The 57,671-nt window shown below is 62.6% G+C and carries 44 protein-coding genes; 22 read left to right on the forward strand and 22 right to left on the reverse strand.

Going from position 1 to position 57,671, the window contains the following annotated elements:
• The first annotated feature begins 217 nt into the window (after positions 1 to 217).
• The gene (locus G3480_RS04810; protein ID WP_164652539.1) at positions 218 to 442 is read left to right on the forward strand and encodes a hypothetical protein; all 225 of its coding nucleotides are present in this window, start codon (positions 218 to 220) and stop codon (positions 440 to 442) included.
• Positions 443 to 601: 159 nt separating this feature from the next.
• On the opposite strand, the gene G3480_RS04815 is transcribed toward G3480_RS04810, so the two are convergent.
• Positions 602 to 2,401, reverse strand: coding sequence for an AAA family ATPase (locus tag G3480_RS04815; protein WP_164652540.1), 1,800 nt, complete (start codon positions 2,399 to 2,401; stop codon positions 602 to 604).
• A 102-nt stretch (positions 2,402 to 2,503) separates the two neighbouring features.
• Here G3480_RS04815 and G3480_RS04820 point away from each other — a divergent pair, with 102 nt between their 5' ends.
• Positions 2,504 to 3,646, forward strand: a complete 1,143-nt coding sequence (locus tag G3480_RS04820; protein ID WP_164652541.1) for a hypothetical protein — start codon at positions 2,504 to 2,506, stop codon at positions 3,644 to 3,646.
• Between the two features lie 389 nt (positions 3,647 to 4,035).
• On the opposite strand, the gene G3480_RS04825 is transcribed toward G3480_RS04820, so the two are convergent.
• From G3480_RS04825 to ettA, 4 genes are all read right to left on the reverse strand, one after another.
• A complete protein-coding gene (locus tag G3480_RS04825; RefSeq protein WP_164652542.1) occupies positions 4,036 to 4,461 on the reverse strand; it encodes a type II toxin-antitoxin system VapC family toxin in 426 nt (141 codons plus the stop codon).
• A gap of 439 nt (positions 4,462 to 4,900) precedes the next feature.
• On the reverse strand, positions 4,901 to 6,268 hold the full coding sequence (locus tag G3480_RS04830) for a glycoside hydrolase 100 family protein (protein ID WP_164652543.1): 1,368 nt from the start codon (positions 6,266 to 6,268) through the stop codon (positions 4,901 to 4,903).
• Positions 6,269 to 6,289: 21 nt separating this feature from the next.
• Positions 6,290 to 7,171, reverse strand: a complete 882-nt coding sequence (locus tag G3480_RS04835) for an ATP-binding protein (protein WP_164652544.1) — start codon at positions 7,169 to 7,171, stop codon at positions 6,290 to 6,292.
• 235 nt (positions 7,172 to 7,406) lie between these two features.
• Positions 7,407 to 9,074 carry an energy-dependent translational throttle protein EttA gene (ettA, locus tag G3480_RS04840; RefSeq protein ID WP_164652545.1) on the reverse strand — a complete coding sequence of 556 codons (1,668 nt, stop codon included), beginning with the start codon at positions 9,072 to 9,074 and terminating at the stop codon, positions 7,407 to 7,409.
• Positions 9,075 to 9,325: 251 nt separating this feature from the next.
• On the opposite strand from ettA, the gene G3480_RS04845 reads away from it, so the two are divergent.
• Positions 9,326 to 10,561, forward strand: coding sequence for an HDOD domain-containing protein (locus G3480_RS04845; RefSeq protein WP_164652546.1), 1,236 nt, complete (start codon positions 9,326 to 9,328; stop codon positions 10,559 to 10,561).
• A 21-nt stretch (positions 10,562 to 10,582) separates the two neighbouring features.
• Entirely contained in the window at positions 10,583 to 11,128 is a 546-nt protein-coding gene (mobB, locus tag G3480_RS04850) for a molybdopterin-guanine dinucleotide biosynthesis protein B (protein ID WP_164652547.1), read from the forward strand.
• 41 nt (positions 11,129 to 11,169) lie between these two features.
• Here the strand turns inward: mobB and G3480_RS04855 are convergent, their stop codons facing one another.
• The 8 genes from G3480_RS04855 to def all read right to left on the reverse strand — a co-directional run bounded on the left by G3480_RS04855 (position 11,170) and on the right by def (position 21,428).
• Positions 11,170 to 12,621 carry a TrkH family potassium uptake protein gene (locus G3480_RS04855; protein WP_164652548.1) on the reverse strand — a complete coding sequence of 484 codons (1,452 nt, stop codon included), beginning with the start codon at positions 12,619 to 12,621 and terminating at the stop codon, positions 11,170 to 11,172.
• Positions 12,622 to 12,651: 30 nt separating this feature from the next.
• Positions 12,652 to 14,025 (reverse strand): Trk system potassium transporter TrkA, encoded by a 1,374-nt coding sequence (trkA, locus tag G3480_RS04860; RefSeq protein ID WP_164652549.1) that lies wholly within the window; start codon positions 14,023 to 14,025, stop codon positions 12,652 to 12,654.
• Between the two features lie 6 nt (positions 14,026 to 14,031).
• A complete protein-coding gene (locus tag G3480_RS04865; RefSeq protein WP_164652550.1) occupies positions 14,032 to 15,399 on the reverse strand; it encodes a sigma-54-dependent transcriptional regulator in 1,368 nt (455 codons plus the stop codon).
• A complete protein-coding gene (locus G3480_RS04870; protein ID WP_164652551.1) occupies positions 15,396 to 17,582 on the reverse strand; it encodes a sensor histidine kinase in 2,187 nt (728 codons plus the stop codon). Before G3480_RS04870 ends, G3480_RS04865 begins: the two co-directional genes overlap by 4 nt.
• Positions 17,579 to 18,151 carry a DUF4390 domain-containing protein gene (locus G3480_RS04875; RefSeq protein WP_164652552.1) on the reverse strand — a complete coding sequence of 191 codons (573 nt, stop codon included), beginning with the start codon at positions 18,149 to 18,151 and terminating at the stop codon, positions 17,579 to 17,581. Before G3480_RS04875 ends, G3480_RS04870 begins: the two co-directional genes overlap by 4 nt.
• The gene (rsmB, locus tag G3480_RS04880; RefSeq protein ID WP_164652553.1) at positions 18,148 to 19,497 is read right to left on the reverse strand and encodes a 16S rRNA (cytosine(967)-C(5))-methyltransferase RsmB; all 1,350 of its coding nucleotides are present in this window, start codon (positions 19,495 to 19,497) and stop codon (positions 18,148 to 18,150) included. Before rsmB ends, G3480_RS04875 begins: the two co-directional genes overlap by 4 nt.
• Complete coding sequence (gene fmt / locus G3480_RS04885; RefSeq protein WP_164652554.1) at positions 19,490 to 20,431, reverse strand: methionyl-tRNA formyltransferase; 942 nt, start codon at positions 20,429 to 20,431, stop codon at positions 19,490 to 19,492. Before fmt ends, rsmB begins: the two co-directional genes overlap by 8 nt.
• Positions 20,432 to 20,891: 460 nt before the next feature.
• Positions 20,892 to 21,428, reverse strand: coding sequence for a peptide deformylase (def, locus tag G3480_RS04890; protein ID WP_164652555.1), 537 nt, complete (start codon positions 21,426 to 21,428; stop codon positions 20,892 to 20,894).
• Between the two features lie 127 nt (positions 21,429 to 21,555).
• On the opposite strand from def, the gene G3480_RS04895 reads away from it, so the two are divergent.
• The 4 genes from G3480_RS04895 (at position 21,556) to topA (ending at position 26,974) form a co-directional block, all read left to right on the forward strand.
• Positions 21,556 to 22,761: a LysM peptidoglycan-binding domain-containing protein gene (locus G3480_RS04895; protein ID WP_164652556.1), complete on the forward strand. Its 1,206-nt coding sequence runs from the start codon at positions 21,556 to 21,558 to the stop codon at positions 22,759 to 22,761.
• Positions 22,762 to 22,765: 4 nt separating this feature from the next.
• Complete coding sequence (gene dprA, locus G3480_RS04900; RefSeq protein WP_164652591.1) at positions 22,766 to 23,902, forward strand: DNA-processing protein DprA; 1,137 nt, start codon at positions 22,766 to 22,768, stop codon at positions 23,900 to 23,902.
• Between the two features lie 72 nt (positions 23,903 to 23,974).
• The gene (locus G3480_RS04905) at positions 23,975 to 24,451 is read left to right on the forward strand and encodes a Smg family protein (RefSeq protein ID WP_164652557.1); all 477 of its coding nucleotides are present in this window, start codon (positions 23,975 to 23,977) and stop codon (positions 24,449 to 24,451) included.
• A 219-nt stretch (positions 24,452 to 24,670) separates the two neighbouring features.
• Positions 24,671 to 26,974 carry a type I DNA topoisomerase gene (gene topA, locus G3480_RS04910; protein WP_164652558.1) on the forward strand — a complete coding sequence of 768 codons (2,304 nt, stop codon included), beginning with the start codon at positions 24,671 to 24,673 and terminating at the stop codon, positions 26,972 to 26,974.
• A gap of 22 nt (positions 26,975 to 26,996) precedes the next feature.
• Here the strand turns inward: topA and G3480_RS04915 are convergent, their stop codons facing one another.
• Both G3480_RS04915 and G3480_RS04920 read right to left on the reverse strand, forming a co-directional pair.
• Positions 26,997 to 27,551 carry an N-acetylmuramoyl-L-alanine amidase gene (locus G3480_RS04915; protein WP_164652559.1) on the reverse strand — a complete coding sequence of 185 codons (555 nt, stop codon included), beginning with the start codon at positions 27,549 to 27,551 and terminating at the stop codon, positions 26,997 to 26,999.
• Positions 27,548 to 29,029, reverse strand: coding sequence for an HDOD domain-containing protein (locus tag G3480_RS04920; RefSeq protein WP_240905589.1), 1,482 nt, complete (start codon positions 29,027 to 29,029; stop codon positions 27,548 to 27,550). The genes G3480_RS04915 and G3480_RS04920 overlap by 4 nt, the downstream gene beginning before the upstream one ends.
• 165 nt (positions 29,030 to 29,194) lie before the next feature.
• Here G3480_RS04920 and tsaC point away from each other — a divergent pair, with 165 nt between their 5' ends.
• Positions 29,195 to 29,755, forward strand: coding sequence for an L-threonylcarbamoyladenylate synthase type 1 TsaC (gene tsaC / locus G3480_RS04925; RefSeq protein WP_206171501.1), 561 nt, complete (start codon positions 29,195 to 29,197; stop codon positions 29,753 to 29,755).
• Positions 29,756 to 29,855: 100 nt separating this feature from the next.
• Here the strand turns inward: tsaC and G3480_RS04930 are convergent, their stop codons facing one another.
• Together G3480_RS04930 and nhaD are read right to left on the reverse strand one after the other, a co-directional pair.
• A complete protein-coding gene (locus G3480_RS04930; protein ID WP_164652562.1) occupies positions 29,856 to 30,404 on the reverse strand; it encodes a thermonuclease family protein in 549 nt (182 codons plus the stop codon).
• Positions 30,405 to 30,445: 41 nt separating this feature from the next.
• Positions 30,446 to 31,846: a sodium:proton antiporter NhaD gene (gene nhaD / locus G3480_RS04935; RefSeq protein ID WP_164652563.1), complete on the reverse strand. Its 1,401-nt coding sequence runs from the start codon at positions 31,844 to 31,846 to the stop codon at positions 30,446 to 30,448.
• 406 nt (positions 31,847 to 32,252) lie between these two features.
• On the opposite strand from nhaD, the gene G3480_RS04940 reads away from it, so the two are divergent.
• The 6 genes from G3480_RS04940 (at position 32,253) to G3480_RS29430 (ending at position 39,310) form a co-directional block, all read left to right on the forward strand.
• Positions 32,253 to 33,296, forward strand: coding sequence for an HlyD family secretion protein (locus G3480_RS04940; RefSeq protein WP_164652564.1), 1,044 nt, complete (start codon positions 32,253 to 32,255; stop codon positions 33,294 to 33,296).
• A 29-nt stretch (positions 33,297 to 33,325) separates the two neighbouring features.
• Positions 33,326 to 35,038 (forward strand): ATP-binding cassette domain-containing protein, encoded by a 1,713-nt coding sequence (locus G3480_RS04945; RefSeq protein ID WP_164652565.1) that lies wholly within the window; start codon positions 33,326 to 33,328, stop codon positions 35,036 to 35,038.
• Positions 35,038 to 36,162 (forward strand): ABC transporter permease, encoded by a 1,125-nt coding sequence (locus G3480_RS04950; protein ID WP_164652566.1) that lies wholly within the window; start codon positions 35,038 to 35,040, stop codon positions 36,160 to 36,162. Before G3480_RS04945 ends, G3480_RS04950 begins: the two co-directional genes overlap by 1 nt.
• 4 nt (positions 36,163 to 36,166) lie before the next feature.
• Positions 36,167 to 37,276, forward strand: a complete 1,110-nt coding sequence (locus tag G3480_RS04955; RefSeq protein WP_164652567.1) for an ABC transporter permease — start codon at positions 36,167 to 36,169, stop codon at positions 37,274 to 37,276.
• A gap of 104 nt (positions 37,277 to 37,380) precedes the next feature.
• A complete protein-coding gene (gene cobD / locus G3480_RS04960; protein ID WP_164652592.1) occupies positions 37,381 to 38,397 on the forward strand; it encodes a threonine-phosphate decarboxylase CobD in 1,017 nt (338 codons plus the stop codon).
• Between the two features lie 649 nt (positions 38,398 to 39,046).
• Positions 39,047 to 39,310 carry a nicotinate-nucleotide--dimethylbenzimidazole phosphoribosyltransferase gene (locus tag G3480_RS29430; RefSeq protein WP_420824606.1) on the forward strand — a complete coding sequence of 88 codons (264 nt, stop codon included), beginning with the start codon at positions 39,047 to 39,049 and terminating at the stop codon, positions 39,308 to 39,310.
• On the opposite strand, the gene G3480_RS04970 is transcribed toward G3480_RS29430, so the two are convergent.
• Both G3480_RS04970 and G3480_RS04975 read right to left on the reverse strand, forming a co-directional pair.
• Positions 39,307 to 39,612, reverse strand: coding sequence for a hypothetical protein (locus G3480_RS04970; RefSeq protein WP_164652569.1), 306 nt, complete (start codon positions 39,610 to 39,612; stop codon positions 39,307 to 39,309). The genes G3480_RS29430 and G3480_RS04970 overlap by 4 nt on opposite strands.
• A 255-nt stretch (positions 39,613 to 39,867) precedes the next feature.
• Positions 39,868 to 41,841 (reverse strand): SLC13 family permease, encoded by a 1,974-nt coding sequence (locus tag G3480_RS04975; RefSeq protein ID WP_164652570.1) that lies wholly within the window; start codon positions 41,839 to 41,841, stop codon positions 39,868 to 39,870.
• A gap of 591 nt (positions 41,842 to 42,432) precedes the next feature.
• Here G3480_RS04975 and G3480_RS04980 point away from each other — a divergent pair.
• A complete protein-coding gene (locus tag G3480_RS04980) occupies positions 42,433 to 43,203 on the forward strand; it encodes a retropepsin-like aspartic protease family protein (RefSeq protein WP_164652571.1) in 771 nt (256 codons plus the stop codon).
• A 67-nt stretch (positions 43,204 to 43,270) separates the two neighbouring features.
• On the opposite strand, the gene G3480_RS04985 is transcribed toward G3480_RS04980, so the two are convergent.
• The 3 genes from G3480_RS04985 to ileS form a co-directional block, all read right to left on the reverse strand.
• On the reverse strand, positions 43,271 to 43,480 hold the full coding sequence (locus tag G3480_RS04985) for a hypothetical protein (protein WP_240905591.1): 210 nt from the start codon (positions 43,478 to 43,480) through the stop codon (positions 43,271 to 43,273).
• An 814-nt stretch (positions 43,481 to 44,294) separates the two neighbouring features.
• Positions 44,295 to 44,801: a signal peptidase II gene (gene lspA, locus G3480_RS04990; protein WP_164652573.1), complete on the reverse strand. Its 507-nt coding sequence runs from the start codon at positions 44,799 to 44,801 to the stop codon at positions 44,295 to 44,297.
• Between the two features lie 228 nt (positions 44,802 to 45,029).
• A complete protein-coding gene (ileS, locus tag G3480_RS04995; protein WP_164652574.1) occupies positions 45,030 to 47,861 on the reverse strand; it encodes an isoleucine--tRNA ligase in 2,832 nt (943 codons plus the stop codon).
• Positions 47,862 to 48,113: 252 nt separating this feature from the next.
• Here ileS and G3480_RS29225 point away from each other — a divergent pair, with 252 nt between their 5' ends.
• The 6 genes from G3480_RS29225 to G3480_RS05025 all read left to right on the forward strand — a co-directional run bounded on the left by G3480_RS29225 (position 48,114) and on the right by G3480_RS05025 (position 56,615).
• Positions 48,114 to 49,382: a DUF3391 domain-containing protein gene (locus tag G3480_RS29225; RefSeq protein WP_164652575.1), complete on the forward strand. Its 1,269-nt coding sequence runs from the start codon at positions 48,114 to 48,116 to the stop codon at positions 49,380 to 49,382.
• 252 nt (positions 49,383 to 49,634) lie between these two features.
• Entirely contained in the window at positions 49,635 to 51,689 is a 2,055-nt protein-coding gene (locus G3480_RS27805) for a class I SAM-dependent methyltransferase (protein WP_206171500.1), read from the forward strand.
• A 229-nt stretch (positions 51,690 to 51,918) separates the two neighbouring features.
• On the forward strand, positions 51,919 to 52,854 hold the full coding sequence (locus tag G3480_RS05010; protein WP_164652576.1) for a hypothetical protein: 936 nt from the start codon (positions 51,919 to 51,921) through the stop codon (positions 52,852 to 52,854).
• 332 nt (positions 52,855 to 53,186) lie between these two features.
• Entirely contained in the window at positions 53,187 to 54,077 is an 891-nt protein-coding gene (locus G3480_RS05015; RefSeq protein WP_240905596.1) for a DMT family transporter, read from the forward strand.
• Positions 54,078 to 54,092: 15 nt separating this feature from the next.
• On the forward strand, positions 54,093 to 55,124 hold the full coding sequence (locus G3480_RS05020; protein ID WP_164652578.1) for a biotin synthase BioB: 1,032 nt from the start codon (positions 54,093 to 54,095) through the stop codon (positions 55,122 to 55,124).
• A gap of 27 nt (positions 55,125 to 55,151) precedes the next feature.
• On the forward strand, positions 55,152 to 56,615 hold the full coding sequence (locus G3480_RS05025) for a coproporphyrinogen-III oxidase family protein (RefSeq protein WP_164652579.1): 1,464 nt from the start codon (positions 55,152 to 55,154) through the stop codon (positions 56,613 to 56,615).
• The last annotated feature ends 1,056 nt before the right edge of the window (positions 56,616 to 57,671 follow it).

A 57,671-nucleotide genomic window follows, 5' to 3' on the forward strand; every position in this document is an offset into this window, starting at 1 on the left:
GCAGTTCCACTTTGCCCAAATGGGATATCCTCATCCGACCAAACTGCGGGTAAGTTCTTTCGCGTAAATCGCCTTAGGCACCCTCAGGTGTCCCAAGAGAATAGCGTTGACTTGCTTTCTATTGCTTGGGATTTTGCAAGGCAGGTAATGCCTTGCAAGAACCTAAGCGTGGACGATACTGATTCTATGGCTCGAGCGCGGACATGAGGAACAAACAATGGCGGCAGAGCTGATTGAAGGTAACGGCGATGAGGTGACCATCCAGGTCAAGGTCAACCTGAGCGGGACGATGCTCGAGGCTGAAGAGCGCATCCAAAAGGCGTGCAGCGAAGCGGGCATGCTGGTGAGCGCCGAGGCGCTCAAGCGTTTAGAAAACGACGGCTTGCCGGTCGTCGTGGGCGCGATCAAGTCGAGCAAACGCTGCGCCTCGCCGAAGACCTAATAGACGCCCTAGCGAGGCTTCGCCTCAGACCGACGCGTCATGCCATCGGGATCGCTATCGTCGGTTCGATCTCGATCCCGACGGCCTTGGATGGTCGGACGCTTCATCGGAATTTGACTCATCTGCAAGCATTTTGCGCCCTCAAAGATTCTAGGGGCATCAGGCCGTCAGTTCCACTGCCTCCCGATGCACGAGCTCCCAGCCGCTGTAGAGCAGCACCAGCGCATGCAAACGCGCCTCGCCCAGAGGGTCGCGCACGCGCTGATCCCCGGCGTAGCGTTCGAGCTGTGCGCGGGCCTCCGCCAGCAGGCGCTCACGCTTGGCGGGGCTGTCCTCGGCGCGGCTCAGATACTTGAGTTCGATCAGATAGGCATGGCGCATATCCGGATAGCGGAAATAGAAGGGTGCTAGATAGAGGTCGACAAAGCCCCCGGCCTGCTCGGATTCTGAAAACACCCGAAAGTAAGGCGAGAGATTCAGCCAGGCGAGCAGAAAGCCCTGGATCATCTTCTCCCCTTGCAGAAAATCCCGCACGCTCGCCTGCGCGCCGATCTGCTCGGCGAGATAATCGAAAAAGGGCATCCAGTCGCCGCGATAGGCCATGTGGCGCAGCTTCTCGGCGATGTCATAGGTACTGGGCGAAAAAACGCCGGCTTCCTGATAGCCCTCGCGCAGATAGCCATACATCAACTGGCGCACGGTGCGATTCGGAATTTTCAACAAGGCCGCGCCTTCCTGCTCCCCGGCAAAGCTCAGCAGGCCCAGGTAATAGATCAGTGAGATGAAATTGTCCTCGCGCAACAAGCCTTCGGCCGGGAAGCTGGTCTGTACCTGCGCGACCACCTCGCCGGATTCGATGATGGCACGCAGACGCGAGAAATTGCCGTTCAGGCGCACGGGCGTTTTGCCATCTGCGGCGGCCTTCAGCCGCTCTCGATCGCTCAGACGCTGATCCACCTGCACCAGATGGCGCAGCTTGCCGTAGTCGATGCGGACGTTGTGATCGATCAGATCGTCGGGCGGCAAACTGCGCTGCACCAGCGCGCGCAGGTAATAGAGCGCCATGTCGCTGTTGACGATGGGCTCTTGACGCAAGGGATGAAAGTGATAGTGGTTGTACCACTCATCAATCACCGCGCGATGAGCAGAGAATTCCTGCCCGAAGGCCGCGAATAGGGTTTCAAGCTCCGTATGGGTAAAGCCGAGCAAGGCACTGAATTCCGGCTCCAGACTGATATTAGTCCCGATGTTGAAACCGCTAGTCACATCATCGAGCGTAATCGGCGAGACGCCAGTGATGAACAGCCTGGCTAGCCCGCTGCCGGTGCGCCCGGCAGCCTCCTTCAATAAGGCAAAGAAATCGCGAAAGAATCCGCTGCTGTGGGTCAACTCGCGATAGGCTTCACTCCCGGCATTGACCAGGATGTTATTGGCGAAATTGTCATATTCGTCGATGAACAGATAGAGCGACAGCCCACCCGCCTTCAGTTCCCCAAGCAGCCGCTCGAATCGTCGCGCCTGGGTCGCTTCCGTCAGCACGCGTTCTGCCGTTCCCGGCGGCAGGCGTTCCGCGTGGGTCTGCAGAAAATCGATCAGAATGATCCGGGTATAGTGCTCGAAAGACTCCTCGACCAAATCCGGACGTGAGCGCACGGCCGAGAAATCGAATCTCAGGCACAAATACTGTCCCCGTTCCGCCGTCGGCTGGCGCTGAATCCAGGTGTCGGCGAAGAGCGCATCGAAGCGCTCCGCCCAGTGCGCGTCGTAGTAGCACTCCATCACCGACTGCAATAAACTCTTGCCGAAGCGGCGCGGGCGAATCAGAAATAAGAAGCGCCCGGCCTGCTCCAGTAACGGCAAATACCGGGTTTTGTCGACATAGTATTCATGCCCCTCGCGCAGCTTGATGAAATCCGCCACGCCATAGGGGATGCGCCAGGGTTGGTCGGTTGCCTTCATGCCCGCCGTGCTCCGTTTCGTCCAATTGGATTTGCGACAGGATACCAATGCCTTTGACTCGACCGGGGCTTTCAGACCCATGTACGAGCGGGCGATGGTTGGGTGCCGCATTTCACCTCGGTGATTAACTGGAGTTTGCGCATCGGCCTGGGTCTGCTGCAACAGGTCGCGCCGATCGACGTGCCCTGGATGGCGATCATCGATCATTCCATTGATGTCGGCACGAAGAAGGCGCTCGTGGTGCTGCGGGTCCCGCTGGCGGCGTTGGCTCTGCGCGGTGCCGCCCTTCGACTTGAAGATTGTCAGTGTATTGGGCTGGTCGTCGCCGAGACGGTCAACGCTAAGACGGTCGCGCAGCAGCTTAAGGCGATCTTCGCACGTGCCGGTTTACCCTCGGCGATCACCAAGGACAGCGACGCCACCCTCAACAAAGGCGTGCGGTTGTGGATGGACCAGGCGCAGACCACCGTCGCGCTGACCGAGGATCTCGGTCATGTCATGGCCAGTGCACTCAAGGCACAGTTCGAGCCGACCGAGCACTACAAACGCTTCACCACGCTGGCAACGAAGGCCGCGAAAGCGCTGCGGCAAACCGACTTAGCCTTTCTCGTGCCGCCGAAACTGCGCAGCAAGGGGCGCTTTCTCAGCGTCGCCAAGCTCGCCCGCTGGGGTGAGAAGATGCTCGAGGTGATGGCCGTCAAAGGCCGCGCCAAGAAGGGCAGCACCTTGGCGAGGCTGCGCGCGTTCATCACCGCGTTCGCCACCACCGCCGTGACCGTCTCCCAACTCATGGAGATCCTCAAGAACAAAGGACTCGACCCTCACACCGAAGCGCAGTGTCGCCAACTGGCAGAACACTTGCCCGCCGATTCCCGCGTCAAACAGCGTTTCTGCCTCTGGCTCGATCACCACAGTGCCATCCAGCGCCACCTAACCGATCTGCCGCTCATCGTCAGCAGCGACATCCTCGAATCGCTGTTCGGTCACTTCAAGTACATCCTCGAACGCAGCCCGCAGGCCGATATGAACCGCACCACGCTGTTGCTTCCAGCGCTCTGCGGCAACCCCGATCAGGCCACCCTGGCAAACGCGCTTGCAAACGCCTCTCACGGCGACCTGGTGGCTTGGGAGACGGCGCAGATCCCTATACCCAGCGCAAGAAAAGGGCAGCATTCTTTGCCACCGATCAAAGCCAAAAAGCGGGAGATTCTTCGCTCGAATAATGGCCCGATTTCGACATCCTAGGGCGGCGCTCGGATCAATCGTCGCCGGCGCCGGCAAAGGCAGCATCTGCGCTGGGCCTTGGCACAGCACGCGGCGCCCCAACTCCATCAGGTTATCGGTAATGCGCGGTTTTGCTCCGGGTGCCCAATCGACAGCCTTCCCGTGGAGAGGCGTCTGATCGCCGACGGCGATGTCACGATCTTGGCGTGAGGCCTTGTTCTCAGCGGGTGCCATGCTGAGGCTCGCTCCTACTTCCCTCAAACGACGCAATATTCTCGCCCAGTCTCCTTCTGAGAGGCCGTCTGACAAGGGGCGACTTTAGTCGCCCTTGGCACTGGCGAGAGGACGAATGAATTCGCCCCTACAGCTTGGGCGATGGCAATATTCAGACCGCCTCTGAGACAGTCCGCTCAGTCCCCAAACTGCCGAAGGAAATGATTTGGCGTCATGATGGGCAGCGTTGCGCTGGCGAAATCGTCCGTATTTAGCGTCACGACGACGTCGAGACCGTTTACCCTCGCGGATTCATGCGTGAGGGCGTCGTCAAGGTAGGGGAAGCCTAGCGTGAGCGCGGCGTCGACGACCGAGGCGTTGATCGGGGCGACTGACAGCATGTGCCTGAGTTCTTGGATTCGCTCTTCAGCGCTCTCGGTGCCGTGCTTGCTCGAGAGCAGTTCATAGAGCGTTTCGATAGCTGATGCGCAGAGATAACCTTCGACGCGGCCATTTGCGGCGCTTGTCAGCACTTGGACGGACTCTTGTGTCTCCGCACTTTGGTTCGTGAGTGCATCGGTGAGCACGGTGATGTCGAATAGGGCCTTGATTCGTCCGTTCATATTCCTCTCCGTTTGTTCCTGGGCTAGGCGTTCCGCTTGCGGTTCTGAGCCTCGGATCGCATTCTCCACGTCCTTCTTGAGCGTCAGTGCTGGTTAGCTTGCTCGCTTTGCGATCAAGCCCTGTGCGCTAGCGCAGCTTTAACCATCACCGAGTGCCTTTCGGCTTGCTGCGACGCTCTTCATGCGCGACGGCTCACTCCACTTTGTCGGACAAGGGCTTGGTGCTGTCGTCGGGCGTCTGTTGCAACAGGAGGCCAAGCGCTCGGAGGAAACCCGCCGGCTAGATTCTGCCTCGACTCGCGTTGATGCGCGAGCCCGATTTTCAATTCGCTTCCGCGACTTAGGACTTTCGTCGGGATCTCTTGGTGATTGCGCGCGGCGGATCCGACGGGTGGCATGATCGAGGCGTGCTTGCGGTCGGCTAGCACTGAGGGGGTGCTTAGCCGTCAGGTCCATGCGGGAAGCAGTCGAGCAAGGACTCGTTTTCCATGAGGCGATGGGCGAAGAGGTAGCCGGCGGCACTCCAGAGCTGGTTGAGGTGGGCTCGGCGCCCGATGAGGTTGCCGCGCTTGCCGTCGTAATACTCTGGCCATTGGTCTGCGGGCAGGGCGCGGTCGGCGGTCTCGATGGCGAGCTGGGCGAGATCACCGCGTCCGGTCTTGAGGGCGGCGGCGGTGAAGGCCCAGAGCAGCACCGGCCAGTTGCCGCCGTTGTGGTATGACCAGGGGGCGTTCTTGGGGTCGCTGCCGGTCATGAAGCCCCATTCTTTGCCGGCCACGGCGGGGTAGAGGAGCTTGCAGGGCATTTCGCCGATGAGATCCGGCCAGCGGTCGCTGTAGAGGAACATGATGCGGGCGGCTTCGTCGCGTGTTGTGACGCCGAAGAGGATGCTGAGCAGATTGCCGAGGGCGAAGAAGCGGAAGTCCATGCGCCCCGGACCGAGGTTGCCGACCAGATAGCCCGCGCGGTCCGGGAGCCAGTCCGCGACCCATTCCGGGATGGATTCCGGGTAGATGTTCAGCATGTTGATGCTGCCGTCGCCAAACTCTTCCGTCTGGTAGCGGTGGATGGTGCGAAGCTGATTGAGGTCCAGCCAGTAGAAGAACCGCAGATAACTGCGCAGCGAGGTGGCGCGTTTGGCGGAGAGGTCGATCAGGGCGCGGTTCTCGGCGCTCTCGTCGAGGAGATCCAGTGCGGTGATCAGCATGGCATAGAAGAGCGCCTGGATCTCGAGCGGATGTCCGTAGACGCCCATGCGCCGATCGATCATGAAGGCGCCGTCCGGGACCAACAGGGTTGGAAAGACTTCGAAGCCTTCCTTTAGGGTCAGGTCCATGATGCTGCGGAGTACGCGCTGGACGCGTTCCTCGCGCGCCAGGTCGCGGTCGCCGCTCATCCGCTGATAGATGCCGAGGAGGATGACCCACCACATCATGGCGTCGACCGGTGCAACGCGCCCGATCGCCTGGTCTCCGAAATCGGCGCGAATGCTCTCGCCGGCTCTAAGGTCGTGGATGACGCGGAAGCTTGCGGGCAGCATGGCCGGCTCAAGCTCGTGGCCGTGGATGCATTTGTGCTGGCTGCGTAGCTCCAGGACCGTAAGTAAGAAATTGCGGACGATGGCGTGGTTGCCGTCGGCCATGAAGACGAGTGCGGAGGGAACGAAATCTCGGATGAAGCAGTCGTGATAGTTCGCGGCGACCGCGCCAGCCGGGTCCATGGCTGCGACCGTGCCGACCGGCTGACCGCGATAGTTCATGACCGAGGAGGCGAGCAGCTCGATCGCGGATTCAATGGCGTCATTCATCATGCGGCGATGATAGCGGTTTCAGCCTTGATTCTCGCGTCCGATCCAATCGCGCGCGAATTGCCAGGCGGTGCGTCCGCTGCGTGATCCGCGGCGCAGCGCCCACTGCAGCGCGGCGCGCTCGATCGGCGGCCACTCGGATGTTTTTTGTTTGGTGTTGGTATCGGCCAGGCGAGCGATCCAATGGTGGACGACCTCGAGGTATTGCTGCTGGCTGAAGGGATGAAAGGAGACCCAGAGGCCGAAGCGGTCGGAGAGTGAGATCTTTTCCTCAACCGACTCCCCATGATGCAGCTCGCCGTCCTGGATGCGCGCCTCCTGGTTCTCGGACTGGAATTCGGGGAGTAGGTGGCGGCGGTTGGAGGTCGCGTAGATGAGCACGTTTTCGGGGGTGGCGGCGATGGATCCGTCGAGGGCGGCTTTGAGCGCCTTGTAGCTGGATTCGTTGGCTTCGAAGGAAAGGTCGTCGCAGAAGAGAATGAAAGGCTCAGGGCGTCCGACGATGAGATCGAGGATGTCGGGAAGCTGGATGAGGTCGTCCTTATCAACCTCGATGAGGCGCAGTCCGGCGTCTCTGTGAGCATTGAAGACGGCCTTCACCAAGGATGACTTGCCGGTGCCGCGGGAACCCCAAAGGAGGACATTGTTTGCGGGACGACCGCGAATGAACTGCGCTGTGTTGCGGGCAATCTCGTCTTTTTGGCGCTCCAGACAGAGCAAGTCGTCAAAGGCGAGCTGCTGCGGCACCTTGATTGGCTGCAGCCAGCCGCGCTCGGCGTTGCGGCGCCAGCGGAAGGCGTGAGCGGACCAGTCGGGCTGGGCGAGCTCTGGGCTGGGGATGAGCTGCTCGATTCGCTCGAGGAGTGTTTCGAGGCGGGTGATGAGTTTGGCGGCGCTGGACATTGGGCGGACTTGGGTGGGGGCATTGCTTGCTCGGCCGCAGTGAGTGCGGACAGCGGAGCCGACATGCCGGAGTCTGGTCAATCGAAGCCGTGGCTTCCTGATTGGTGGACTGCGCTGCGCTTGTCCACCTTAGGAGACTCGGTGACGAAGCTGGAACTCCGTCACCTGGCACCGAGCGTGCGGCGGGATGGGTGGACGTCGCTCTCGCGCGTCCATCCAACCGCCCATGGTGTGGCTACGCCGAGAGGCGCCGGTACTTGAGTCGGTGCGGCTGGTCCGCATCGCTGCCCAGGCGCCGATGGCGATCGGCCTCGTAATCCGCGTAGTTGCCCTCGAACCAGACGGCCTCTGAGTCGCCTTCGAAGGCCAGGATGTGCGTGGCGACGCGATCCAAGAACCAGCGATCATGGCTGATGACCACGGCGCAGCCGGGGAAGACCAGCAGGGCCTCTTCGAGCGCGCGCAGGGTTTCGACGTCCAGGTCGTTGGTCGGTTCGTCGAGGAGCAGCAGGTTGCCGCCGCTCTTCAGCACCTTGGCCAGATGAACGCGGTTGCGCTCACCGCCGGAGAGGTCGCCAATGCGCTTCTGCTGATCCGTGCCCTTGAAATTGAAGCGCCCGCAATAGGCGCGCGAGGGCATCTCGTAGCGGCCGACGATGATGTTGTCGGCGCCGTCCGAGATCTCTTCCCAGATGGTCTTGCTGTCATCCAGTGCGTCGCGGCTTTGGTCGACGTAGGCCACCTGCACCGTCTCGCCGACCCGCAGCGTGCCGGAATCCGGCTGCTCCTTGCCGGTGATGATGCGGAAGAGGGTGGTCTTGCCCGCGCCATTGGGGCCAATGATGCCGACGATGCCGCCCGCAGGGAGGTTGAAGGAGAGGTTCTCGTAGAGCAAGTTGTCGCCGTAGGCCTTCTTGAGCCCCTCGGCCTCGATGACCAGGTTGCCGAGACGGGGACCCGGTGGGATGTAGATCTCGTTGGTCTCGTTGCGGGACTGGAAGTCCTGCGACTGCAGCTCGTCGAAGCGTGCCAGGCGGGCCTTGCTCTTGGCGTGGCGACCCTTGGGGTTGGTCCGTACCCACTCCAGCTCCTGCTTCATCGCCTTGATGCGCGCCTGCTCCTGCTTCTGCTCCAACTCCAGACGCTGCTCCTTCTGGTCGAGCCAGGAGGAGTAATTGCCTTCCCAGGGGATGCCGTGGCCGCGATCCAGCTCCAGGATCCAGCCGGCGACGTTGTCGAGGAAGTAGCGGTCATGAGTGACGGCGACCACGGTGCCGGGATATTCGTGGAGGAAGCGTTCCAGCCAGGCCACGGATTCAGCATCGAGGTGGTTCGTGGGCTCGTCGAGCAGTAGCATGTCCGGCTTGGAGAGCAGCAGCTTGCAGAGCGCGACGCGGCGGCGCTCGCCGCCGGAGAGCTTTGTGACGTCGGCGTCCCAGGGCGGCAGGCGCAGGGCATCGGCCGCGACCTCGAGGGTTCGATCGAGGTTGTGCCCGTCCGTGGCCTCGATGAGGTTTTCGAGTTCGCCTTGTTCCTTGGCCAAGGCGTCGAAATCGGCGTCCGGCTCGGCGTAGGCGGCGTAGACGGCGTCCAATCGCTCCAAGGCTTGCTTGATGTGGCTCAAGGCCTCCTCGACGTTGCCGCGGACATCCTTGCTCGGGTCCAGCTGCGGCTCTTGAGGCAGATAACCGACATTGATCCCTGGCTGCGGACGCGCTTCGCCCTCGATCTCGGTGTCGATGCCGGCCATGATCCGCAGCAGCGAGGACTTGCCCGAGCCGTTGAGACCGAGCACGCCGATCTTGGCGCCGGGGAAAAAGGAAAGAGAGATGTCGCGCAGGATGACGCGCTTGGGCGGCACAATCTTGCCGACCCGGTTCATCGTATAAATATATTGAGCCATGGGATGATGAGGATGCGTCGTTCAGAAGGCGGTGTGAGGGGTTCGCGTCAGAAATCCGCAGTCGATCTGCGGCGGGGTGTTGCGCCCCAGGTACGACTGCGCATTCTGCGCTGTCGCTGCACAAATGTCCAAGCGTCGGCGCGCTGCGCCTGTTCTGTGACAGAATCATCGGCAACGCCCTGGATCCCGGCGGGAGACTATGATTCATTCAGGACGATGAGGATTCGGTTGAAGCTCGGAGTACGCATGGCATGACACACCCCATCTCGGCGACGACCCTCGACGACCTCGTGCCCGTGCACGAGCTGGTTAGGGACGAGCGCATACGGCTCGCGCGCAGCGGTCAGGTGTTCGACATCGAGGCCGGCAAGAAGCTGACAGCCATTCAGGAGTATCCCTGGATCGACTATCTGCTCTCCGGTCAGGTTTGCCTCGTGAGTGGTGACAGGAAGGAGATGATCGAGTCGGGCACCTTGCGGGCCTGCCAGCCGCTGTTCAGTGAGAGCCGCTTGCGCGAGCATGCCGTGTTCGTGGCCCCTGGCGAGCTGCTGCGGCTGGATCGTCAACTCTATGAGAATATTTGCGGTATCCATCCGCCGTCGCTGAACTCGCTGGGCGATCTGGAGCTGAACGATACCGAGGGCATCCTGCTCGGGAAGCTCTACCAGGCGTGCAAGAAGGGCAACCTGTCCCTGCCGACCTTGCCGAAGGTCGCTAAGGCCATCCAGGAGGCGATGCGCGATCCCAACATTACCTCGGCCAAGCTGGCGCGGATCGTCCAGATGGATATGGCGGTGACGGGCGGCCTCATTCGCGTCGCGAACAGCGTCATGTATCGGGCGGCACAGCCCATTCCTGACGTGCGTAACGCCATCATTCGGCTCGGCATGGAGGTGACGCGCTCCGCCGTGGTCAGTATGGCGATGCAGCAGCTGTTCCGGTCCAAGAACCCGCTCATGAAGCACCGGATGAAGGCGGCCTGGAACCGCAGCGTCCATGTCTCTGCCCTGAGCTATGTCTTGGCGCGCCATTGCGAGGGTTTCAGCCCTGAGCAGGCGATGCTGGCTGGGCTCATCCATGACGTGGGCGTGATCCCCATCCTCGACTTCGTCAGCCGCAATCAGATCGAGGTCGACGAGGATGAGCTGGAGGCGGCTATCCTCAAGCTTCATATCATGGTGGGCGAGCTGGTCGTCGACTATTGGGGGCTCGGACCTGAGATCGCGCAGGTCGTGCGTGAGTCCGGTAATTGGCACCGTGATGAGAAGGATGCGCCGGACTACTGCGACATCGTGCTCCTGGCGCGCCTTTACCGCCTCAATCAGAGTGAGACGCGCGGTCCGCTGCCCCGCTATGACGAGGTGCCCGCCTACTACAAGCTGGGACTGGGTTATCCGGAGGCCGAGGGCGAGCAGGTGGACGTGGTGGCGGAGGCCAGCGAGGAGCTGTCCGCCGTGATGGCGATGCTTCGAGGCGATCGGGTCTAGGCCGGGGGCGAGTCGAGGGATATGTCCACACCCCAGTCTGCGCTCGCTGCAGCGCTGCCCGTCATCGGATTTGTTGCGCCGAGCGGCAGCGGCAAGACGACCCTTCTCCGTGCCGTGGTCGCGGAGCTGCATGCGCGCGGCCTGCGGCTTGGCTATCTCAAGCATGCGCACCACACCTTCGATCTGGACACTCCCGGAAAGGACAGCTTTGAGATTCGCGCGGCGGGCGCGGCTCAAACGCTCCTTGCGTCACGCGAGCGCTGGGCCTTGCAGGTCGAGCAACACAGCAAGGGGGAGGATCCGGATCTGCAGGCGATGCTTGCGCGCTTCGAGCACGACAGCCTGGATTTGGTGCTGGTCGAGGGCTTCAAGCATGCGCGTTATCCGAAGATCGAGGTTTTCCGCACGGCGCTCGGTCGGGCTCCGCTTTATGTGAAGGACACTGACATCGTCGCGGTCGCCACGGACGACCCCTTGCCGCGCCAGCCGCATCCCCAAATTCTTCCACTCAGAAGTCCGTCAGCCATTGTGAACTTCATTCTGAGTCGCTCCGGGCTCGTCGATTGACCTCAGGGTTCGTGGCTTGACCTAGACAGGCGGCCAGGGGGTCATCGCTGCCAGAAGGTCGGCGTCAAGAGCACCAGCAGGGTGAAGATCTCCAGGCGTCCCAGCAGCATGGCGAAGCAGAGGATCCACTTCGCAGGGGCCTGCAGGTCGGCGTAGTGTGCGCCGACCTGTGAGAGTCCGGGTCCCAAGTTGTTGATACAGGCCGCGACTGCCGAGAAGGAGGTGACGAGATCCAGGCCGGTCGCCGTCAGCATCAGGTACATCAGGACGAAGCTGGCGACGTAGAGCGAGAAGAATCCCCACACCGCGTCGACCACACGGTGGTTGACCGTCTTGCCGCCGATGCGCACGGGCAGCTGCGCGTTGGGATGGACCAGCCGTTCGATCTCACGCAACCCCTGCTTGATCAGGAGGAGGACGCGGATGACCTTGATGCCGCCTCCGGTCGAACCGGCGCAGCCGCCCACAAAGCTGGCGAAGAGCAGCAGGATCTCTAGAAAGGGTGGCCAGAAATAGAACTCCGCGGTTGTGAATCCGGTCGTGGTGCCGATCGAGACCGCCTGAAAAAGACCCTTGGTGAAGGACTCTTCCCAGGTCAGGTAGGTCTGGCTGTGGTAGAGCGCGATGGTCACGAAGGTCGTTACCGTGATCACGATCAGCATGTAGAAACGGAATTCGCTGTCGTGGAAGTAGATCAGCGGGTCTTGGCGACGCACGGCCACGAAATGCAGCGTGAAGTTCATCCCGGCCAGGAGCATGAAGAGCACGGCGATCATCTCGATCAGGGTGCTGTCGAAGTAGCCCATGCTGAGATCGTGGGTCGAGAAGCCGCCGATGGCGACCGTCGAGAAGGCGTGCCCGATGGCGTCGAAGAGTGTCATGCCTGCGCCCCAGTAAGCCAGGGCGCAGGCGATGGTGATCCACAGGTAGATGTACCAAAGGGCCTTGGCGGTCTCCGTAATCCGTGGTGTCAGCTTGGAGTCCTTCATTGGCCCCGGCATCTCGGCCCGGTACAGCTGCATGCCGCCGATTCCCAGCATGGGGAGCACGGCGACGGCGAGCACGATGATGCCCATGCCGCCTAGCCACTGGAGCTGTTGGCGGTAGTAGAGGATGGACTTGGGCAGCGCATCCAAGCCGATGATGACTGTGGCGCCGGTCGTGGTCAGGCCAGAGAGTGACTCGAAGATGGCGTCGGTGGGGGAGATGTCAGGGCTTGGTGAGAGCAGGAAGGGGAGCGAGCCAGCGAGTCCGAGCGTCGTCCAAAACAGCACCACGACCAGGAAGCCATCGCGTAGTCGCAGCACATGCTGTGAGCGGCTCACTGGCAGAAAGATGAGTAGGCCCGCGATCAGGATGAGGCCGAAGGCGAAGAGAAAGGGCCAGATCGCGCCGTCCTGGTAGATCATTGCGACCAGCGCGGGCGGGAGCATCGTAAAGCTGAAGATGGTCAGCAGCAGGCCCAGGACCTTTTGAACGGCGGCGAATCTCATGGGGCTGGAGCCATCTGCGCTGCAGGCGCGCTAGAGGAAAGTCACGCCGACCTGGAAGAGCCGTTCCACCTCTTGGATGCGGCGTTTGTCCGGCAAGAAGAGGATAACGTGATCCTCGGGCTCGATGAGGGTGTCGCTGTGCGCGATCACGACCTCGTCCCCGCGCACCAGCGCGCCGATGCTGGCGCCCTTGGGCAGCTTGAGTTCGCCGATGCTGCGTCCCACCACCTTGCTCGAGGTCTTGTCGCCATGCGCGATGGCCTCGATGGCCTCCGCAGCGCCGCGACGCAGCGAGTGCACCATGACGACGTCGCCGCGCCGGATGTGCTTGAGCAGACTGCCAATCGTCGCCTGCTGCGGTGAGATGGCGATGTCGATGCTCCCCGATTGAACGAGGTCGACGTAGGCCGGACGATTGATCAGGGCCATGACCTTGCGCGCGCCGAGCCGCTTGGCGAGCATGGCCGAGATGATGTTGGCCTCGTCATCATTGGTGACGGCGCAGAAGACATCTGTGTTTTCGATGTTCTCCTCCAGCAGCAGGTCTTGGTCGGCGGCGTCGCCATGGAGCACGATGGTCTTCTCCAGGTCTTCCGCGACCCGCTTGCAGCAGCTGAGATTGTGCTCGACGATCTTGACGCGAAAGTTGGGCTCCAGTGCCTTCGCGAGCCGTGTGCCGATGTTGCCGCCGCCGGCGATCAGGATGCGCTTGTAGGACTTGTCGAGCCGCCGCAGCTCGCCCATGACGGCTCGAATGTGCTTGGGAGCGGCGACGAAGAAAACCTCGTCATCGACCTCGATGACGGTGTCACCGTCCGGCTGGATGGCCCGGTCTTGTCGATAGATGGCCGCAACCCTTGCGTCGACGCTCGGCATATGGTCGTGCAGGGTGCGCAGCTCCTGTCCGACCAAGGGGCCGCCGTGAAAGGCGCGCACGGCAACCAGTCGGATGCGTCCGCTGGCGAAGTCCAGGACCTGCAAGGTGCCGGGGTTTTCGATGAGCCGGATGATGTAGTCGGTGACCAGGGCCTCGGGGCTTATGGTGACGTCGATGGGGAGCGCGTCCGTGCCGAAGAGCTTGGGGCGGTCGAGAAAGCTCTGGGCGCGAACGCGCGCGATCTTGGTCGGCGTGTGGAACAGGGTATAGGCGACCTGGCAGGCAACCATGTTGGTCTCATCGCTATTGGTCACCGCGATGATCATGTCGGCGTCCTCGGCGCCGGCGCGCAGGAGGACATCCGGGTGGGCGCCGTGGCCCATCACGGTGCCGAGGTCGAATTTGTCTTGAAGCTCGCGCAGCAGGTCCGGATTCTGGTCGACGACGGTGATGTCGTTCGCCTCGTTGACCAGGTTAGCAGCAACCGAGGTGCCCACCTGGCCGGCGCCCAGAATGATGATTTTCATGGCAGTTCATCGACGCTCTTTGATTTCGATACCGAGCGAGCGCAGCTTGCGGTAGAGATGGGTGCGCTCCATTCCGGCCTCTTTCGCCATCTTGCTTACGTTCCCCGCATGCTTTTCGAGCTGGTAGTCGAGATAGGCCTTCTCGAACTGTTCGCGTGCCTGGCGGAGCGGCTGGTCGAAAGAGACGAGCCCTTCCAGTGCTTGGACCTGCACGGGCGGCGGTGCGCCAAGGGCGCTCTCCACCTCTTTTTGACTGATCTCGTCGCCGGCGCCCAAGATGAGCACGCGCTGCACCAGGTTCTTGAGTTCACGGACATTGCCTGGCCAGGGATAGTTGCGCAGGAAGTTCTGGGCGCCGACGCTGAAGCGCCTGTAGGGCAGCTTTTCATGGGTGGCGAAGAAGTCGAGGTAGAAGTTCAGCAGATCCGGGACGTCCTCGGCGTGCTCGTGCAGCGGCGGTATATTCAGAGGGACGACGTTGAGGTGATAGAAGAGATCCTCTCGGAAGCGTTCGGCGCGGACCTCTTCCTCGAGGTTGCGCTGGGTGATGGCGACGATGCGCACATCGATGCGCACCGGTTCGCTGCCATCGACGCGCAAGAAGGAGCCGCTATCCAGGGCGCCGAGCAGCTTGGACTGGGCATCCCACTCCATGTCGGCCACTTCATCGAGCAGCAGGGTGCCGCCGGCCGCCTTTTCCAGGCTGCCATAGTGGGTGTGTTCGCCCTCTTCGGTCCCGAAGAGTTCGCGCGCGGCGTTGCCGCCGGCGAGGGATGAGACGCTGAGATCGACGAAGGGGCGCTCCTTGCGCGCGCTTTGGGAGTGTAGGTAGCGTGCGAATGTCTCGCGGCCGCTGCCCGCCTCGCCGGTGATGAGGACCCAGGTATCGTGCTGGGCGATGCGCTTGACCTGCTCGCGCAGGCGCTGCATGACGGCACTGCGTCCCACGGGCTCATGGACCTGAGGCGCGCGGCGCTTCAGACCGATGTTCTCTTGGTGGAGCTTGTCCGCTTCCAGGGCGCGCTCGACGGTCAGCAGCAGCTTGGCCATCGAAAGGGGCTTTTCCAGGAAGTCGTAGGCACCGAGCCGCGTTGCCTCGACGGCGGTCTCCACCGTGCCGTGCCCGGACATCATGATGACGGGGCAGGGTAGATCGTCGTCTTCCGCCCACTCCTTGAGCAGCGAGATGCCGTCGATGTCCGGCATCCAGATATCGAGCAGGATGAGATCCGGGCGACGGTCTCGCAAGGCGTGCCTGGCGGCCTCGCCATTCTCGGCGATGGCAACGTCGTAGCCTTCATCTTCTAGAATCTCTTTGACCAAGCCGCGGATGTCGGGCTCGTCGTCGACGACAAGGATGTGGGTTGCGCTCATGAGTCTTTGTCTTGCTCCCGACCTTGGGTCGCTTGCTCAGCGGCCTGCCAGACTGGTATTCGGACCCTGATCAAGGCGCCTTGGCCCGTATTCTCAGCGTCGATCATACCGCCGTGTTCTTCAATTATCTTCTTGACGATTGCCAAGCCGAGTCCAGTCCCCTTCGACTTGGTTGTGACATAGGGCTCGAAGAGGCGATCCAGCAAGTGTGCCTCGAATCCCGGTCCATTGTCGGCGACGATGAACTCGAGCGCACGACTCTCTTCATCGACGTGGAGCCCAGTCCCGACGAGGATCTCGCCGCCGACCCTGCCATCGAGCGCCTCCTGAGCGTTCTTGATGAGATTGTGGATCAGCTGTCGCAGGCGTAATGGATCCCCCCGTACCAGGGTGCCCGGGGCCTTGAGTTTGATCTTGAGCGCGGTCGTGCCGGCGCTGCGATAGAGATCAAGCACCTCTTGTGCGAGCGTGTCGAAGACCAAGGGTGCGGCTTGGATCTGAGGCGTGCGCGCGTAGTCCGAGAAGTCGTTGACCATCGTCTTCATGGCCTCGACCTGTTGGATAATGGTGCCGGTCGCGCGGTCGATAACGCGCGCGTCCGTCTCCTCGGCCTTGGGCAGCAGCTTGTGCCTCAGGCGTTCGGCCGAGAGCTGGATGGGCGTGAGCGGGTTCTTGATCTCGTGGGCGAGGCGCCGCGCCACCTCGGCCCATGCGGCGTTGCGCTGGGCGGTGATGAGTGAGGTGACGTCGTCGAAGACCACGACATGCTCGCGCTGGCTGGTGTCGGGCAGGGGGAGTGGGCTTCCGCGGCACATGAGTGTTTGGCTCGCCTCGCCGCGCTGGAGCACGACCTCGGCACGCCAGGCCTGCCCCGCCGCGATGTGGCGGCGAAGCGTCTCCGTCCAAGGGGTCAGCCAGGGTTGATCGCGCTCCATTTGCTCTAGCGTTGGGCCGGCGTCTTCCGCGAACTGCAGCGACAGGATGGTCCGCGCCGCCGGATTGGCCGTGCGCAGCTTGAGCGCTTCGTCGAGCGAAACGACACCGGAGGAAAGTCGCCCGAGGATGGTCTCGAGATAGTTGCGCTGGGTCTCGACGGCCTGCTTGCTGCGCGCCGCCGTATCGCGTGCCGATGCGATGCGTCGCGACATGGCGTTGAAAGAGGCGACCAGAAAGGTCAGTTCGTCATCGTGTCGCGGCAGCGCGATCTGCTGCTCGTAGTCGCCCTCGGCGATCGATCGGGTGGCGCGTGCGATGTCGGCAACGGGCGCCACTAGGCGCCGGGCCGTATGAAAGGCGGCGATCAACGCCGCCATGAGGCCGAACAAGAGGACGAGCGACAGGGTCAAGGAAAAGCTGAGCTTGAGCGACTTGCGCAGGTAGGCCAGTTCCGTGTAGCGGTTGTAGGCTTCCTCCAGGTGCAAGGAGAGTTCGCTGATGCGTGAGGACGTCGGGAAGATGGCCTGCAGCAGCATGGGGCGGCCGCGCGGATCCTGGACCAGGGTCCTGACCACCAACTCATCCCCCGGGCCGTTCTCCAGGCCGACGTAGTTCGTTCCCGCTCGCACGCCCTGCTGAATCTCGCGCTCGGCGTGGTTGGGGACCAGCTGGGTTGGGTCTTCATTGGCCGTGGCCAGGACCCGACCGGCATCGCTGTAGACCGTGAGTTCGATAGCACCCGCTTGGCGGCGCAGGCTATTCAAGCTGAGGGCGATGGCAGTCGCTGATCTGTCCTCGATTCCGGCCAGCAGCTGTTCCGTGATCTTGCCCAGCAGCCGTTGATTGAGGTCCAGCGAGGCTTGGTTCAGCACCAGCGCGTCTTGCATGGCACGGCCGATCTTGACGTCGAACCAACTGTCGATGCCGCGCAGCAGAAAGCCGAGCGAAAAGTAGTAGACGACCCCGACCGGCAAGAGCGAGATGAGCGCGAAGAGCACCACGATACGCGCGGTGAGGCGCGAGCCGGCGGCTTGGCGGCGGTAACGCTTGACGAGTTTGACGACGTTGACGACGACGAGGACGGCGAGCACGAGCAGCCCCGCCATCACCATGAAAAGCAGGGGCACGAAGGCGCGACTGAGCGTCTCGGAGTTCTGCACCGCGTCGCGCATGAGCACGAGGACGATGAAGAGGCCGATGATGAGGATGGCGACCGGAACCGTCCCCAGGCCGCGTCTCCAGCTCATGGGGTTAAAGGCCACTTGCTCCACCCGCTGGATAGCTTCCAGGACGGCTTGAGATAGGCCGTGGGCCTCAAAGGCAGCGGCAGTTCCTCGATGTCTAGGAATGCCTTCATTTGCAATTCGTAGTCTTGTTCGGGTTCGAGGGCACCTTGCGACACCAGGGCGATGTCACGCAGTTCCCCCAAGGCTCGAATGGCCGCGTCTCGGGTGACGAAATCCTTGCCCTTGGTGCCCGGTAGCCGATACACCTCGTAGCGCTCGGATAGCGGCTTGTAGCGAACCGCATAGCGCAGCTGTAGATCGAGCAGGCTGTCTTCCCAGAGCCATGCCTTGGTGCGCCGGATCTGCAAATGGAAAACGACGGTCAGAGGCACGCCATTGTCCAGCGCTTCGAGGGCATCTTCGCTCGGGTTGAAATCGACGCGGGCGTTGAGGAAGTACTGGGACGCTTCGAGTCGCGTTTGGACCTGTCTGAGTTCGAAGTCAGCGCGCGCGAGTGCGGCTGTGGAGATCGTGAGGACGATGCCCATGACGACCAGCCGATTCAGGCCCAAGGCGGTCGCACCGATCATGGCGTGCGCTTCTCGAGCAGCGCGTAGTAGAAGCCGTCATGGCCGCCGGAGGTCGGCAGCAGTTGGCGGCCGTGCGTCAGGCTGCGTCCCCAGTCGGTCCGCAAGGTCAGCTCGCGCGCGTCCTCGCGTCGCGCGAGGAAGTCGGCGATTTGCTCCTGATTCTCCTCCGCGAGCAGCGAGCAGGTCGCATAGAGCAGACGCCCGCCTGTTGCGAGCAGCGGCCAGAGGGCGTCGAGCATCTGGCGCTGGGTCGCGCAGAGGGCCGCGATGTCGTCCGGTCGCCTGAGCCACTTGATGTCTGGGTGACGGCGAATCACGCCGGTTGCCGAGCAGGGCGCATCCAGCAGGATGCGATCGAAGGGCGTGTCGCGCCATGCTTCGCGCGGGCTCGTGGCATCGTCTTGGATGATGTGAGCGTCCAGTCCGAGCCTGGTCAGGAGCGCGCGCACGCTCTCCAGCCGCGTGTCGTCCTTGTCGATGGCCACCAGGTCGAGCCTATTGTGCGCCCGCTCCAAGATCGCCGCAGTCTTGCCGCCTGGAGCTGCGCAGGCGTCGAGAGCGCGCTGATCGGTCTCGGCGTCTAGGAGATTGGCGGCGAGTTGGGCGCCACTATCCTGGATCGCGACCAGGCCCTCCTCGAAGCCGGGGAGTTCGCGCGCGGGTCTTGGGGTATCCAGCATCAGGCCCGTCTCCAGGTCCCGGATGGGACGCGCCGTGATACCGGCCTGCGCCAGTCGAGCCGCATAGGACGAGCGGTCGATGCGTGTGCCATTGACCCTCAGGGCCATTGGCGGACGCTCGTTGCTGACGGTCAAGATGCTTTCCCAGTCTTGCGGCCAGTTTCGCTGGAGATGCTCGATCAGCCACTTTGGAAAGAGCCAACGGGCCTCGGTCTGCTGCGAGACGGCTTGGCGCAGCCGATCCTGTTCGCGCAGGAAGCGGCGCAGGAGTGCGTTGACGAGGCCTGCCTTGCCAGGCTTGCCGAGCAGGCGCACTGCGCCAACGGTCGCGGATACGGCCGCATGGGGTGGCGTTGCCATCGCCTCGAGCTGATAGAGGCCAACCAGGATCAAGCACTCGAGGTCGCGATCGGCCTTCTTGAGCGGGTGCTTGAGCAGCAGGGCGGCGATTGCTTCCAAGCGCGGCAGCAGACGCAGCGTGCCATAGCTCATTTCTTGGGTCAGGGCGGGGTCGCGGCTCGTCTCGCCGCCATGCTGCTCCTGCAGCGCGCGGGTCAGGGATTGCCCACGGTCTCTGACCCTATGGACAACGCGTGCGGCGGCAGCGCGTGAGTGCGCTCCGACCGTGCTGACCTGCTTGGCTGTCCCTTCCTTGAGATCAACCAAGTCTCACGCCGCCCAAGTCTCGTGCGTTCAAGTAGTCGCCAGCGCTCATCGGCTTCTTGCCCGCCGGCTGCAGGCGGGTGATGCGGAGGATGCCGCGTCCGGTGGCGACTTCGATTCCGCGCTTGTCGGCTTGGGTGACGCTTCCTGGTGGCTCGGTGGCCGTGCGCTCCAGGTCCGCCGCTGCCTCCCAGATCCTTAGCGTCGTCCCTTCCAGCTGCGTATGAGCCACAGGCCAAGGATCGAAGGCCCTCACCTGGCGCTCGACGGCGTCCGCCGCTGCCGTCCAGTCGATGGCCGCCTCCTCCTTGGTCAGCTTGTGTGCATAGGTCACCCGCGTCTCGTCCTGGGGGGTGGCGGCCAGGGAGCCGTCGGCGATGCCCGGCAAGGCCTCCATCAAGGCGCGCGCACCCAGCTCGGCCAGGCGGTCGTGCAGCGTCCCGCCAGTCTCTCGCGGCGCCATTGGGGTCTCGATGCGATGGTAGACCGGACCTGTGTCCAAGCCTTCTTCCATGCGCATGATGCAGACCCCGCTGTGCCGGTCTCCGGCGAGCACCGCGCGCTGGATGGGGGCGGCGCCGCGCCACCGCGGAAGGAGTGATGCGTGTACGTTGACGCAGCCTAGCGCCGGGGCTTGCAGGACCGCAAGCGGCAGAATTAGCCCATAGGCGACGACGATCATGAGATCCGCCTTGAGGCTGCGGAGTGCGTCGACTGCTGCTGGATCGCGTTTCAGACTCTGTGGCTGGTGGACCGCGATGCCGCGCTCCAGCGCGACCTGCTTCACCGGGCTCATTTGCAGCTTACGCCCACGTCCCGCAGGGCGATCCGGCTGGGTGTAGACGGCTAGGACGTTGACGCCGCCATCGAGCAGTGCCCTGAGCGGCGGTACTGAGAACTCAGGGGTCCCCGCGAAGATGACTCGCAAATCCTTCATCCGGCCGACCTGAGAGCTGCGCCAAGATGATGGCAGGTGGTGATGCGCTCGGATGCGCTTAGAAAGCGTCCGTCAACAACTTCCCCGCTTTCGCGAAGGGGGGCTAGGGGGGATTTCGGGCGGCATCGCTCGCATCGGGAAACAATCGTTGGACACTTTCTGACGGCATCAGGGGGCGATGCCCAGGGCTGGAAACCGCGCATCAGATGACGTCCCTTTGCGGTTCCGCGGGCTGCGTCAGGGCTTGGCGCTGTTCTTTCGGCCGCCCTGAGAGCTGCTCCGCGATGCTGGCAGGCGGTGATGTGGTCGGATGCGCTTGGAAAGCGTCCATCAACAACTTCCCCCCTTTCGCAAAGGGGGGCTAGGGGGGATTTCGGGCGGCATCGCCCGCATCGGGAAACAATCGTTGGACACTTTCTGACGGCATCAGGGGGCGATGCCCAGGGCTGGAAACCGCGCATCAGATAACGTCCCTTTGCGGTTCCGCGGGCTGCGTCACGGCTTGGCGCTGTTCTTTCTCGAGCTTCCGGCGGATCCTCTGGCGCTTGAGCATCGAGATGTGATCAACGAAGAGCTTGCCCTCGAGGTGATCGATCTCATGCTGGATGCAAACGGCCAGCAGTCCGTCGGCCTCTAAGGTGAAGGGTTCCCCATTGCGGTCGAGTGCCTGGGCGCGCACGCGCTCCGCGCGCGTCACTGATTCGAAGTAGCCAGGCACGGACAGGCAGCCCTCGTCCATCTGTTCCTTGCCTTCTTGCCAAATAATCTCTGGATTTATCAGGCAGAGCGGAGAATTATGGTCTTCAGACAGATCCATGACGACGACGCGCCGCTGGATGTTGACCTGGGTGGCCGCGAGCCCGATGCCGGGCGCGGCGTACATGGTTTCGAGCATGTCGTCCACGAGACGACGGATGTCGTCATCGACGTGGTCGACAGGCAGTGCTTTCTTGCGCAGTCTTGGATCCGGGAAGGTGAGTATGTCGAGCTTGGCCATAACGATCGCCAACCGTATCGGTTGCTTGGTGGGTAGAAGGAACGAAGATGGGTGCGTTACTATCCGACAAATCTTACACCCCATTGTGGGGGCGGGTGAAACCCGTTTCGACCATCCCGGAGGGTCTATGCGTGCGCTGAAACGCTGTCTTGCAGCCACTTCTGTTGTACTTTGCTCCATGTTGCTCGGGGTGCAGTCCGCGACATCGGCCGAGCTTGCGGCCGACGCGCCGCAGACCTATGTCGTTCAATCCGGCGATACGCTCTGGTCGATCGCTGGGCGCTTCTTGAGAGATCCCTGGCTCTGGTCGGAAGTCTATGAGGCCAACCCCGGCATTGGCGATCCGAACCTCATCTACCCCGGGGATGTGCTAGAGCTGCGCATGGTCGGCGGTGAGCCGCGCATTCGCCGCTCGCGTGGCGCCTCGGGGCAAGGGGGGGCGCGAGTCGTGAGGCTCAGTCCTCAAGTACGCTCGTCCTCGCTGACCGAGGCCGTTCCGACGATTTCCATTGCCGCGATTGGACCCTTCTTGACGCAACCCTACGTCGCCGATTCGGACGAGATCAAGCGCGCATCCTACGTCGTGGGATTCCCGGACGAACACCTCCTCGCCGGGGTGAATGACTCCATCTATGTGCGCAAGATCCGCTCCGCAGATCAGACCCGCTTCCACGTCTTGCGCCCGGGCGACGAGCTGCGTGACCCGGACTCCAACGAGCTGCTCGGCTATGAGGCGACTTTTGTCGCTAGTGCCGCGCTCGAGCGCGTCGGCGACCCGGCCAAGCTCAAGGTCGTGCGCATGGAGCGCGCGGTTTCCATTGGGGATCGCGTCATCCCGGCGAGCGAGGAGCGCCCGCTCGTGAACTTCTTCCCGAAGCCGGCGCCGAGTGGCGCGCGGGGGCGAATCATCTCCGTTCTCAATGGGGTGTCTCAGATCGGGCGCTATGACGTTGTCGTGCTGAATCTTGGGGAGCGAGATCGGGTCTCCGTCGGTGATACCTTCGAGATGTACATCGGTGGCGAAAAGGCACCCGATGATGTGCGGCGAGGGATGAATCTCCAGCGTCCGCCCGCCGAGAGCCCGTTCTCGAGCGGCTTCTGGCTCGGTCCCGATTGGGAGCGGAAAGGTTGGCTGCGCGATGAACCCGACGCAGATTCGTCCTTGCCGATCCACGCGGATTGGCGGCGTAACCAGAGCCAGTACGTGACGCCTTTCGAGCGCTCCGGGCTCCTCATGGTCTTCCGCACCTTCGACCGTGTCAGTTTTGGCATCGTTCTGAAAGCCAACCGTTCCCTTCACGTGGGCGATTGGCTTGCCCCGCCGCCTGCCTGAGGCCTTGGAGCCCCATTCTGAGGGCAGTGAGACGGAGCTTAGCGACTGGATCGCGCTCAGCCAAGCGCCGGGCATCGGGCCGAGGACCTTTGCCCGGCTGCTCGAGCACTTCGGCAGCCCTGCGGCCGTGCTGCGGGCGCCCGCGAGCCGCTTGGCTGACGCTGGGCTCAAGCCCGCTGCAGTCGCTGCGATCGGCGCGCCGGATCAGGACGCGATCGAGGCTTCCCTGAGATGGGCCGAGCGCACGGATGCCTACGTCTTGACGCTCGCCGACGCGGCTTACCCGCCAGCGCTCAGGGAGATCCCAGACCCACCGCCTCTCCTCTATGTGCGCGGTGATCTTTCCCTCCTAACCGAGCCCCAGCTGGCAATCGTGGGGAGCCGAAATCCGACGCCCGGCGGGCGTGAGATTACTCGGGAGCTGGCGCGCGCCCTCGCTGCCTACGGGCTTGTCATCACCAGCGGCATGGCGACCGGGATCGATGGCATTGCCCATGAGGCGGCATTGGAAGTGGGGCGAACGGTCGCCGTGCTTGGTACGGGGCCAGATTTGGTCTACCCGGCCGCGCATCGAGAACTCGCGCATCGCATCGTCGAGTCCGGCGCCCTGGTGAGTGAGCTGCCGCCAGGTCAAGGCCCATTGCCGCAGAACTTTCCACGTCGCAATCGCATCATCAGCGGCCTTTGTCTCGGGGTTCTCGTGACCGAGGCGGCGCTGAAGAGCGGTTCGCTCATCACCGCGCGAATGGCTTTGGAGCAAGGGCGTGAGGTCTTTGCCGTTCCCGGATCCATTCGCAGCCCTCTCGCCCAAGGCTGTCATAGCCTGATCCGTGATGGCGCCAAGCTGATCCAATCCCCCGATGAGATCCTGACCGAACTGGCGCCTCAGCTGAAAGCCCTGATCGCTGCGGACGCGGGCGCTGCCGCGAGCCAGATTCGGCCGCTTGAGGCCGCCCTGGACGAGGGACAGAAGGCGCTCTTGGATGCCATGGGTTTCGACCCCGTGGCGCCGGACGAGCTGATCGCGCGCACGGGCTTAACGGCTGATCGGATTTCCTCCATGTTGTTACTCATGGAGATCGAGGGTCATGTATCATCGGTGCCAGGAGGCCGTTATTGCCGGATGCGCGGCGATCGCTAGAGGCTCCGCAGCAGGAGCGCGCGCCCAGGCGCCTTTCTCTCGTGGGGCGGCGTCATATACCGAGGTTGGCTGATGAACGAGAATATGGTCGATGTTTTGATCTATCTTTACGAGAACTACATGGACGGCGAGGAACAGCCAGCCGTGGAGCAGAGCGAACTCGAGGACGAGCTGTCTCAAGCGGGCTTTACTCAGGGTGAGATCGATAAGGCATTACGCTGGCTCGACGAACTCGCCGCTGGCGTGGACGCACCCCAGTATCACGATCATACGGTCGGCTCTGTGCGCATCTACTCCGAGCAGGAGTGCCAGAAGCTGGACGTTGAGGTGCGCGGCTTGCTCTTTTCGCTTGAGCACAACGGTATTCTCGATCCGGTCAGCCGTGAACTCGTGATCGATCGGCTGCTCGCGATCGATCATCCCCTGGTCGTCGAGGACGAAGTGAAATGGGTGGCCTTGCTGGTCCTCATGAATCGCCCTGGGCGTGAGGACGCCTTCACGCAGCTAGAGGAAATGGTCTACAGCGAGGAGCCCAGCTACCTCCACTAGTCTGCACGGCGGTCGGATTCCCCTTCCCTGATCTCGTATCGCCCTGATCTCGTATCGCCTTGGGCTCTCTTGCAGACAGGGCGATTACGCCCACCTTCCTGCTCTGTGGTCCGCGCGCTTCAGTCTCGTGGTAAGCGCGCGCGACCCTTGACGCTGGCACGAGGTCTGGGTTTACCCTAGTCAGCCTTTCAACCTAGACCTGCCCGAGTCGACTCCTGCATGAATCTCGTTATCGTCGAATCACCGGCCAAGGCTAAGACCATCAAGAAGTACCTCGGACCTGATTTCGAGGTGATCGCGTCCTATGGCCATGTGCGCGACCTCGTGCCCAAAGAGGGGGCGGTCGATCCCGATCATGACTTCGCGATGAAGTATCAGATCATCGATCGTAACGAGAAGCATGTTCAGGCCATCTCTAAGATGCTCAAGGAGGCCGACGCCCTCTATCTCGCGACCGACCCTGACCGCGAGGGCGAGGCGATCTCCTGGCATCTCTTCGAGCTGCTCAAGAGCCGACGCCAGCTTGGCGAGAAGCCTGTGCATCGCGTGGTTTTCAACGAGATCACCAAGCGCGCCGTTCAAGATGCGGTCGCCAATCCGCGCGGTCTCTCGTACGACCTCATCAACGCACAGCAGGCGCGTCGGGCGCTCGATTATCTCGTCGGCTTCAACCTCTCGCCGCTGCTGTGGAAGAAGATTCGACGCGGACTCTCGGCCGGCCGGGTGCAGAGTCCAGCGCTGCGCGCGATCTGTGAGCGTGAAGCGGAGATCGAAGCCTTCGTCCAGCGGGAATACTGGACGGTTGAGGCCGATGCCGAGAAGGACGAGAAGGCGTTCAGCGCCAAGCTCACCGCCTTTGCCGGTGAGAAGGTTGAACAGTTCAGCATCGTCGACGAGACCCGCGCGACCGAGGTCCAGCAAGCCTTGGAGGCGGCCGCAAGCGGTAAGCTCAAGGTCGAGCAGGTCGAGCGCAAGCAGCGCAAGCGCAACCCGGCGCCGCCCTTCATTACATCGACGCTCCAGCAAGAGGCCGCCCGCAAGCTGGGCTTCACGGCGCAGCGCACCATGCGCGTGGCGCAGCAGCTTTACGAGGGCGTGGATGTTGGCGGCGGCGCGGTCGGTCTCATCACCTACATGCGTACGGACTCCGTGAACCTGGCCCAGGAGGCCATCGCGGAGATTCGCGCCTATGTCACGGAACGCTACGGTGAGGCCGATCTGCCGGATCAGCCGCGGGTGTTCAAGACCAAGGCAAAGAATGCCCAAGAGGCCCATGAGGCCATTCGCCCAACCTCGATCCTGCGTGAGCCGGCGGCCATCAAGGCGCATCTGTCCCCTGAGCAGTTCCGGCTCTACGAGCTGGTCTGGAAGCGCACCTTGGCCTGCCAAATGCGACACGCCCTCATCAATCAGGTGGCGATCGATCTGAGCGCCGGAGAAGGTAATCTTTTTCGTGCCACGGGATCCGTCGTCGCCGAGCCGGGCTTCATGCGGGTCTATCTCGAGGGGCGAGATGACGTCAAGGGAGCGGACGATGACGAGGACCGGATGCTCCCGGACATGAAGGTGGGGGAGCTGATCGATCTCAAGCAGATTCGCTCCGAGCAGCACTTCACCGAGCCGCCGCCGCGCTACAGCGAGGCATCCTTGGTCAAGGCCCTCGAGGAATACGGCATTGGTCGTCCGTCGACCTATGCCTCGATCATCTCGACGCTGCAGGACCGCGAGTACGTGGTTCTGGATAAGAAGCGCTTTCACCCGACGGATGTCGGACGGGTGGTCAACAAGTTCCTGACCGAGTATTTCACCTCCTACGTCGACTATGACTTCACGGCTCGCCTCGAGGACAAGCTCGATGCCGTGTCGCGCGGCGAGGAGGAATGGATCCCGCTGCTCGAACAGTTCTGGAAGCCCTTCAAGACCCGTGTCGATCATACTCAGGAGAACGTCAAGCGCAGCGACGTGACTCAAGAGAAGATCGATGAGGTGTGCACCAAGTGCGGTGGTCAGCTTGCGATCCGGCTGGGCCGCAACGGGCGCTTCATTGGCTGTACCAATTATCCGGACTGTGACTACACCAGAGACCTCAATGCCGACAAGGCCGAGCAAGAGGCCCCGGAAGTCGTGGAAGGCCGCTCCTGCCCAGAGTGCGGCGCTGTCTTGGAGGTCAAACGCGGACGCTACGGAAAATTCATCGGCTGCAGCGCCTACCCCAAATGCAAGCACATCGAGCCGCTCGAAAAGCCGGTCGATACGGGCATCGCCTGTCCCAAGTGTCAGAAAGGCACCCTGCAGAAGAAGAAGTCCCGCCGTGGCAAGGTCTTCTACTCCTGCTCCACCTATCCCAAGTGTGATTATGCAGTCTGGGACGAGCCGATCGATGGCCCCTGTCCGCGTTGTGGCTGGCCGGTGCTGACGGTCAAGGTGACCAAGACGAAGGGATCTAGCAAGGTTTGTCCGCAGAAGGAGTGCAGCTATCGGGAACCGCTCGATCAGGCGGAAACGGAGCAGGCGGAGTCTTGATAGCGCTGCCTGGCGCTCGCGGCTACCTCAGGGCGTCGCGGACGCGCGACCAGGGGAAATTGCCTGCGGATCCTGGAAAGGCTCCGCCAGGATCGATTTTCTGCTTGTAGCGGCGTCCGCCGCATTCAAAGCTGCGATTGTCCAGCTCGCTGTGGCCCTTCACTTGGCTAGGGCTGATGTCATAGGTGCGATCCAGTCGCTTGAGTAGCCCGATCAAGGCGTCGATTTGCGCTTCAGGGAAGGGGTCTCTGCCGTCCCCGTCGTTGACCAGCTCGATTCCAATGGACCCTTTGTTGTGCCCGCGGGCGTGGTGCGCGATGCGCGATTCGGGGGTGCCCGCCACGATGGTGCCGTCACGACCGATGAGGTAGTGGTAGCCGATGTTGGGATTCTTGGCGAAATAGCGGCGAATGGACGTCAGTGTGCCCCCAGGTGCGTGCCAGAGCTTACCCTGCTTGCAGCCTGGGCCGCCGGTTGCATGGATGACGATAAGATCGATCTCGCGTGCCTCGGCTGAGGTCCATGCGAAAACCGCGAATAGGGCGGCCAGCGGGGCCGAGAGGCGGAGGTTGCTCATTGGTGTCGGCGGACGCTGGCCCGCGTCAGGCCCATGCTGGCTTGATGGACGAAGTGCTTGAAATCGTCGAAGCTGGCGGCGTCCAGCGGGCGGTTGGTGAGGCTGCGGTCGGCGTAGAAGAGTCCGATGCTCCGGTTCTCGACCACGATGGGCGCGACCATGAAGGCCGTCGCCTTGGTCAGTTCGGTGAGCCGTTCCGAGATGGCCGCATCCGCGGGTCTCGTCGTCGATTCGACCAGGTAGGGATGCTTGTGATCCAGCGTTTGAAAGAGCACGTCTTGCCCGCGGCTGGGGCGTTTGAAGGCAAAACGCTCGGAGAGCGCGTCGTCATCAGCGCCGAGCGCGTACTTTGCCTTGATGACGCTCTTGTCCGGGGTGGTCAGCGCGAACACGACCCGGTCGACACCTACGCCACGGAAGATGCCCTCGAGCACCAACTCCATGATGACGTTGAAGCTGCAGGCGCTGCCTTCCAGCACCGCTGAGAGTTCGCGCAACACCTTGGCTTGAAATTCGGGGTCGCGGTTTGATGCCTCGGCCAGGCTCGCCGTTGCGGCGGGCGCCGAGCTATCCGCACTGCGAGCGGCCTCCGGGACAGCGGTCTCAGGGTACGGCTGAGGGATGTGGGGCGCGGCGAAGGCGGCGCCGAAGTCGGTTGCGACGTCGATCGCGGCACGCGCTTTCTGGAGAAGCAGCGCCTTGGTTTTCTCAGGCGAGAGTTCCGCGAGCTTGGCTGCCTTGGTGAATAGCTTGGACATGGCGTCCGATTGCCATCCATGCTCCTCGGCGCAGCGGGCGATTTGGTGCCCTAGCATGACGTTCTGAATACGCGGGTCCTGGCGGGTTGGGTACTGGGTGGCATCTTGTAACAGCTGGCTGAGATGCCACTCCTGGACCAATTGGCGACTCAGTTGACTGAGACGAAAGCCGAGGACGCGCTCTTGGGCCTGCTCTTGAGTCAGTCCCTGTTGGCTTGCAAGCTGCTCGACCCGGTCGGCTTGCTCGCCTCCAAAGCACCAGAATGCCAGCTCGCCGATGCGGTAGAGCAGGGTGGCAATGAAGACCTCCTCGGGAGACTTGTCGCCTCGTGCTGCCGCGAGTGAGCGTGCCTGCACGGCCGCGTGCATGGCCCGGCCGAGTTCGCGGCCAAGCCGCTCCTTGGCGGCTCCCTGAACCAGGGTGTCGATGAGCGTCAGCGTCAGGCAGATGTTGCGAACCGCGTTGAATCCTAGAACGATCACAGCGCGGGTAATGGTGTTGATCCCGTTGGTGCTGGGGTTGTAGAGGATGGAATTCGCCAGCTTGAGCACGCGCGCCGTCATGGATGAGTCGTGCAGAATGACATCGGCGAGGTCAGACATGGGGGCTCGGTCGTCGCTCGAGAGCGCAATGATACGCTGGACGGTCTGATCGAAGATTGGCATGTCCTGGCGGCGGATCAGCTCCAGCCACGCGTCCAGGCTACTTTGGGGCTCCATGTCTCTTTTCATTGTTTGACTAGATCTAATTCGGAGTCCCACTATAGGCGAGGGGGTGGGGTATTTCCACCAACGCATGGCGCCGCGTGCAGCCATTGTTGTGCGCGTGCGATTTCGATTTGAGGTGGCTGCCGAGCCTTCGAGAGGAGTAGGTCAGGGCTTATGCTGAAGGCTTCGTCCCATCGTTTGCGTCTCGCCGCGCGAATGCTGCGGCAAGGCGGGGTCATCGCCTATCCAACCGAGGCCGTCTATGGGCTGGGATGTGATCCGCGCAATCCATTGGCGATCGAACGCCTGCTGGCCATCAAACAGCGCCCGGCATCGAAGGGACTCATCCTGATCGCCGCTGACATGGGGCAGCTTGCCCCCTTCGTCGATTGGCTCGCTGACGGGCGGATGCGCGAGATTCGTGAGAGCTGGCCCGGTCCGCATACCTGGCTGCTGCCCGCCAAGGCAACGACGCCGTCTTGGCTGACTGGCGACTTCGAAACACTGGCCGTGCGGATGACGGCCCATCCGTTGGCGGCGGCACTGTGTCGGACCTTTGGGGGGGCGATCGTCTCCACGAGCGCCAACAGGTCCGATCAACCGCCCGCTAGGAGCGCGCTCGAGGTGCGTCGGACGTTGGTCGCTCAGTTGGACTATCTACTGGTTGGCGCCTGCCAAGGCGCGAACCGCCCGTCCGTCATTCGCGATGGCCGCACGGGGCGCGTGATTCGCGCCTGAGCGGATCTTGGAGGTTCCTCGCGACGTCTCTTGTGACACTGCATCGGCGATGCTGGGTTGCTGATCGCCGGATGCTTGGACTGCGGTCGGCATCATCGCTCTACGAGCGTCGATGCCGATACTTCCAGGGGGTCTGGTGCAGACCGCGTCGCTTCCAAATGCCGCGTTTTTCCTCACGGGCCTCGCGCTCGGCGCGGAAGTAGCGTGGGTTGTCGCAGTAGCGGTCGTAGACGGCCGCTTGGCCGCTCCGCACTTGCTCCAAGTTGAGTGAGATGCGGTTCTCGCCAGTCGAATAGACCTCGCCTAGGGTGCGGCCAAAGCGATCTTGTTCGAACGGGATCAGATCCAGGCGCCGCGTCGCCATCTCTTTGAGGTGTGCTCGAGAACGGTCGCCCCATGGCTGCTGGCCTTTTTCCGGGGCGTCGATGCAGTGGAGCCGCACTTCCACGGGCTTGCCTGCGCAGACAAGCCGCAGGGAGTCGCCATCCAGCACATAGTCCAGTCGGCAGCTTTGGGAGCCAAGCTGCAGTCCCCAGGTAGCGGGCACCAGTCCGGGACCCCACCGCTCCACCGCCCAGGCTCCGGTCAGGACCAGGGCGATGAGGATGGATCCGAGCCCCGAGCGCAGGCCTCTAGTGCGTCTCAGCATGGAATGCGCGCCTGTGGCTCATTGCTTGGGGGTGGTCTGAGCTAGCCATTCAGCCACATGTGGACGGCGATACTGGAGAGGTAGCCGAGGGCGATGGCCGGTGTCCATTCGAAATGGGCGAAGAAGGTGTAGGTGCCGCGCGCCTGGCCCATGAGGGCGACGCCCGCGGCGGAGCCGATTGACAGCAAGGAGCCGCCGACACCGGCGGTCAGGGTCACCAGCAGCCACTGAGTCTCACTCATGTCCGGATTCATGGTAAGGACGGCGAACATGACCGGGATGTTGTCGACGATGGCCGAGAGTACGCCGACCGTGACGTTGGCGAGCGTCGGTCCCCATTGCGTATACATGACCTCCGAGGCCATGGCGAGGTAGCCAATCTGCCCCAGTCCACCCACGCAGAGAATCACACCGTAGAAAAAGAGCAAGGTATCCCACTCGGCGCGCGCGACCTTGTTGAAGACGTCGAAGGGGGTCATGTCGCCGACTAGGGCCGCCTTATCCTCGTTGCGCTTTTGCCAGCTGTGATGGCTCATGCGCAGGAAGAACCCGAAGAATTGCAGATAGCCTAGGCCGGTGAGCATGCCGATGACGGGCGGCAGGTGGAGGAAGTTGTGAAAGCTCACCGCGGTCGCGATGGTCAGCAGAAAGAGCAGCATGATGCGCTTGGCGCCGCGGCGCATGTGGACGTCCTCGGACGTGGCCTCTGGCTTGAGCTTGGGAACCGCGAAGAACATGATCAGCGCCGGTACCACGAAGTTGACGATCGAGGGAACCACCAGCTTGAAGAAGCCGAAGAAGTCGACGATGCCCTTCTGCCACACCATCAGGGTGGTGATGTCTCCGAAGGGGCTGAAGGCGCCACCGGCATTGGCGGCGACCACGATGTTGATGCAGGCGAGGGTGACGAAGCGCTTGTTGTCGCCTCCGACGGCGAGCACGACCGCGCACATCAGCAACGCAGTGGTGAGGTTGTCGGCGATCGGGGAGATGCAAAAGGCGAGGATCCCCGTCATCCAGAAGAGGGCGCGGAACCCAAAGCCCTTGCGGATGAGCCAAGCGCGGAGTGCGTCGAACACCTGACGCTCTTCCAGCGCGTTGATGTAGGTCATGGCGACCAAGAGGAAGAGCATGAGTTCGGCGTATTCGAGCAGGTTGTGTCGCACCGCCTGCTCGGCCAGGTGGGCTTGGCCCTGCTCAGCATAGATCCAGGCGACGAGCGCCCAGATGATGCCGGCGGCAACGATCACCGGCTTGGACTTGCGCAGGTGGACGAACTCCTCCGCCATGACCAAGACGTAGGCAAGTCCGAAAATGATGAGTGCTGCGTAGCCGACGGGGTGCGTCGTCAGATCGAGGCTCTGACCCGAGTCAGACGCCATTGCGGCCAATGGCGTGAAGAGGGCGAAAGCGCCGAGGGCAAGGGCTCTGGCGGAAAGCATGGTCGTGCCTCTTTTGGTAAGCTGCTGAAAACCTTTCGGGATGAAAAAGCAGCCGAGGACGATACCTGTTGGGAGCAAGGACGCCAAGTGATGCTGGCTGTATCATCTGCTTCAGTGGCGAGTCTTTTTCATTCGGCCGATGGTAATTTTCTTTTTAATTAAGTGGGTTGCCTGGCTCTTTGCTTGAATTCAATCCTTTTTATTGAGGACGCGACTTGTGCTTTGCTTGGAGCATGACAGCCCTTGGGAGTGTGCTGATCGCTTGGGTTTCCAAAGTGGCCATCCAAACCGCGTCTTTGCCGCGCGCACTGATGACTGGCCTGGATAGCGGTCAGTCAGTGTCCGCACGAGGACCATCTCTTGGGCTGGGCATCTCGGTCTGGTCCGTCCGCATCGGGATGCCGTCATGAAGAAGCCTCTGCTCTTGCTCGGGTTTGCTGCGCTCGCTGTCGCTGCCTTCTTGCTATACCAGCGTCAGACGCCCGAAAGTGACGACGCCCGCACGCTGACCCTCTACGGGAACATCGACGTGCGGCTGGTCAATTTAGCCTTCGAGATCGAGGGCCGCATTGCCGAGATCGCCGTTTCCGAAGGTGCCTCTGTCACGGCGGGAGAGCAGGTCGCGCGGCTGGACACCCGCCGCTTGCTCCTGGCGCGCGACGTGGCCAAGGCGCAGGTCGATGCGCAGCGCTCGGAGCTTGACAAGCTGATCGCGGGTGTTCGGCCCGAGGAGATCCAGAAGCTCAGGGCTGATCTGGAGGCGGCGCGCGCCGAGGCCACCAGGACCAAACGACACGCCAAGCGGGCCAAGGAACTCGCCGAACGCAAGCTTGTGTCGCCTCAGGAAGACGAAGATGCTCAGACCTCCGCCAAGGCGGCCGAGGCCCGCGCGGGCGCGGTGCAAGCCGGTCTTGATCTGGCGCTTGCAGGCACGCGCCAGGAGGAGATCGCCGCGGCGAAGGCGAGGTTGGCGGCCGTGGACGGGGACTTGGCCAATGCACAAGTGAACCTGGATGACGCCGTTTTGCGCGCGCCCGCGAGCGGGATCGTCCAGAGTCGCATTCTGGAGCCCGGCGACATGGCATCGCCCTCACGGCCAGTGCTCACGCTGGCGCTCACGGAGCCGCTGTGGGCGCGCGTCTATCTGGCCGAGCCCGACTTGGGGCGGGTCAAGCAGGGCCAGCCCGCGGCGGTCTACAGCGACAGTTTCCCGGATAAGGCCTACGCAGGCTGGATCGGCTACATTGCACCCAGCGCTGAGTTCACACCCAAGAACGTGCAGACGACCGAGCAGCGCGCCGATCTGGTCTACCAAGCCCGCGTCTTCGTCTGTAATCCACGCGGTGAGTTGCGGCAGGGCATGCCGGTGACCGTGAAGATCGACCTCGAGGCGGCTGCGCAAATCGCGCCCGGCTGCATAGACGCCGCTCCTCGGCGCAGCCAACCCTGAAAGCTGACGTCCAGGAATCCGCGCAGACATTGACCGATTCCCCACTCGTCATCCGAGGGCTCACCAAGACCTTTCGCCCAGGCGGTCGGACGGTGCGGGCGCTCGACGCCGTGACCTTTGACTTGGCGCCTGGTGTGGTGACCGGACTCATCGGGCCAGACGGCGCTGGCAAGACCACACTGATGCGGATTACGGCTGGCCTCTTGCTGCCAGACGCGGGCGCTGTGGAGGTGCTCGGGCTGGATGTCGCCGTCGAGCCCCTTGAGGTTCAGGCCCGGATCGGCTACATGCCTCAGCGCTTTGGTCTCTATGAGGATTTGACCGTCGGCGAGAACCTCGACCTCTACGCGGATCTTCAAGGCGTGCCCGCGACGGCGCGTGTGGAGCGCTATGCCCGCTTGATGGAGATGACTGGACTTGGCGCCTTCATGAAGCGACTCGCCGGCCGGCTTTCCGGCGGCATGAAACAGAAGCTGGGCCTCGCCTGTACCCTGGTTCGGCCGCCCCGCCTGCTGCTGCTCGATGAGCCGACCGTCGGGGTGGATCCGGTGTCGCGCCGCGAACTCTGGTCGATCGTCTATCGGCTGGTCGAGGCGGAGGGGATGTCGGTGCTGCTCTCGACCGCCTATCTCGACGAGGCGGAGCGTTGCGCCCAGGTCGTTCTCCTTCATCAGGGCCGTATGGTCGATCAGGGGCCGCCGCGCCAGTTCAGTGAGCCCCTGCGCGGCCGAACCTTCAGCGTGCAGGTCGAGCCTGAGGGCAGACGCGCACTGCAGGCGCGCCTGAGTCGGTTGCCGGGTGTCCTGGATGCCGTGCTCCAGGGTGATGGGATTCGTGTGGTCTTGGAGGGGCAGTCCGATCAGCGCCCGTCCGACGCCGAGATGGCGGGCTGGCGGCCAGTCGATCCGAGGTTCGAGGACGGCTTCGTAGCCTTGCTGAGCGGTGAGCGCCATCGGGGTGAACTCCCTCGGGTGCATGCAAGGTCGATCTCCGGCGGCGAGGCGATCCAGGTCACCGACCTGACACGGCGTTTCGGTGACTTCGTGGCCGTCAAGCGCTTGTCCTTCGCGGTGCGCTCGGGCGAGGTCTTTGGGTTGCTGGGCGCCAACGGTGCGGGTAAGACCACGACCTTCCGCATGCTCTGCGGTCTCTTGCCGGTCAGCAGCGGGCATGTGCGTGTGGCCGGCGTGGATCTGCGCCATGCGGCCGCCGAGGCACGCGGGCGCATCGGCTACATGTCGCAGAAGTTTTCGCTCTACGCCAATCTGACGGTGCTGCAGAACCTCAACTTCTTTGCGCGCGCCTACGGCTTGCGTGGGCGCGAGGCCAAGGCGCGGATCCAATGGGCGCTTGAGGCTTTCGAACTCGATGCGTTCGCTGCGACGGAGAGCGGCACTCTACCGCTGGGCTACAAGCAGCGTCTCGCCATGGCCGCCGCGCTCATGCACGAGCCGGACATCCTCTTTCTCGACGAACCGACCTCCGGGGTCGATCCCCTGGCGCGCCGCGAGTTCTGGGATCGCATCAATGCCCTGGCCGAGGGCGGTGTGACCGTTCTGGTGACGACCCACTTCATGGAGGAGGCCGAGTATTGCGATCGGCTGGCCATCATGGCGTCCGGCGAGATCCTGGCGCTCGGCACCCCGGCTGAGATCAAGGCGCGTGCCGCTGGCGAAGACCAGCCGCAGCCGAGCATGGAGGAGGCCTTCATCGCACTCATTCAACGAAGAGATCCGGCCTGATGGCAGCTCTCCTCTCGCCTCGTCTGCTTGGCTTGCTGCGTAAGGAGTCGCTGCAGATCTTGCGCGACCCCTCCAGCATCGCCATCGCCTTCGTGCTGCCGGTATTGCTCTTGCTGCTGTTCGGCTACGGCGTTTCACTGGACTCCAAGCATGTCCCGGTGGGCATCGTCGTCGAGCAGCCCAGCTCGGAGGCAAGCTCCTTCCTGGGTGCCTTTCAGCAGTCCGTCTATTTCGAGCCGCGCTTCTATGGCACCCGGCAGGCGGGCCGCGAGGGGCTGCGTCAGCGTCAGGTGAAGGGTCTCCTGGTGCTCCCGGCGGATTTCGCGCAACGCCTCAAGGCTGACCGGGATGCCCCCATCCAGGTGATCGTCAACGGCGTGGATGCCAACTCCGCACGTCTGCTGGAAGGCTATGTCCAAGGCGTCTGGAGCAGCTGGCTGCAGCGCGAGCTGCAGGCTCGGCAGATCCCCGTCGCCCGGCCGGTCGAGCCGGAGACGCGGATTTGGTTCAACGCGGAGCTGGCCAGTCGCAATTACTTGGTCCCTGGGCTGCTGGTGGTGAACATGACCTTGGTCGGTGCGCTGCTGACGGCCCTGGTGTTCGCGCGGGAGTGGGAGCGGGGTACCTTGGAGGCCCTCATGGTCACGCCCGTGACTCTGGGCGAGATCCTGATCGGCAAGCTGCTGCCCTATTTCGTGCTCGGCATGGGCGGTATGGTGCTCTCGGTGCTCATGGCGCTGTTTCTCTTCGAGGTTCCCATGCGCGGATCCTTCTGGGTGCTCGCCCTCTGCTCGACGCTCTTTTTGTTGACGGCGCTCGGGATGGGGCTGCTCATCTCCATCGTCACACGCAACCAGTTCGTCGCGGGGATGATCGCCATCCTCGCGACCTTCTTGCCGGCCTTCCTGCTGTCGGGATTTCTCTTCGACATCGGCAGCATGCCCGCCGTCGTTCAGGTGGTCACCCACATCGTCGCGGCACGCTACTTCGTGACCATTTTGCAGAGCCTCTTTCTGGCGGGTGACGTCTGGAGCCTCATCCTCCCCAATGCGGCGGCCTTGGTGCTGATGGCGAGCTTTTTCCTCGGGCTCAGTCGGCGGCTGCTGCGCAAACGCTTGGAGTAAGCGCATGCTCGGACGCATTCTGGCGCTGACGGTGAAAGAGTTCTTGGCGCTCTTCAAGGACAAACGCAGCCGGTTCGTGGTGGTCATTCCGCCCTTGATCCAGCTGCTGGTGTTCGGCTATGCGGCCTCCTTCGACCTCAACCACATCCCCTACGCGGTCTATGATCGTGACGGTGGCTACGCCGCGCGGGAGCTTTTGGCACATTTTCAGGGCGCACCCAGCTTCGAGCTGGTCCGCCCGATCCAGCGCCAGGAGGAGATCGCCGAGCTGATCGACAGGCGCGCGGCGCTCTTGGTGATCCAGATCCCGCCGCGCTTCACCGCCGACTTGGTGTCAGGGCGCACCGCGCCGGTCCAGGTCTTGATCGACGGTCGCAACTCAAACAGTGCTCAGATCGCCCAAAGCGATGTGTCTCGGATCCTCACGGGCTTCAACCAAGACTGGATCGCGCAGCACCAGCTTCAGGGCATGCCCGTGAGTCTGGTGACGCGTGCCTGGTACAACCCCAATCTGGAGAGTCGCTGGTTCTTCGTATCCGGCTTGGTGGGCCTGCTGACCTTGGTGGTGACCATGATGGTGACCGCGCTCTCGGTTGCGCGCGAGCGCGAGCAGGGGACCTTCGATCAGCTGCTGGTGACGCCGCTGAGGCCGGTCGAGATCCTGATCGGCAAGGCCATGCCGGGGATCTTGATCGGCACCCTGGAGGCCTCATTGGTCGTTACCTTGGCCGTCTTCTGGTTCAAGGTCCCGCTGACGGGTGGGCTGGGGGTCCTCTACTCTGGGATTTTGCTGTTCGTGCTTGCGGCGGTGGGTGTCGGTTTGATGATCTCCTCGCTCGCCGCGACCCTGCAGCAGGCCCTGTTGGGGGCCTTCCTCTTCCTGGTGCCTGCGGTGATCCTTTCCGGGTTTGCGACGCCGATCGACAATATGCCGGACGCGGTGCAGACGCTGACGCTGGTCGACCCACTCAGGTACTACCTTGTGATCCTGCGCAGCGTCTTCCTGGAGGGGGCGGGCTTCGAGCTGCTGCTCCCCCAGATGTGGCCGCTCGCCCTAATTGCGCTCGCGACGCTTGCGGCCGCCGCCTGGCTGTTTCGGCATCGCATGAGCTAGCGCGGGAGTTTGCGGTAGGGCAGGGCGCGTGAGATATTAAGCGGCTTTGGTTTTTCGGAGACCTCGTCCTGCAACAGCTCGCTGCACCAGAGCACGGCGGTCGCCTGCGCGCGGCCGCCGAAGGCTTCGGTATCCCCTTGTCGGATTGGCTCGACCTCTCCACCGGAATCAACCCCAGGGCATGGCCGCTGCCCGAGGTGCCGGCCTGCGTCTGGAATCGCCTGCCCGAGGCCGATGATGGCTTGGAGTCCGCGGCCGCCCGCTACTACAGTGCAGAGGCGCCCTTGCCGCTGGCTGGCTCCCAGGCCGCGATTCAGGCGCTCCCGCGCCTGCGTGCGCCCTGCCGCGTTGGCGTGCCGGATGTCGGCTATCAGGAGCATGCCCATGCCTGGCTTTGTGCCGGCCATGAAGTCGTGTCGCTTCCAGGGGGCGACCTGGATGGTCATGGTGATGAGGGCTCGGGAGAACTCGACTGCCTGGTTGTCATCAATCCGAACAACCCGACCGGTCGGCGCTTTTCTCGAGAGACCCTGCTGGGCTGGCATGAGCGTCTCGCGGCCAGAGGCGGCTGGCTCCTGGTCGACGAGGCCTTCATGGATCCAACCCCAGCGCAAAGCCTGCTTGACCATGCGGGTCGTCCTGGGCTGATCATCCTGCGCTCACTCGGGAAGTTCTTTGGGCTGGCGGGCGCTCGGGTGGGTTTTCTCTTTGCGGATGAGCGGATCAGGACCCTGGTCGAGCATCGGCTTGGGCCATGGAGCCTGACTGGGCCGTCTCGCTGGGTCGCAGCGCGGGCGCTGGAGGACCGCGCTTGGCAGACTGAGGTCCAATCTGAGCTGCGGGCCGCTGCGCAGCGCCTGGCCTCGCTCTTGACGGCCAGCGGATTGCGGCCGAGCGGCGGGACACCGCTCTTTCAGTGGGTTCAGACCGGACGAGCGGAATCCATCCATAAGGCGCTTGCTGCCCAAGGTATCCTGACGCGGCTCTTCGCCGCCCCTTCCAGTCTGAGGTTCGGATTGCCTGGGGATGCGTCGGGGTGGGGGCGTCTCGAGCACGCGCTTCGATGCTTGGATCTTCCGCCCGAAAAGGGTCTTCCTCGCAGTCTCGTGGTTGCAACCTAGGGATTCAGGCGCTCAGGTCATGCTTCCGAACTGGCTCGAGGTTCCTGCGGCCGAGCATCCCCGATCTCTTGTGCCATTGACCTCAGACAAGGCCGCGTGCCTCAACATTGCTGATATTCGGGGCGAGCGGCCAAGAAGTCTCGCTCCTGACGCCGCCTGGGCGCGCAAGTCGCAATGGGGTCAGGGGCAAGGCGCGCGGCTCGCGGTTTTTCTCTCCGATCCTCGCCTAGCGGCTGCGCTTGAGGCGCGGGCGTCCGAATCGGCCTACTTTCCGCTTGCCTTCGCCGTCCTAGGCAGGGACCTGGCGCCGCTCCTGAGGCAGCAGGGACTTGAGCTGGATGTTGTGCATTCCGACACGCCTGCCCCTGCCGCAGAGAGGGCCGCAGCTGTGGATCTTGGTGGCGTGGTCGATGCGACCGAGGCGAGGCATTGGCTCGATGTCTCGCTCAGCGTGGGTCGGCATGCGGCCGAGCGCGCGAAGCTGGCGGGCTTTCGGCGCCTTGGCTGTGTTGGCGCCTCGGGTTCTCAACCCAGTGGCGCTCAGCGCCGGCAGGAGCGAGGGGGGCGCGAGCCTCTTGTGGCGGGCTTGCCCGGACCGTCGATTCCTGCGCGCGCCGATCGATTTCCACTGCAACTTTGTGGGCCAAAAATGGGTGGGCAAAAAGTCTATGAAGGACTGGTTCGAGGCGGAGATTTTGAGATTACCGCGATGGTTGGGGCGATGATCGCCTGCGCCCAGATGGGGCTCGAAGTCGTTGTCTGGGGCGCTCAGGGGAAGACCGCAGCCGAGCTTGCCGCTTGCCTGTGCCCAGGGGCTAAGCCCTGGTTGAGGCGTTCCGCCTCCTCCTCCGAAGGGGTTGAAGTGGCGGCGACGCCGACCGCACGCGAATCGCTGGCCTTGACTGGGAGCTAGTCCGCGAGTGTTAGGGCTCGGCGGACCTCAGCCGTGCTGCTGTCATGCTCCGCGCCCTGTTGCTCTCGCCTGAGCTGATGCCTGAGAAGGTTGAACTCCCAGATGCGCTCGGCCAGCGTCTGGCGTAGCTCGGCCTTCTCGAGTTCTGCGCTCAGTAGCTTGCGGCTCAGCCATTCGAGTCTGATGCCGACCACGTCCAGCTTGGTCCGCGTCAGCGCGATGGACTGCTCAAGCCTTTGCAGCCTGTGCTCGTTCAGGTTGGCGATCTGACAATTGGCCGGGCAGGGACCTGTATTGGGCATCTCCACTCCTTCCTGCTTAAGTCTTGCTGCTAGCGAACATCCTATCCCTTGAGTGCCCATCGGGCATCCGGAAAAACACTTATCTGTGTATGGCCGTTGGCGTGTCGCTGCCTGTCGCGCGGCATGAGACGGATGCATTGAGGAACTGAGCGGCCTTGGGTTGTCCCGAGCCGCGGAAGGTGCTGCCTATCTCGACGCCATGGATTTGCTCGGAGTGGTCGCGGCACGGCGTCCCTGCCGGCTCGATTCAAGGTGTCAGCTTGCGCTGTTTCCGAAGATGAGGTTCAGCATTCCTAGGGCGACGACTAGGAAGAGGACGGTCATGATGCCGCCGGCCTTCATGTAGTCGGGGACTCGGTAGCCGCCTGGCCCCATGATGAGGGCGTTGACCTGGTGGGTTGGGATGAGGAAAGAATTGGAGGTCGCGATCGCCACCGTGAGCGCGAAGACGGCCGGGTTTGCCCCGGCGCCGATCGCCATGTTGACCGCCAAGGGCACGAGCAGCACGGTTGCGCCCACGTTGGACATGACCAGCGTGAAGAAGGTCGCCAAGACAGCGAGGGCTGTTTGAATGACCCAGATCGGGACGTCGCCGAGTGCCGTCAGCGTCTGGTCCGCAATCCAGGCCGCAGTGCCGCTTTGCTCGACCGCGAGGCCAAGGGGGATGAGCGAGGCGAGCAGGAAGACGGTCTTCCAACTCACGGCCTCATAGGCCTCCTCCATCGATAAGACGCCCGTCAGCACCATCCCGACCGCACCTGTCAGCAAGGCCACGGAGAGCCTGAGGTCGGTGAAGAGCACCAGGCTCAGGGTCAGGACGAAGAGCAAGAGGGCGATCGGGACTTTGTGTGGGCGCAGCTCTTCGTGCGGATACTCTGTGGTCACGACGACGAAGTTGCGGTCTTTCTGGATCCGCGTGAGGTCTGCCCAGGTGGTATGGACGACCAGGGCGTCGCCGGGCTCGAAGGGCGTGTTGCGCACGCCTCCCGTGCGATAGGTGATCTGGGTGCCGCCGCGATTGATGGCGAGCAGTGACAGGCCATAGGTCTTGCGCATCCAGACGTCGCGCGCGGTCTTGCCGATGAGCGAGGAGCCCGGCGGGACGACGATTTCGGCCACGCCGGCCTTGGTGTTGGCCATGGTTTCCGCGAAGAGTTCTAAGTCGGGTTTCCCATCGAGCTTGTTAGCCTCGATCAGATCCGGGAAGGCGTCTGGGCCGCCGAGCAGGCACAGGGTGGATCCGGCCTCGATGCCAAGGGTCCGGTCGACGCCATCGGCACCGAAGCGCAGACCATCGCCCTTTTCGACACCGACGATGCGCACCTTCCAGAGACGCTCCAGCTCATCGACGTTGTTACCGATCAGCTGGCTGTTCACCGGGACGCGGAGTTCGCGGATCTCGAAGTCGCTCAGTCCATAGGTTTCGGCGAAGTACTGGCTGGTATCACTGCCCTCGAGCTTGTCCGACCCGCGCGCGGGCAGGACCAGTCGCCCCGCGACGACGAAGTAAAGGATGCCGGCGACCAGCAGCGCGGCCCCGATCGGGGTGACGTCGAAGAGCTGGAAGGTGCGCATGGGCTCCATGCCTTCCGGTAATGCCTGATTCGACGTCAGGATCAGATCGTTTAGCAGGATCAGTGGACTCGATCCGACCATGGTGATGGTGCCGCCGAGGATGGCGCAGAAGCCCATGGGCATCAGGAGGCGCGACATGGGCAGTCCGGTCCGCGCCGAGATTCGGCTGACCACGGGCAGGAAGAGCGCTGCGGCGCCGACGTTCTGCATGAAGCTCGAGATCACCCCGACCGTTCCCGAGATCAGGGGGATGATTCGCGCTTCCGTAGCCCCGCCGATGCGCATGATGAAGGCCGCGACCTTCGACATGATCCCGGTTTTGTCCAGGCCTGCGCCGACGATCATCACGGCGATGATGGAGATGACGGCGTTACTGGAGAAGCCGTCGAAAAGGTTCTCCACCGGGACCAGTCCTTGCTGGAGCCCAATCCAGGGTGCAGCTAGGGTCGTGAGACCGAGCAAGACCATCACGGTCACAGCCGCGACGTCCACGCTAACGACCTCGAAGGCGAAGAGAAAGATGGTCAGCAGCAGGAAGCCGGTGACCCAGGCGATCTCCGTGTTCGGGACGATTCCCGCCAGGTAGATCCCAACAATTGCAAAGAAGGCAGCGGCAATGTCCCTTTGGGACAGGCCCCTGAGCGCTGTGAGCATAACGGGCCCCTCTTATGATAGATCTTGTGCGACTTCTGCTCCGCTGGACGGAGGGCCGCGTTTGGAGCCTTTACGAAGGCGGGAAGCGCGTTCCGCTTCTCGGCTCCAGTATCGATGATGCGTTACGGGTTGCCAATATTCCTCGGTTTTCCCGCCTCCAGAGAGCGCGAAGCGCGCTTGTGCTGCTCTAGGAGCCTGTCCGACTTAGGATGAATCGGCTGCGGAATCGGGAGAAGGGTCCCTTTCGCCCCGCTTTTTCGTTACATAGAACCACTATGCGCCTCAAAACCGGAACGAAATGGCCTCGCTCTCCCACTTCCTCGCTTCGATCCCCCCAAGTCGGACAGGCTCCTAGAATACTTGAGGGCGCAAAATGCTTGCAGATGAGTCAAATTTCGATGAAGCGTCCGACCATCCAAGGCCGTCGGTATCGGTATCGAACCGACGATAGCCATCCCGATTCCGATAGCGATCCCGTTGGCATGACGCGTCGGTCTGAGGCGAAGCCTCGCTCGTCTCTGACAAGCGATAGGTGCCTTTTCTGCTACTCTCCGCATGAGACGCTACCACCAGAATCCTGGAGCCACTCAGATGACTAGGCCAGCCAGTTGCTTTGTTGTCGCGCTTGTCCTGCTCGCTTGGGCGAGCTTGGCCGCGGCCGATCCAACGAGACCCCTGCCGCAAGTCGATGTCGCGGTCGAGCTTGAGCGGCTGACGCATGAGCTTGGCTTCGATGTGAAGGGGATCGAGCAGACTGCGGAGGCAGTCGGCCACCTTGGCGGTGACAACCCCATCGAGCGCCTTCACCTGCTCTTGGAGGAGTTCGATCACATCATCGTCCAAGATTCCGGTGGAGGTGTCGAGCGGGTCATCATCCTCGGTGAGAAGTCTGACTATGTACCGCCACCCCTGGTTGTGGAAGGCGCGCCGGATGGCGTGGCCGATGATTCCACTGCGGGAGGCGAGGGCGAAGCGATCGTCTTGACGACGCGGCGCGAGGGATCCTCACATGTCGTGACCCTGGGCCTGGAGGGTCCGAACAAAGCGCGTGTCGAACAGGCCATGCTCATCGACACGGGGGCGGATCGGATCGTGCTGCCCCTGTCGCTGCTCTCGACCCTTGGTCTTGCTCAGGACGCCTTGAAGGCGCAGCAGGTGCAGACAGCGAATGGCATCGTGGACGCGCGCATCGGGCAGCTCAGTGCCGTTTGGGTGGGTGAAAAGCGCGTCGAAGACGTCGATGTCGCCTTCATCGAGGATCAGAAGCTTGGCGGAACCTCGCTCTTGGGGATGAGCTTGCTGAGGCGGTTCCGGATGACGATCGACGACGAGAAGAGTCAGCTTACATTGGCGACCAGATAGCCCCTATCCGGGATGCTGTATTGCCAGGATCCCCGGGGCGGCGTCCGGCCTGTCTGCTCGCTTAGGCTCAACGCCCACCCAGCTTGATGCGTCGCAGCTGCTCTTTCAGCTCGCGCAGCTCCTTGTCCACCGACTCGACACTCTGCGCGTGCTGCTCCTCGTGCTTTGCCTGGTTGAGGGCGAGCTGACGCATGTACTTGCGCAGCTCGTTCAGGTCGCCTTCGATGCGCGTGAGACTTCCGGATACCTGATCCAAGCGCTCAGCGGTTGTATCCACGCGCTCGGCAGCCTCCTGTCGGAATTTCTGAAGGCCCTCTCGCAGCTCTCTCAGGAGGACTAGTACGAAACCATTTGACATCTCTTGCTCCAAGGGCGCCGCCTGCCCTTCCGAGGCTGGACGTGTCGGCAATCAGGTATTGGAGAACGGCTTCGCCGCCCTCTGCGCTCGCTATTCTTCGGGTAGACGCGGGACCATCCGATAATGTGCGCGCGGCTATCTGTCCAGCGACGGATGCTCTAGGTCGAACGCCTGATCGAATCTTAGATTGCTTCGCAGGATCCAAAGGCGACTTCTGTCAAGGTTCAGACCACCTGAGCTGTCTCGAGGCCCGCTTCCCTGTCGCGCCGGCAGTCGCAGTGCTTGGCGATGCCCCTGTCGGTGCTCCTTGAAGGTGAACCTCGATCCGGCGCCATCTGCTATGAGCTTCTCCGGCAACGGCCTAAGGCTAGGCTGGGATCAGCTCAGCGCTCACTCGGATCGACGAAATGCCTACATAATACCTAAACACGGACAGCTTGCCTGTCCTGGTCCTGACTCCTGCAAGGTCCTGGATCTCAGGGTCGTCCGAAATCCCCCCCTCTCCCCCTTTGCAAAAGGGGGGAAGTCGTTGATGGACGCTTTCTGAACCTAGCGAGGCTTCGCCTCAGACCGACGCGTCATGCCAACGGGATCGCTATCGGAATCGGGGTCGCTATCGTCGGTTCGATCCCGATCCCGATCCCGATCCCGATCCCGATCCCGACGGCCTTGGGTGGTCGGACGCTTCATCGAAATTTGACTCATCTGCAAGCATTTTGCGCCCTCAAGGATTCTAGGGCGCGTCAGCATCCTGCGGTCGCGGCTCCTCATCGGCGCGGAGCATGGTCAGGATGAGCAGGACCATGCCAAGCGTGATGGCGCTATCGGCGATGTTGAAGGCGGGCCATGGATTGAAAATGTCCAATGGAATGAAGGGCAGATAGACCTGGATGAAATCAACGACGTGGCCGAGGAGTACGCGGTCGATAAGGTTGCCGACGGCCCCGCCGATAAGGAGCGCCAGACCCAGTGCCTGCAACCTATCGCCCTGTTTGAGTCGTAGCAGCCAGCCGATGAGCACCAGCGTCACGACAATGGCGAGCGCGGCGAAAAGCCAGCGCTGCCAGCCTCCAGCACTGGCCAGAAAGCTGAAGGCCGCGCCTGTGTTGAACATGAGCGTGATGTTCAGGTTCGGGATGACGGGGACGACCTCGAACGGGGTCAGCGCGGCTAGCGCGAGCCATTTGGTCGCTTGATCCAGCGCAAGGATCGCCAAGGAAAGCCAAAGCCAGTGTTTCAAGTCAGGTCTCGGTGGTATCGGATTCGGTGAGGCCGCGGCGGCGACCAAAGTCGGATGTGCTCGGTTTAGAAGGTGTCCATCAACAACTTCCCCCCTGTCGCATAGGGTGGCCTAGGGGCGGCATCGCTCGCATCGGGAAACAATTGATGAACCCTTTTTCTAGAAAGGGGTCAAGGCAGGCTGATCGGAGCGCGTGCTGAGCGGGATCAAGCCTGCCGTGACATTGCCTTAGGCGTAACGTCTCATCTCACCCCCTCCGGTGACGTTCTCGACACAGCGCCCACAGAGTTCGGGGTGATCCGCATGGCTGCCGACGTCCGGACGATGATGCCAACAGCGGACGCATTTGCCGTGTGCCGACGCGGTGACGCGAACAGCGAGGCCCTCTTTCTCGGTCGCGACGGCGTCGTCCGGGCGCTCGGCGAGCGGATGCAGGCTCACGGCCGAGACGATGAGGGCGAAGCGCAGCTCCTCGCCAAGTCGCTCAAGCACCTCCAGCAGGGCATCGGAGCAGTAGAGCGCAATCTCGGCATCGAGTGAGGAGCCAATCTGACCGGCCTTGCGCGCGGCCTCGAGCGCGGGGCCGATCGCGATCCGTGTGGCGATCACCTCATCCCAGGAGGTGCGGCCCATGGGGTCGCCTTGGTCCAGGGTGGAGAGCCCTTGGTACCAGGTCTCGGTGAAGATGATCTCGCCGCGCTCACCGGGAATCTCTCTCCAGATCTCATCGGCGGTGAAGCTCAGGATGGGGGCGAGCCAGCGGCTCATGGCCTCGATCACGTGGTACATGGCCGTCTGACAGGAGCGTCTTGCCAGGCTGTCGGCTGGGGTGGTGTATTGACGGTCCTTGATGACGTCGAGATAGAAGCCGCCCATGTCGACGACACAGAACTGCTGGACCTTCTGATAGATCAGGTGGAACTGATAGTCCTGGTAAGCCTTGATGATCTCTTGCTGCAGCCGATCGGCGCGGTCCACGGCCCAGCGGTCCAACTCGACCATGTCCTCGGGCGCGACCAGGTTGGTGGACGGATCGAAGCCATTGAGGTTGGAGAGCAGAAAGCGTGCGGTATTGCGGATCCGCCTGTAGGCGTCAGCCGTCCGCTTGAGGATCTCGTCGCTGACGCTCATTTCGCCGCGATAGTCGGTGGCGGCGACCCAAAGCCGAATGATGTCGGCGCCGAGGGTCTTCATGACGTCCTGGGGTCGGACGACATTGCCCTTGGATTTCGACATCTTCTCGCCCTTGGCGTCGACCGTGAAGCCGTGCGTCAGCACTTGCTTGTAGGGTGCCCGCCCGTGTATGGCCACCGAGGTCATGAGCGATGATTGAAACCAGCCGCGATGTTGATCCGAGCCCTCTAGGTAGAGGTCCGCTGGGCTGCGCAGTCCGTCACGGTGTTCGAGCACGCAGGCGTGGGTGACGCCCGAGTCGAACCAGACGTCGAGCGTGTCGTGCACCTTCTCGTAGCGACTGCCTTCCTCTTCGCCGAGCAGGTCGGCCGGCTGGAGCGCGAACCAGGCCTCGATTCCCTGCTCCTCGACGCGCTTGGCGACGGCCTCGAACAGCTCGCACGTGCGTGGATGCGGATCGGCGGTCTCCTTGTGCACCAGCAGGGTGATGGGTACGCCCCAGGTGCGCTGGCGCGAGATGCACCAGTCGGGTCGGCCGCGGACCATGCCGTCGATCCGACTCTGGCCCCAATCCGGCATCCAGTGGACCTTCTGGATCTCCTCGAGTGCCGTCGCGCGCAACCCCTGCTTGTCCATGCTGATGAACCACTGTGGGGTGGCGCGGAAGATGATGGGTGTCTTATGGCGCCAGCAATGTGGATAACTGTGCGTGAAGCGCGTCTCTAGGAGGAGGGCGCCATGCTCCTTGAGGGTTTCGACCACGTGCTCGTTGGCTTGAAAGACGTTCTCGCCGGCGAACAGCGGGGTATCCGGCAGGAAGCGGCCGTCACCTCCGACGGGATTGTCGACCGCGAGCTTGTAGCGCTGACCGACCAGGTAGTCCTCCAGGCCGTGGCCCGGCGCCGTGTGGACGGCTCCCGTGCCAGCGTCTAGCGTGACGTGCTCGCCGACGATGACGGGGACCTCGCGCGCGTAGAAGGGGTGGCGCAGCTGCAGCCCCTCGAAGTCGATGCCACGGGCATAGCCGACCACGCGGTAGTGCTCGATGCCCCAGCGGTCCATGGTGTCCTTGAGCAGGCCCTCGGCGACGATGAGGCGCTCCTGGCCCCGGTCGGTCTGAGCCTCGACGACCACGTACTCGAGTTCGGCATTGAGTGCCACCGCCTGGTTTGCGGGCAGGGTCCAGGGGGTCGTGGTCCAGATGACGACCGACGCGGGACCTTCGCCGCAGCCGGATGGGGTGCCGTGGCAGCGGTCCTTCAAGGCGTCCGAATCGACGAGCGGAAAGCGCACGTCGATGGCGATGGACTCCTTGTTCGCGTACTCGACCTCCGCCTCGGCGAGCGCCGAGCCGCAGTCGATACACCAATGCACGGGCTTCTCGCCTTTTTGCAAGTGACCGTTGGCGACGATGCGTCCCAAGGAGCGAATGATCTCGGCCTCGAAGGCAAAGTCCATGGTGAGGTAGGGGCGCTCCCAATCGCCCAGAACACCCAGCCGCTTGAAGTCCTGCCGCTGCTTGTCCACTTGCTTGCCGGCATAGTCGCGGCAGGCAACTCTGAAGTCCGCGGCGCTGATCTTCTTGCCAGGCTTTCCCTTCTTCTTCTCGACCTGCAGTTCGATGGGCAGCCCGTGGCAGTCCCAACCAGGCACATAGGGTGCATCCAGGCCATCGAGCGTGCGTGCCTTGACGATGATGTCCTTGAGAACCTTGTTGACCGCGTGACCGATATGGATCTCACCATTGGCATAGGGAGGGCCGTCGTGCAGGATGAAGGTCTCCGCACCCGTGCGTGCCTCCCGAATTCGGGTATAAACGTCCAGCGACTCCCAGCGTTTGAGCATTTCCGGCTCACGCTGGGCGAGATTGGCCTTCATTGCGAAGGCGGTCTTTGGGAGATTCAGGGTACTTTTATAGTCAGTCACTTCAATTCGATCTCGAATGCGTCGAAGGTCCGAGGGGCGGGGTCAAGCTGCAAGCTACAAGTCGCGCGCCGTAGAATCAAGCGGGCAGGGCGATCCCGGGCCGATTCACGGACTGCGCGATTGGCGCGCGGCGCAACCCGCAGGCGTGTTGGCAAGGCTGGAGGCCCGCATCGGGATCGCCTATTCTAACCGCTGCGGTTGCGGGTTGGAGCCTTGCCCAGGGGAGTTTGATTCAGTGCGCCGGTTATCTGTGTGAGCGATAAAATCGTCGACATCCACCAGCTGCGCGTCGGCATGTTCGTGCAGCTCGACCTGCCGTGGATGGATCATCCCTTCCTGAGCAGTAGTTTCAAGATTCGCTCGCGCAAGCAGCTCGCGGCGCTCAAGGGGTTGGGGCTCAGCGAGATCCGGATCGACCCCGAGCGCAGCGATCGGCTGCCGCTGGAAGAGCCCGAGGAAGAGTCTACTCCTGAGCCGGCCGCTGAGGTGAAAGAAGACCTCACGGCGGCGCTATGGGAGGAAAAGACGGCGCGGATCCGCCGGCTCAAGGAGCGCCGCGGTCGGCTCAATCTTTGCGCTAAACGCTATGCCCAGACCGTGGGCGCGGCGCGCAAGCTCATGTCGCATCTGCGCGCGTCCCCGATCCAGGCGACCGAGGAAGCGACCGAATTGGTGACGCAGATCGTGGATGAGCTGACCGAGGATTCCGAAACCACGGTACAGCTGGTCAACTTGAAGAATCAAGATGAGGGCAGTTACAACCATGCGATCAACGTCGTCGCGCTGGCGATGGTGGTCGGCCAGAAGCTGGAACTCGACAAGCCCGAGCTGCGTTTGCTCGGGCTCGGCGCCCTGTTTCACGATCTCGGACACCTCAAGATCCCGAGCCAGATCCTGCTGAAGAAGGGAGTGCTGACGCAACCGGAGCGGCAGTTTCTCGCGCAGCACCCGCGCTACGGTGCCGATCTGGCACGCCAGATCAAGACATTGCCCGCCGCTGTCGTCGAGATCATCGCACGTCATCACGAGCACCTTGACGGGAGCGGCTATCCAGAGGGCTTGGGCGCCAAGGACATCGGCACCTTGACGCGCATCGTGACCGTTGTGAACCGCTACGACAACCTTTGTAACGGCTTTACCGTCGACCATCCACTCTCGCCGCATCAAGCCATCTCGCAGATGTACTCCAAGGAACGCGAGCAATATGATCCCAAGGTCATGACGACCTTCATCACCAACCTGGGGGTTTATCCGCCGGGAACCATCGTCAGATTGAAGGATGAGCGCGTCGCCGTCGTGGTCTCCATCAACGCCGACGATCTGCTCAAGCCGAACGTTTTGGTCTATGCGCCCGAGATCCCTTCGACGGAGGCGCTGGTCCTGGATCTCGCCGAGGAAGGCGTCGCGATCAGCGAGAGCTTGCGCCGCTCCGATCTAACGGCCGAGCAGATCGAGTACCTCAACCTCTCGGACAAGCTGACCTACTACTTCCAATCCCCGAAGGCGTCGCCTCGGCGTTAGGGCTTCCGGGTGCCGGGACTCCTGGGCGCTGGGATGGTACGCTCGTCGGCTGGTGGCGAGACGGGAGTGGCCTGGGCTGGCCTCTTTGGGATAGGCTCTATCGGCGCTGTTAAACGTGAGCCGTTGTTCCCCGTCAATCAAGACCCTAGTCATGCAGATCACCAGATTGAGGAGCCCCATCCCGGGTTATCGCCTATGAGACATCCTTTCCTCGCGTCCTTGATCCTGTACGCGCTATCGACCGCGCCCTTGATGGCTCTGGCTGACCAGGTGCTCAAGGTGCCTCTGCCTGGCAAGCATTCCATCGTTCGTCTCGGTGCGGTTCCGGATCCAGTGACGGAGAGCGGGCGCGAGATCGCCGGGATGCTGCTCGAGGGCTTGGAGCAGAAGCGCGTCGCGCGCGTGTCGGAGGCCGTCGACCGACTCGACCAAGTCATGGGGACGGAGAATATTGGGGGAAGCTACTCGGCGATGCGTTGGCTCGCGCAGTCCTGGCTGGCGGCCGAGTCCAAGGGTGCCGACCAAGCGCGGCCAGAGCGCGTCATGGATCGAGTGTATTTCGACTATTTTCTCGGCGACGATGCGGCGAATTTCAAGGAGTACCTCCAGCGCAAGTATGCAGTTGGTGATCTCGATGTCGGAGATCCGTCGGTTCACATGGATCGGCGGACCTTCCTGGAAGACATGCTGATGTTCAATAACCCGATGCGCTCGCAATGGGACGCGACCGAGCAGGTCGTGGCGACCGTCAAGGCGCTCGAGCCGCCGGTGAAGTCGGTGATCGATGTTGGCGCCGGGTTCGGCTACTTCTCGCAGCGCTTCGCCGAGGCCCTGGGGGATGACGCGACCGTCTTCGCCGTCGATACGCAGGAGACCTATGTCGAGGCCTTGCAGCGGATCGTTGATCAGTACGGCATTCGCGGTATTCGGCCGACTGTCTCGACCGAGGATGACGTCAAGGTCCGCGAGCCGACGGATCTCGTCTTCATCTCGTCCCTCTATCACGTGCTCTACGCCTGGAGTCAGCCCACGCAGCGCAACGCCTTCATGGCGACGCTGGACAAATCGCTGAGGCCAGGCGGCTATCTCGTGATCCTCGACAATCGAGACAACGCCGGGGTGTCCCTGCACAACTCCTTTCTCAGCAAGGACTTCGCAGTCGCGCAGCTCTACCACTACGGCTTCGAACTGGTCGAGAGCAAGGATCTTTCCGCCTATCGCTACTTGCTGGTGCTGCGCAAGGCCGCGCCCGAGGCGCCCAAGCCACCCGTCTATGCGGTGTCAGAGGGTCAAGACAGCATCGCTGTCAGCGGCAGCGATTCGGTCGTCCATATCGGCAGTCTTGACTCCTTCGACATTACGCCCTCTGGCATCGCCGCCGGGAAACTCCTCCTCAAGGCGCTGACCGACTCCGATGCGGAGGCGGCTCGGGCGGCGGCGGATCTCTATGAGAACACCATTCCGACGGAGAACTTCGGCGGAGAGTACACGGCCCTGCAGTGGGTCGCGGAGTACATCGCCGGGTCCGAGGAGGCGCGGCGCGAGCTGACCAAAGACCCGCTGGCGGCGGAGTTTCTCGCCTATCTCGCCGCCGATGACTACAAGTTGCTCAAGAACTACGTGTCGCGCAAGTACAAGCTCGATGCACCCGGGCTGACGGTTGAGGAGGCGACGGACGAAAAGACCCGCGAGATCGGGATCGTCAGACGCCAAGCCCTGGAAGACTTCATCCTCTTCAATAACCCGCGCCGTGAGTCCTGGGAAAAATCGTCGCGGATCATGGAACTGCTGCCATTGAAGCGCGGAGACACCATCGTCGACCTGGGCAGCGGGCCTGGCTATTTCAGCTTCAAGTTCGCCGAGCGCGTCGGCCCCGAGGGATTGGTGTACTCCATGGACACCAAACAGATGCACATCGACTATCTGAGCGAGCTGGCGAAGAAGTGGGGGCTCGAGAACATCCGTGCCTCTGTTTCGGAGACGGACGGCTTCGAGATCCCTGCGCCGGGCTCGGCGGATGTGGTCTTCATGTGCTCGCTTTACCACATCATTTATGCGGTGTCCTCACAGAGTGAGCGTGACGGTATGGTCAAGAGTATCGCGAGGGCGCTGAAACCGGGTGGTCAGTTCATCGTCGTCGATAATGGCCCTGTCGATCAGGGGAAGCTGCCTTACCACGGTCCCTACATTCGCCGGGAGCTGATTCGCTCGCAGCTGGAGGCCTACGGCTTCACCTACGAGCGCGCGGACCAGATCATTCCGCAGCGCTACCTGATGGTCTTCTCGCGAGGTGCGAGCGCGGACTAGGCGCCGGCGGTCAAGGCTGCCCGACGAATCCGCAAGGAGGCATGGCTACGGCGGGCGCGGTCTGAGTTCCAGGTACTTCGTCGGATGCCTGGAGCTCGCCGCGACTCCGCTGGTCTCATTTAGGGCCGCAATGCCAGATGGCCGCGTTTCGAGCAATCGCGGCCGTAAACGCAGCCGAGGCTCACCGACGGCTTCGAGGCGCTTCCTCCAACCTTCAAGAGATGCACACATGAAGACGCCCCAATCATCGACAATCCTAAGCTCCGCCGCTTTGGTGTTCTCCGTGACCGCAATCGCGGTCCAGTTTCCTCCGCTGAACGGGTTCATCGCCTCGCTGAGCGGCGGGGCACGCGTGGCGAATCCCGCCGTCGAGCCGTTGGCCGTAAAATCGGTGACCGACCTTGAGGCGGCGGAGGTCGATCCGGCTGAGTCCGAGCCTGATCAGCCTCTTCTCGACACCCTAGACGAGCAGGCTCGGCGCATCGCGATGCTGGAAAAGCAGCTTTCCCAGTTCGAGCGTTTGATTCGCTCGGCCGGACTGGACGCGGCTGCCCCACATCTGCGGCCGCCGCCAGGCAGCGATAGGCCCTTGCTGGCACAGATTGGCGAAGATTACGCAACGCGCGCCCGTTTCGAGGAACGGCGCAAGACGTTGCTGGAGCGCTCGCAGCAGATGCGCCAGCGTGACATGGATGCCTACGGCGAAGCGAGCTACGAGACGATCGCAGATCTCTATCGGCAAGCACGCCCCTCGCGGGGGAATAGCACGCCCGAGCAGAAGGCTGCGCGTGAGGCGGCCTTGAACAGCCTCCTGACGGACTATCCGGAGGCCTATTCGACCAGTGTTGCGGTCGCTGAGCAGGCGCTCGACGCCGCCATCAATCGCGACACGCAGGGGGCGGAGGCCTATTACCAATCCTTGGTCGAGGCGTCGTCCTACTCGGAAGTCGTGACCGAGCAAGGGGTCAATGCGATTCCGACGCTGCAAACCTACTTGGCGCGACAGTACGTTCAAGAGGGGCGCTATGACGAGGCCACCGCAGTGCTCGACGCGCTGAGCCTACAAGGCGATAGCATCATCCTCGAGCCCAATCAGATGGGTGAGCCAAGTGCGAAGTCAGCGCAGGACATTGTCACCGAACTGCGTGACAAGATTGCGCAGTAGCTACTCCATCTTATGCGCATCCGGGCGGATGCCGCGGTCGAGTTGTCTGTGCTCCTGAGGTGACTGAGCGGGCGCCTTCGGGATGAAAGCGCGCTTTGCCGGCAGCAGCTGGGGTGGGATCTTCGTTCTGGCGGCTTTGTCTCGTTCTTGGCATGAGTTTCCGCGCCGAACACTGGGTTCGGTAGAAACGATAAAAACTGCGCTGAAATGGCGCAAAGTCACTGCCGTATAGTGATAGGAGTGGAGTTGGATGTGGGTGGTTGAGGCACGAGGCAGGAGCGCAAGACGGACGATCTGGTCCGGCCTGCGGCGAAGGTGAGGTTGCCGTGGGCATGGAGTTAATCGGGATTCTCGCGGCGCTTGGGTCTGCCGCGACCTGGGCTGTCGGGGCCCTGATGCTCAAGCCATTCGCCGAGCGCCTGCCCGCGATGGGGCTGGCCTTCGCGAAGGGCGTCTTTGGTTTGATGCTGCTCGGGTCGGCGATCCTGATGATCGGCCATGAGTCCATCAGCTGGGCTGTGTTCTGGGTCTTGTTTCTGAGTGGTGTGATCGGCATTGGGGTCGCGGATACCCTCTTCTTCAAGGCGCTCCGTGAGCTATCGTCGCACTCTGTCGTCCAGTTGATGCTGCTGGGTCAGGTGGCGACCATCGGCATGGCGGTTGCCTTTCTCGGCGAGTCCCTGGCGCTAGCTGAGTGGCTCGGTGTGGCGCTCGTCATTCTCGGTGTGGCCGTCGTGCTCCTGGGGCCGGGTGAAGAGGGCGATACTCAGGCAACGCGCCGCGGCATCCTATTCGGCTTGGTGTCGGTTTTGTCGATGGCGGTTTCGGTAACCATGGCTAAAGGCGTGCTGGATGATGTCGACGCATTGACGGCGACCTTCCTGCGTATTTCCGGCGGGGTCGTGTCACTTTTTGTCCTCGCGCCTGTCTTCTATCTTGGTCAGGGGAATTGGCTGACTCCGCTACTGTCTGACTGGCGGATGGCGCTGAAATTTTGCGCGATCGCAACTTTTGTGACCATCGGCGGCTTTTTCCTCTCTCTCTTGGCGATGAAGCTGACGCCCTTGGCCATCGCCAATACGCTCTTGTCGACAGAGCCGTTGTTCGTGCTCTTGATTATGGCGATCTTCTACAGGGAAAGACCGGAGCCGCGTCGGCTGCTCGGTAGCCTCATCGGTGTTCTCGGTGTCGCCTTTATCTCGAGCCAGAGCATCATGGCGTAACCTGAGGTCGCATCGATGAAAATGAATGAAGGGCTCCAGCCCCAGGATCTGCAGGCCATTTGCGCGCAACTTTTCGAGGGCGACCTTCTCGACGCGTCAGTTAAGGCGGCACTGGATGCGCGCGGTGAGGCGCAGGCGAGGTTGTTTGAGATCGCCCGTGAGGCGCGTTTGAAGGGATTCCCAGACCACAGCGCGGAGATTCGCAGCGTGGTCGAGATCTCGAACATCTGCAAGCAGCGCTGCAACTACTGCAATATCGGCTGCGAGGGTACGAAAAAGTACGTCATCCCTTCGAATGACTTGCTCGATATCGCCTCTTTCCTCTATCACGAGAAACGACGGCGCGTGCTCTTGCTGCAATCCGGCGAGAACAAGGATCAGCGTTTTGTTTCTAATGTGATTCGCGCCTGTGGTCTCATCAAGGACAAGCTGCCGGATCTAGAGCTGATCGTCTGCATCGGTAATCTCAGCCGTGAGCAATATCGCGAACTGCGGGACGTGGGCGTCGAGCGCTATCTCTTGAAGATCGAGGCATCCCGGCCTTCGCTCTATGAGGCTGTGAAGCCTAACGATCTGTGGGCCGAGCGTCGCCGCTGCCTGGATGACCTCGCCGAACTCGGTTTCCTGATCGGGAGCGGCATCATTGTCGGTCTACCTGGGCAGACGGAGGACGATCTGGTCGCGGATCTCAAGTTCCTGTCTGGCCTACAGCTCCACATGGTCAGCGCCTCTGTCTTCATTCCCGGGCAGCACACGGTGTATGAGGGCATGCCTTGCGGGGACGTCGAGACGACGCTGAACTTCATGGCGCTGCTGCGCATCATGAATCCGACCGCGCTGATGCCGACCACGAGTTCGCTGGAAAAGCTCAAACCGGACGGGCAGTACCTCGGCATCATGGCCGGCGCCAATAGCATCACGATCCATGATGGGACGCCTCAGGCCTTTCAACACCTATTTCCGATCTACGATGAAAAGCGCTACCGGCCGAACGACGATCATCTTCGTGCCATTGTGGAGCGCGCTGGACTGCGTCTTGCGGCCTAGATCCCTCTGAGCAGCGAGGAGAAAATGATGAGCGAAATGACAGCGACTAAGACGACCTCAACCGGCCAGACTCACAGGGAAAGCGTCGAGAACCGAGTGCAGGACTTCAACGCCTTGCGCGAGCTGGGATTGATTGCGAAATCGGGCGATTTCTTTCCGTCCGTTCATTACCCCCCCATTACCATGTATCCGGAGGGGGAAGAAGAGGAACTGCTCGGCGACTTCGTCCCGCCGGCAGACGCTTTGTTCGACGTCTATCTGCACTTGCCCTTCTGCGAGCAGCGTTGTCTCTTTTGTCACTACCCGGTCCAGTTCGGTAAGTTCGGAGATAGCGTCCGCGATGAGACGGAGCGCTATCTCGATGCCTTGGCCATCGAGATGGATCTCTTCCGCAAGCGGATTGGCATTCCCATGTTCAAGGCACGCTCGATCCTCGTGGGCGGCGGCACGCCGACCTTGCTGGCGCCGGTGCAGTTCGAGCGCATGTTCCGGGATTTCAAAGAGCGGGTCGATTGCTCCGCGGCGACTCAGTTCAATTTCGACGTCGATCCCGGGACCTTGACGGATCAGAACGGCGAGGCGCGTCTGCGCATCATGCGCGATCACGGTGTTGATCGCGTCACCATTGGCATCCAATCGCTGGATGACGAGATCTTGCGCAAAATGCATCGTCCGCATGACGTCAAGACCGCCCTAGCCTCCATCGAGGCGTGCCGCAAATTCGGCTTCCAGATCAACATCGAGTTCATTTTCGGCTACCCAGGGCAGACGCTGGACGCATGGGCGCGCATGATCGAGGAGGCCGCCCAGCTGGACGTCGACGAGATCCAGCTCTATCGCCTGAAGATCGAGGCCTATGGCGATGCTCAGGGTCCCATTCGCAAGGTCGCCGCACTGCGTCCGGAGGAGCTTCCGCCCTTCGAGGAGGCGATCCGAATGAAGCAGGCCGCGATCGAGATCCTGGGCAATTACGGCTTCAAGGAGAATCTGCGTCGGGTGTTCTCCAAGAAGCCTGAGCATTATTCGCACTATGCGCACAATCAGTGCTGCCAGCTCTATGATCAGGTTGGCTTCGGTCTGACCGCCTTTTCGAGCTTGCACGACCGTTTCCTGCTTAACACTCAGGCCTTCGAGGATTACTATCGCCGCATCGGCGAGGGTCGGCTGCCTGCCAATCGTGGCATCAAGCGCAATGCGGAAGAGCAGCGTCGCTGGGCCGTCGTGCTGCCGCTCAAGAACCGCGACGTCGACAAGGCCCAGTACGAGGCGCTGACCGGCATTCCCTTCGAGCAGTCCTTCCCGGATCTTTGGTCTCAGCTCCTTGAGCACGGGCTAGTTGAGGACAAGGGTGGGTTCGCTGGGTTGACGCAGAAGGGGAGCTTCTTCGCCGATGAGGTATGCCATCAATTCCATGCGCAGCAGTTCATTCCCTTCGATCGAGACGAGTATGAGGGCGGGCCGCTCAATCCGTATCGGGGTTCTGCCGGCTGATCCGGCTAGTCGAGCGCCAAGCTATCGATCACACCCAAGGCATTGTGATCAGGGAATCTGCTTGCGGGCGCAGAGCATCGAGTGACAGGAAGCCTAAATGATGAAGATCCCATCCCTAGACCCGCGGGTCGTAGTCGTCGTGTGGATTGCTGGAGTCATGTCTGCCCCCGGATGCGCGGAGGGCCCGCCACGTCGCGGTGGTCCTAGCGGCGGGCCGCCTCCCCAGGCGATCGACGCCTGCGCCTCGCGAGCCGCCGACGCCTATTGCTACTTTGAGCACGACGGCAACTCCATTAGCGGCAGCTGTCAGGAGCGTGGCAGCGACTGGGTTTGCGTTCCCGACCGCGAGCCACCGGGCGGGCGAGGGGCTCCGGGGGCGAATGCTGCCTTGGGCGCTCGGGGTGCGGTCGCTGACGGGCAAGGACCCCTTCCGCCGCCAGAGGCGGTGGAGGCCTGTCGCGCTTTGAGTTCGGGCTCGAGCTGTTTCGTGCAGACCATGCGCGAGGAGATGCAAGGGCGCTGCGCTTACAGTGGCGAGACGCTGGCCTGTATCCCAACTGACCCCTCGCATCGTCCGATTGGAGGACCGGGGCGCCCTTCCATGAGCGACATCTGAGCGCCTCTTAGAAAGTGTCCATCAATTGTTTCCCGATGCGAGCGATGCCGCCCGAAATCCCCCCTAGCCCCCCTTTGCGAAAGGGGGGAAGTTGTTGATGGACGCTTTCTTAGAATCGTATCCGTGGCTCTTGGCGCTCTCTGTCCCGCATCGACGACCACGGAGATCGACGATGCCCAGGTGCTGTTCTTTGTGCGGTCAACCCCACTCCTGCGCCATCGCTATGGGCCGCGTGGCGGGAAGAGTAGCGGCAAGACCTGGGGGATAATGCCTGCCGGTCCCGGTCCCGGTCCCGGTCCCGGTCCCGGGCCCGGTCCCGGGCCCGGGCCAGGGCCAGGGCCAGGGTAGGGTCTCGGGCCCGGGCCATAGGCCGGTGGTCCGAACGCCCAGCCCGGGCCGCCGTAAGGGCCTCCGGGGCCTGGGCCAGGCCCACGCCCCGG

It is taken from the genome of Thiorhodococcus mannitoliphagus, assembly GCF_010915725.1.
GTDB classification, from domain to species: domain Bacteria; phylum Pseudomonadota; class Gammaproteobacteria; order Chromatiales; family Chromatiaceae; genus Thiorhodococcus; species Thiorhodococcus mannitoliphagus.

Bases quoted from the DNA above. Each gene is read 5' to 3' on its own strand.
- G3480_RS05020 (WP_164652578.1), top strand. From the start codon at position 54,093: ATGAAAATGAATGAAGGGCTCCAGCCCCAGGATCTGCAGGCCATTTGC.
- G3480_RS04855 (WP_164652548.1), bottom strand. From the start codon at position 12,621: ATGAGATTCGCCGCCGTTCAAAAGGTCCTGGGCCTGCTGCTGACCATC.
- G3480_RS04920 (WP_240905589.1), bottom strand. From the start codon at position 29,029: ATGGAGCCCCAAAGTAGCCTGGACGCGTGGCTGGAGCTGATCCGCCGC.
- G3480_RS04835 (WP_164652544.1), bottom strand. From the start codon at position 7,171: ATGTCCAGCGCCGCCAAACTCATCACCCGCCTCGAAACACTCCTCGAG.
- G3480_RS04970 (WP_164652569.1), bottom strand. From the start codon at position 39,612: ATGCCCAATACAGGTCCCTGCCCGGCCAATTGTCAGATCGCCAACCTG.
- G3480_RS04930 (WP_164652562.1), bottom strand. From the start codon at position 30,404: ATGCTGAGACGCACTAGAGGCCTGCGCTCGGGGCTCGGATCCATCCTC.
- G3480_RS04815 (WP_164652540.1), bottom strand. From the start codon at position 2,401: ATGAAGGCAACCGACCAACCCTGGCGCATCCCCTATGGCGTGGCGGAT.
- G3480_RS05025 (WP_164652579.1), top strand. From the start codon at position 55,152: ATGAGCGAAATGACAGCGACTAAGACGACCTCAACCGGCCAGACTCAC.
- def (WP_164652555.1), bottom strand. From the start codon at position 21,428: ATGGCCAAGCTCGACATACTCACCTTCCCGGATCCAAGACTGCGCAAG.
- G3480_RS29430 (WP_420824606.1), top strand. From the start codon at position 39,047: ATGGGTGGGCAAAAAGTCTATGAAGGACTGGTTCGAGGCGGAGATTTT.
- G3480_RS04845 (WP_164652546.1), top strand. From the start codon at position 9,326: ATGACACACCCCATCTCGGCGACGACCCTCGACGACCTCGTGCCCGTG.
- nhaD (WP_164652563.1), bottom strand. From the start codon at position 31,846: ATGCTTTCCGCCAGAGCCCTTGCCCTCGGCGCTTTCGCCCTCTTCACG.
- G3480_RS04905 (WP_164652557.1), top strand. From the start codon at position 23,975: ATGAACGAGAATATGGTCGATGTTTTGATCTATCTTTACGAGAACTAC.
- G3480_RS04950 (WP_164652566.1), top strand. From the start codon at position 35,038: ATGGCAGCTCTCCTCTCGCCTCGTCTGCTTGGCTTGCTGCGTAAGGAG.
- G3480_RS04825 (WP_164652542.1), bottom strand. From the start codon at position 4,461: ATGAACGGACGAATCAAGGCCCTATTCGACATCACCGTGCTCACCGAT.
- ettA (WP_164652545.1), bottom strand. From the start codon at position 9,074: ATGGCTCAATATATTTATACGATGAACCGGGTCGGCAAGATTGTGCCG.
- trkA (WP_164652549.1), bottom strand. From the start codon at position 14,025: ATGAAAATCATCATTCTGGGCGCCGGCCAGGTGGGCACCTCGGTTGCT.
- G3480_RS27805 (WP_206171500.1), top strand. From the start codon at position 49,635: ATGGCTCTGGCTGACCAGGTGCTCAAGGTGCCTCTGCCTGGCAAGCAT.
- G3480_RS04915 (WP_164652559.1), bottom strand. From the start codon at position 27,551: ATGAGCAACCTCCGCCTCTCGGCCCCGCTGGCCGCCCTATTCGCGGTT.
- G3480_RS04865 (WP_164652550.1), bottom strand. From the start codon at position 15,399: ATGAGCGCAACCCACATCCTTGTCGTCGACGACGAGCCCGACATCCGC.
- G3480_RS04940 (WP_164652564.1), top strand. From the start codon at position 32,253: ATGAAGAAGCCTCTGCTCTTGCTCGGGTTTGCTGCGCTCGCTGTCGCT.
- G3480_RS04975 (WP_164652570.1), bottom strand. From the start codon at position 41,841: ATGCTCACAGCGCTCAGGGGCCTGTCCCAAAGGGACATTGCCGCTGCC.
- G3480_RS04980 (WP_164652571.1), top strand. From the start codon at position 42,433: ATGACTAGGCCAGCCAGTTGCTTTGTTGTCGCGCTTGTCCTGCTCGCT.
- G3480_RS04810 (WP_164652539.1), top strand. From the start codon at position 218: ATGGCGGCAGAGCTGATTGAAGGTAACGGCGATGAGGTGACCATCCAG.
- G3480_RS04955 (WP_164652567.1), top strand. From the start codon at position 36,167: ATGCTCGGACGCATTCTGGCGCTGACGGTGAAAGAGTTCTTGGCGCTC.
- G3480_RS05015 (WP_240905596.1), top strand. From the start codon at position 53,187: ATGGAGTTAATCGGGATTCTCGCGGCGCTTGGGTCTGCCGCGACCTGG.
- G3480_RS04875 (WP_164652552.1), bottom strand. From the start codon at position 18,151: ATGATCGGTGCGACCGCCTTGGGCCTGAATCGGCTGGTCGTCATGGGC.
- G3480_RS05010 (WP_164652576.1), top strand. From the start codon at position 51,919: ATGAAGACGCCCCAATCATCGACAATCCTAAGCTCCGCCGCTTTGGTG.
- G3480_RS04870 (WP_164652551.1), bottom strand. From the start codon at position 17,582: ATGAGCTGGAGACGCGGCCTGGGGACGGTTCCGGTCGCCATCCTCATC.
- G3480_RS04830 (WP_164652543.1), bottom strand. From the start codon at position 6,268: ATGAATGACGCCATTGAATCCGCGATCGAGCTGCTCGCCTCCTCGGTC.
- topA (WP_164652558.1), top strand. From the start codon at position 24,671: ATGAATCTCGTTATCGTCGAATCACCGGCCAAGGCTAAGACCATCAAG.
- fmt (WP_164652554.1), bottom strand. From the start codon at position 20,431: ATGAAGGATTTGCGAGTCATCTTCGCGGGGACCCCTGAGTTCTCAGTA.
- G3480_RS04895 (WP_164652556.1), top strand. From the start codon at position 21,556: ATGCGTGCGCTGAAACGCTGTCTTGCAGCCACTTCTGTTGTACTTTGC.
- mobB (WP_164652547.1), top strand. From the start codon at position 10,583: ATGTCCACACCCCAGTCTGCGCTCGCTGCAGCGCTGCCCGTCATCGGA.